This window comes from Bacillus sp. P4_E1 (assembly GCF_056401715.1).
In genome coordinates, this window is record NZ_JBFUIV010000014.1 from 57,026 (window position 1) to 114,696 (window position 57,671).

The 57,671-nt window shown below is 36.0% G+C and carries 59 protein-coding genes (2 of these 59 running past the window's edge); 48 read left to right on the plus strand and 11 right to left on the minus strand.

The window, feature by feature from the left end:
* A protein-coding gene (gene speA / locus AC1DS7_RS19495; protein WP_002128878.1) for an arginine decarboxylase crosses the window boundary here: on the minus strand, positions 1–861 show its 5' portion. Its footprint begins 612 nt before the window's first position; 861 of the gene's 1,473 nt are visible here — the first part of the coding sequence; it begins with the start codon at positions 859–861; the stop codon falls past the left edge of the window.
* A 383-nt stretch (positions 862–1,244) separates the two neighbouring features.
* Here speA and AC1DS7_RS19500 point away from each other — a divergent pair, with 383 nt between their 5' ends.
* The gene (locus AC1DS7_RS19500) at positions 1,245–1,514 is read left to right on the plus strand and encodes a UPF0223 family protein (RefSeq protein WP_002014862.1); all 270 of its coding nucleotides are present in this window, start codon (positions 1,245–1,247) and stop codon (positions 1,512–1,514) included.
* 80 nt (positions 1,515–1,594) lie between these two features.
* Here AC1DS7_RS19500 and AC1DS7_RS19505 read toward each other — a convergent pair whose 3' ends face one another.
* Positions 1,595–2,221, minus strand: coding sequence for a YktB family protein (locus AC1DS7_RS19505; RefSeq protein ID WP_002014864.1), 627 nt, complete (start codon positions 2,219–2,221; stop codon positions 1,595–1,597).
* A gap of 206 nt (positions 2,222–2,427) precedes the next feature.
* Between AC1DS7_RS19505 and AC1DS7_RS19510 the strand changes: the two genes are divergently transcribed.
* The gene (locus AC1DS7_RS19510) at positions 2,428–2,616 is read left to right on the plus strand and encodes a hypothetical protein (protein ID WP_002121995.1); all 189 of its coding nucleotides are present in this window, start codon (positions 2,428–2,430) and stop codon (positions 2,614–2,616) included.
* Between the two features lie 88 nt (positions 2,617–2,704).
* Positions 2,705–3,496, plus strand: a complete 792-nt coding sequence (locus AC1DS7_RS19515; protein ID WP_002138115.1) for an inositol monophosphatase family protein — start codon at positions 2,705–2,707, stop codon at positions 3,494–3,496.
* A gap of 44 nt (positions 3,497–3,540) precedes the next feature.
* Here AC1DS7_RS19515 and AC1DS7_RS19520 read toward each other — a convergent pair whose 3' ends face one another.
* Positions 3,541–3,720: a DUF5325 family protein gene (locus AC1DS7_RS19520; protein WP_000400129.1), complete on the minus strand. Its 180-nt coding sequence runs from the start codon at positions 3,718–3,720 to the stop codon at positions 3,541–3,543.
* Between the two features lie 140 nt (positions 3,721–3,860).
* Between AC1DS7_RS19520 and typA the strand changes: the two genes are divergently transcribed.
* The 3 genes from typA (at position 3,861) to AC1DS7_RS19535 (ending at position 6,461) form a co-directional block, all read left to right on the plus strand.
* A complete protein-coding gene (gene typA, locus AC1DS7_RS19525) occupies positions 3,861–5,705 on the plus strand; it encodes a translational GTPase TypA (protein ID WP_002066916.1) in 1,845 nt (614 codons plus the stop codon).
* A gap of 160 nt (positions 5,706–5,865) precedes the next feature.
* Positions 5,866–6,168, plus strand: coding sequence for a YlaH-like family protein (locus AC1DS7_RS19530; RefSeq protein ID WP_002014795.1), 303 nt, complete (start codon positions 5,866–5,868; stop codon positions 6,166–6,168).
* Positions 6,169–6,185: 17 nt separating this feature from the next.
* Positions 6,186–6,461 (plus strand): hypothetical protein, encoded by a 276-nt coding sequence (locus tag AC1DS7_RS19535; protein ID WP_002014793.1) that lies wholly within the window; start codon positions 6,186–6,188, stop codon positions 6,459–6,461.
* A 35-nt stretch (positions 6,462–6,496) separates the two neighbouring features.
* Here the strand turns inward: AC1DS7_RS19535 and AC1DS7_RS19540 are convergent, their stop codons facing one another.
* Entirely contained in the window at positions 6,497–6,697 is a 201-nt protein-coding gene (locus AC1DS7_RS19540) for a YlaI family protein (protein WP_002088318.1), read from the minus strand.
* Between the two features lie 145 nt (positions 6,698–6,842).
* Here AC1DS7_RS19540 and AC1DS7_RS19545 point away from each other — a divergent pair, with 145 nt between their 5' ends.
* Both AC1DS7_RS19545 and AC1DS7_RS19550 read left to right on the plus strand, forming a co-directional pair.
* Positions 6,843–7,298 carry a PNPOx family protein gene (locus AC1DS7_RS19545; protein WP_002014791.1) on the plus strand — a complete coding sequence of 152 codons (456 nt, stop codon included), beginning with the start codon at positions 6,843–6,845 and terminating at the stop codon, positions 7,296–7,298.
* Positions 7,299–7,544: 246 nt separating this feature from the next.
* Entirely contained in the window at positions 7,545–8,873 is a 1,329-nt protein-coding gene (locus AC1DS7_RS19550; RefSeq protein ID WP_002088317.1) for a PhoH family protein, read from the plus strand.
* A gap of 49 nt (positions 8,874–8,922) precedes the next feature.
* Here AC1DS7_RS19550 and AC1DS7_RS19555 read toward each other — a convergent pair whose 3' ends face one another.
* The gene (locus AC1DS7_RS19555) at positions 8,923–9,420 is read right to left on the minus strand and encodes a molybdopterin-binding protein (RefSeq protein ID WP_016100695.1); all 498 of its coding nucleotides are present in this window, start codon (positions 9,418–9,420) and stop codon (positions 8,923–8,925) included.
* A 150-nt stretch (positions 9,421–9,570) separates the two neighbouring features.
* Here AC1DS7_RS19555 and AC1DS7_RS19560 point away from each other — a divergent pair, with 150 nt between their 5' ends.
* The 3 genes from AC1DS7_RS19560 (at position 9,571) to pyc (ending at position 14,942) form a co-directional block, all read left to right on the plus strand.
* The gene (locus AC1DS7_RS19560) at positions 9,571–9,858 is read left to right on the plus strand and encodes an Fpa/YlaN family protein (protein WP_002088314.1); all 288 of its coding nucleotides are present in this window, start codon (positions 9,571–9,573) and stop codon (positions 9,856–9,858) included.
* A 125-nt stretch (positions 9,859–9,983) separates the two neighbouring features.
* Positions 9,984–11,162 (plus strand): FtsW/RodA/SpoVE family cell cycle protein, encoded by a 1,179-nt coding sequence (locus tag AC1DS7_RS19565; protein ID WP_016100696.1) that lies wholly within the window; start codon positions 9,984–9,986, stop codon positions 11,160–11,162.
* Positions 11,163–11,495: 333 nt separating this feature from the next.
* Positions 11,496–14,942 (plus strand): pyruvate carboxylase, encoded by a 3,447-nt coding sequence (pyc, locus tag AC1DS7_RS19570; protein WP_012261618.1) that lies wholly within the window; start codon positions 11,496–11,498, stop codon positions 14,940–14,942.
* 86 nt (positions 14,943–15,028) lie between these two features.
* Here the strand turns inward: pyc and ctaA are convergent, their stop codons facing one another.
* Positions 15,029–15,964, minus strand: coding sequence for a heme A synthase (gene ctaA, locus AC1DS7_RS19575; protein WP_002088309.1), 936 nt, complete (start codon positions 15,962–15,964; stop codon positions 15,029–15,031).
* A gap of 497 nt (positions 15,965–16,461) precedes the next feature.
* On the opposite strand from ctaA, the gene cyoE reads away from it, so the two are divergent.
* The 6 genes from cyoE (at position 16,462) to ctaG (ending at position 22,370) form a co-directional block, all read left to right on the plus strand.
* A complete protein-coding gene (gene cyoE / locus AC1DS7_RS19580; RefSeq protein ID WP_002142959.1) occupies positions 16,462–17,385 on the plus strand; it encodes a heme o synthase in 924 nt (307 codons plus the stop codon).
* A 93-nt stretch (positions 17,386–17,478) separates the two neighbouring features.
* A complete protein-coding gene (gene coxB, locus AC1DS7_RS19585; protein WP_002088304.1) occupies positions 17,479–18,528 on the plus strand; it encodes a cytochrome c oxidase subunit II in 1,050 nt (349 codons plus the stop codon).
* 60 nt (positions 18,529–18,588) lie between these two features.
* Positions 18,589–20,424, plus strand: coding sequence for a cytochrome c oxidase subunit I (ctaD, locus tag AC1DS7_RS19590; protein WP_002014777.1), 1,836 nt, complete (start codon positions 18,589–18,591; stop codon positions 20,422–20,424).
* A complete protein-coding gene (ctaE, locus tag AC1DS7_RS19595) occupies positions 20,424–21,047 on the plus strand; it encodes a cytochrome c oxidase subunit III (protein ID WP_000557861.1) in 624 nt (207 codons plus the stop codon). Before ctaD ends, ctaE begins: the two co-directional genes overlap by 1 nt.
* Positions 21,048–21,050: 3 nt before the next feature.
* A complete protein-coding gene (gene ctaF, locus AC1DS7_RS19600) occupies positions 21,051–21,383 on the plus strand; it encodes a cytochrome c oxidase subunit IVB (RefSeq protein WP_002014776.1) in 333 nt (110 codons plus the stop codon).
* Positions 21,384–21,464: 81 nt separating this feature from the next.
* The gene (ctaG, locus tag AC1DS7_RS19605; RefSeq protein WP_012261616.1) at positions 21,465–22,370 is read left to right on the plus strand and encodes a cytochrome c oxidase assembly factor CtaG; all 906 of its coding nucleotides are present in this window, start codon (positions 21,465–21,467) and stop codon (positions 22,368–22,370) included.
* A gap of 36 nt (positions 22,371–22,406) precedes the next feature.
* Here ctaG and AC1DS7_RS19610 read toward each other — a convergent pair whose 3' ends face one another.
* Entirely contained in the window at positions 22,407–22,772 is a 366-nt protein-coding gene (locus AC1DS7_RS19610) for a YugN family protein (protein ID WP_002014773.1), read from the minus strand.
* A gap of 208 nt (positions 22,773–22,980) precedes the next feature.
* Here AC1DS7_RS19610 and AC1DS7_RS19615 point away from each other — a divergent pair, with 208 nt between their 5' ends.
* The 6 genes from AC1DS7_RS19615 (at position 22,981) to AC1DS7_RS19640 (ending at position 26,496) form a co-directional block, all read left to right on the plus strand.
* Positions 22,981–24,015, plus strand: coding sequence for a CAP domain-containing protein (locus tag AC1DS7_RS19615; RefSeq protein WP_002142956.1), 1,035 nt, complete (start codon positions 22,981–22,983; stop codon positions 24,013–24,015).
* A gap of 173 nt (positions 24,016–24,188) precedes the next feature.
* Positions 24,189–24,626 carry a YlbD family protein gene (gene ylbD, locus AC1DS7_RS19620; RefSeq protein ID WP_002014771.1) on the plus strand — a complete coding sequence of 146 codons (438 nt, stop codon included), beginning with the start codon at positions 24,189–24,191 and terminating at the stop codon, positions 24,624–24,626.
* An 11-nt stretch (positions 24,627–24,637) separates the two neighbouring features.
* On the plus strand, positions 24,638–24,883 hold the full coding sequence (locus tag AC1DS7_RS19625) for a YlbE-like family protein (protein WP_002014770.1): 246 nt from the start codon (positions 24,638–24,640) through the stop codon (positions 24,881–24,883).
* A 77-nt stretch (positions 24,884–24,960) separates the two neighbouring features.
* Complete coding sequence (locus tag AC1DS7_RS19630) at positions 24,961–25,533, plus strand: histidine phosphatase family protein (protein WP_002014767.1); 573 nt, start codon at positions 24,961–24,963, stop codon at positions 25,531–25,533.
* Between the two features lie 116 nt (positions 25,534–25,649).
* Entirely contained in the window at positions 25,650–26,102 is a 453-nt protein-coding gene (locus AC1DS7_RS19635) for a YlbF/YmcA family competence regulator (RefSeq protein ID WP_002014765.1), read from the plus strand.
* Between the two features lie 127 nt (positions 26,103–26,229).
* Positions 26,230–26,496: a YlbG family protein gene (locus tag AC1DS7_RS19640; protein ID WP_002088292.1), complete on the plus strand. Its 267-nt coding sequence runs from the start codon at positions 26,230–26,232 to the stop codon at positions 26,494–26,496.
* Between the two features lie 55 nt (positions 26,497–26,551).
* Here AC1DS7_RS19640 and AC1DS7_RS19645 read toward each other — a convergent pair whose 3' ends face one another.
* Positions 26,552–26,941: a DUF7147 family protein gene (locus AC1DS7_RS19645; RefSeq protein ID WP_002014762.1), complete on the minus strand. Its 390-nt coding sequence runs from the start codon at positions 26,939–26,941 to the stop codon at positions 26,552–26,554.
* A gap of 529 nt (positions 26,942–27,470) precedes the next feature.
* On the opposite strand from AC1DS7_RS19645, the gene rsmD reads away from it, so the two are divergent.
* On the plus strand, positions 27,471–28,037 hold the full coding sequence (rsmD, locus tag AC1DS7_RS19650) for a 16S rRNA (guanine(966)-N(2))-methyltransferase RsmD (RefSeq protein WP_001266992.1): 567 nt from the start codon (positions 27,471–27,473) through the stop codon (positions 28,035–28,037).
* Entirely contained in the window at positions 28,034–28,525 is a 492-nt protein-coding gene (gene coaD, locus AC1DS7_RS19655; RefSeq protein WP_002142952.1) for a pantetheine-phosphate adenylyltransferase, read from the plus strand. The genes rsmD and coaD overlap by 4 nt, the downstream gene beginning before the upstream one ends.
* Here the strand turns inward: coaD and ylbJ are convergent.
* On the minus strand, positions 28,517–29,746 hold the full coding sequence (ylbJ, locus tag AC1DS7_RS19660) for a sporulation integral membrane protein YlbJ (protein ID WP_002033736.1): 1,230 nt from the start codon (positions 29,744–29,746) through the stop codon (positions 28,517–28,519). The genes coaD and ylbJ overlap by 9 nt on opposite strands.
* A gap of 112 nt (positions 29,747–29,858) precedes the next feature.
* Here ylbJ and AC1DS7_RS19665 point away from each other — a divergent pair, with 112 nt between their 5' ends.
* Positions 29,859–30,650 carry a patatin-like phospholipase family protein gene (locus AC1DS7_RS19665; protein ID WP_002138096.1) on the plus strand — a complete coding sequence of 264 codons (792 nt, stop codon included), beginning with the start codon at positions 29,859–29,861 and terminating at the stop codon, positions 30,648–30,650.
* Positions 30,643–31,668 (plus strand): SepM family pheromone-processing serine protease, encoded by a 1,026-nt coding sequence (locus tag AC1DS7_RS19670; protein ID WP_002088283.1) that lies wholly within the window; start codon positions 30,643–30,645, stop codon positions 31,666–31,668. Before AC1DS7_RS19665 ends, AC1DS7_RS19670 begins: the two co-directional genes overlap by 8 nt.
* 26 nt (positions 31,669–31,694) lie before the next feature.
* Here AC1DS7_RS19670 and AC1DS7_RS19675 read toward each other — a convergent pair whose 3' ends face one another.
* Complete coding sequence (locus AC1DS7_RS19675) at positions 31,695–32,936, minus strand: nucleotidyltransferase (protein WP_164081469.1); 1,242 nt, start codon at positions 32,934–32,936, stop codon at positions 31,695–31,697.
* A gap of 153 nt (positions 32,937–33,089) precedes the next feature.
* Between AC1DS7_RS19675 and AC1DS7_RS19680 the strand changes: the two genes are divergently transcribed.
* The 3 genes from AC1DS7_RS19680 to AC1DS7_RS19690 all read left to right on the plus strand — a co-directional run bounded on the left by AC1DS7_RS19680 (position 33,090) and on the right by AC1DS7_RS19690 (position 34,461).
* Positions 33,090–33,590, plus strand: coding sequence for a YceD family protein (locus AC1DS7_RS19680; protein ID WP_002014753.1), 501 nt, complete (start codon positions 33,090–33,092; stop codon positions 33,588–33,590).
* A gap of 61 nt (positions 33,591–33,651) precedes the next feature.
* A complete protein-coding gene (rpmF, locus tag AC1DS7_RS19685) occupies positions 33,652–33,825 on the plus strand; it encodes a 50S ribosomal protein L32 (protein WP_001984764.1) in 174 nt (57 codons plus the stop codon).
* A gap of 129 nt (positions 33,826–33,954) precedes the next feature.
* Complete coding sequence (locus tag AC1DS7_RS19690; protein ID WP_002066865.1) at positions 33,955–34,461, plus strand: RsfA family transcriptional regulator; 507 nt, start codon at positions 33,955–33,957, stop codon at positions 34,459–34,461.
* A gap of 33 nt (positions 34,462–34,494) precedes the next feature.
* Here AC1DS7_RS19690 and AC1DS7_RS19695 read toward each other — a convergent pair whose 3' ends face one another.
* Entirely contained in the window at positions 34,495–34,968 is a 474-nt protein-coding gene (locus tag AC1DS7_RS19695) for an N-acetyltransferase (RefSeq protein WP_002014751.1), read from the minus strand.
* Between the two features lie 295 nt (positions 34,969–35,263).
* On the opposite strand from AC1DS7_RS19695, the gene panE reads away from it, so the two are divergent.
* The 18 genes from panE to sigG form a co-directional block, all read left to right on the plus strand.
* The gene (panE, locus tag AC1DS7_RS19700; RefSeq protein ID WP_016100703.1) at positions 35,264–36,151 is read left to right on the plus strand and encodes a 2-dehydropantoate 2-reductase; all 888 of its coding nucleotides are present in this window, start codon (positions 35,264–35,266) and stop codon (positions 36,149–36,151) included.
* Positions 36,152–36,230: 79 nt separating this feature from the next.
* A complete protein-coding gene (gene bshC, locus AC1DS7_RS19705) occupies positions 36,231–37,847 on the plus strand; it encodes a bacillithiol biosynthesis cysteine-adding enzyme BshC (protein ID WP_002128861.1) in 1,617 nt (538 codons plus the stop codon).
* A 366-nt stretch (positions 37,848–38,213) separates the two neighbouring features.
* Positions 38,214–39,146 (plus strand): 16S rRNA (cytosine(1402)-N(4))-methyltransferase RsmH, encoded by a 933-nt coding sequence (gene rsmH, locus AC1DS7_RS19710; RefSeq protein WP_002014746.1) that lies wholly within the window; start codon positions 38,214–38,216, stop codon positions 39,144–39,146.
* A gap of 15 nt (positions 39,147–39,161) precedes the next feature.
* The gene (gene ftsL / locus AC1DS7_RS19715; protein WP_002014745.1) at positions 39,162–39,524 is read left to right on the plus strand and encodes a cell division protein FtsL; all 363 of its coding nucleotides are present in this window, start codon (positions 39,162–39,164) and stop codon (positions 39,522–39,524) included.
* Positions 39,525–39,546: 22 nt separating this feature from the next.
* The gene (locus AC1DS7_RS19720) at positions 39,547–41,697 is read left to right on the plus strand and encodes a penicillin-binding protein (RefSeq protein ID WP_434088044.1); all 2,151 of its coding nucleotides are present in this window, start codon (positions 39,547–39,549) and stop codon (positions 41,695–41,697) included.
* Between the two features lie 81 nt (positions 41,698–41,778).
* Positions 41,779–43,695 carry a stage V sporulation protein D gene (locus AC1DS7_RS19725; RefSeq protein WP_002014741.1) on the plus strand — a complete coding sequence of 639 codons (1,917 nt, stop codon included), beginning with the start codon at positions 41,779–41,781 and terminating at the stop codon, positions 43,693–43,695.
* Between the two features lie 210 nt (positions 43,696–43,905).
* Positions 43,906–45,381, plus strand: a complete 1,476-nt coding sequence (gene murE / locus AC1DS7_RS19730) for a UDP-N-acetylmuramoyl-L-alanyl-D-glutamate--2,6-diaminopimelate ligase (RefSeq protein WP_002014740.1) — start codon at positions 43,906–43,908, stop codon at positions 45,379–45,381.
* A 22-nt stretch (positions 45,382–45,403) separates the two neighbouring features.
* Complete coding sequence (gene mraY / locus AC1DS7_RS19735; protein ID WP_002014738.1) at positions 45,404–46,378, plus strand: phospho-N-acetylmuramoyl-pentapeptide-transferase; 975 nt, start codon at positions 45,404–45,406, stop codon at positions 46,376–46,378.
* Positions 46,379–47,731: a UDP-N-acetylmuramoyl-L-alanine--D-glutamate ligase gene (gene murD, locus AC1DS7_RS19740; protein ID WP_002142942.1), complete on the plus strand. Its 1,353-nt coding sequence runs from the start codon at positions 46,379–46,381 to the stop codon at positions 47,729–47,731. It begins immediately after the preceding gene.
* A gap of 89 nt (positions 47,732–47,820) precedes the next feature.
* The gene (spoVE, locus tag AC1DS7_RS19745; protein ID WP_002014736.1) at positions 47,821–48,912 is read left to right on the plus strand and encodes a stage V sporulation protein E; all 1,092 of its coding nucleotides are present in this window, start codon (positions 47,821–47,823) and stop codon (positions 48,910–48,912) included.
* Positions 48,913–49,014: 102 nt separating this feature from the next.
* Positions 49,015–50,109: an undecaprenyldiphospho-muramoylpentapeptide beta-N-acetylglucosaminyltransferase gene (gene murG / locus AC1DS7_RS19750; protein WP_002088269.1), complete on the plus strand. Its 1,095-nt coding sequence runs from the start codon at positions 49,015–49,017 to the stop codon at positions 50,107–50,109.
* A 61-nt stretch (positions 50,110–50,170) separates the two neighbouring features.
* On the plus strand, positions 50,171–51,076 hold the full coding sequence (murB, locus tag AC1DS7_RS19755) for a UDP-N-acetylmuramate dehydrogenase (RefSeq protein WP_002142941.1): 906 nt from the start codon (positions 50,171–50,173) through the stop codon (positions 51,074–51,076).
* Between the two features lie 98 nt (positions 51,077–51,174).
* A complete protein-coding gene (gene divIB / locus AC1DS7_RS19760) occupies positions 51,175–51,945 on the plus strand; it encodes a cell division protein DivIB (protein WP_002014733.1) in 771 nt (256 codons plus the stop codon).
* Between the two features lie 401 nt (positions 51,946–52,346).
* Positions 52,347–53,648, plus strand: a complete 1,302-nt coding sequence (gene ftsA / locus AC1DS7_RS19765; RefSeq protein ID WP_002014731.1) for a cell division protein FtsA — start codon at positions 52,347–52,349, stop codon at positions 53,646–53,648.
* A gap of 39 nt (positions 53,649–53,687) precedes the next feature.
* On the plus strand, positions 53,688–54,842 hold the full coding sequence (gene ftsZ / locus AC1DS7_RS19770) for a cell division protein FtsZ (protein ID WP_476999163.1): 1,155 nt from the start codon (positions 53,688–53,690) through the stop codon (positions 54,840–54,842).
* A gap of 455 nt (positions 54,843–55,297) precedes the next feature.
* Positions 55,298–56,215: a sigma-E processing peptidase SpoIIGA gene (gene spoIIGA, locus AC1DS7_RS19775; protein ID WP_002142939.1), complete on the plus strand. Its 918-nt coding sequence runs from the start codon at positions 55,298–55,300 to the stop codon at positions 56,213–56,215.
* 19 nt (positions 56,216–56,234) lie between these two features.
* The gene (gene sigE, locus AC1DS7_RS19780; protein WP_002128857.1) at positions 56,235–56,954 is read left to right on the plus strand and encodes an RNA polymerase sporulation sigma factor SigE; all 720 of its coding nucleotides are present in this window, start codon (positions 56,235–56,237) and stop codon (positions 56,952–56,954) included.
* A gap of 157 nt (positions 56,955–57,111) precedes the next feature.
* Positions 57,112–57,671, plus strand: partial view of an RNA polymerase sporulation sigma factor SigG gene (gene sigG, locus AC1DS7_RS19785; RefSeq protein WP_002014725.1) — the 5' portion only. Its footprint extends 220 nt past the window's final position; the window shows 560 of its 780 coding nt (coding positions 1–560); its start codon is at positions 57,112–57,114; the stop codon falls past the right edge of the window.

Consider the following 57,671-nt stretch of genomic DNA (forward strand, 5'->3'; position numbering starts at 1 on the left):
TGTTTGTTCTATGAGAGCTGTTCCTTCTGTAGCAAGACGTTTTCTAGCAACATCAAGGGATGCTAACAAAATGTAAGAAGTTGATGTAGTCGTAAGCATGCTAATAATGGATTGGACATGCTTTACGTTCACAAGACCTTCTTTTACATTAAGAATAGAGCTTTGGGTTAAAGACCCACCTAATTTGTGAACACTTGTTGCTGCCATATCTGCACCTGCTTGCATAGCTGATATTGGTAGTTCATCATGAAAATGGATATGAACACCGTGAGCCTCATCAACAAGTACAGGAATATCGTAAGAATGAGCTAATTCTACAATCTGCTCTAAATCTGCAGCAAACCCAAAATATGTTGGATTTATAACAAGTAAGCCTTTCGCATCTGAGTGCTCTTCAAGAGCCTTTTTGACAGATTGAATTGTGATCCCATGTGAAATACCGAGCTTCGGATCAATCTCAGGATGCATGAAAATTGGTTTTGCACCTGAGAAAATAATAGCTGACATTACTGATTTATGCACATTCCGTGGCACGAGGATTTTATCCCCAGGACCGCACACGCTCATCACCATTGTCATAATTGCACCACTTGTACCTTGAATAGAAAAGAACGTATGATCTGCACCGAAAGCAGCGGCTGCTAAATCCTGTGCTTCTTTAATCATACCTTTTGGATGATGTAAATCATCGAGCGGCGCAATATTAATTAAATCAATTGCTAATGCATTATGCCCAATAAATTCGCGAAATGTAGGATCCATGCCCTGTCCTTTTTTATGACCAGGAATATGGAATTGAACTGGATTTCGCTTACTGTGCTCAACTAAAGCGGTAAACAATGGTGTTTCGTATTGGGACAATCTATACACCCCTTCTTCTTCGTAATATTTATTAGAGTTTGTTTTATATGATTTCATCTCATTCTAAAAGGAAATTAAGATGACAAACTTTTAGAACTTGACTTGTTTTTCTGCCATTCGCAAAAGCCTTTTTTGGGATGGTAGTCTCACTTTATTCTCTATAAAACAAAAGCATTATATCACCAATAATTATAGATGTATAGAAAAATCGCATTTTCAAGGTGAGTATGTTTAATAGTTATATTTTAAATACTGCAAAGAGGAAGACAATTCCATTGAAATGGATAAATGGTGTATAATGCAGAGTGGCTATAGTGAAGAATAAAAGGTTGTCTTAAAGGTAGCATAATGGAAAAAGAAAGAATACTGAATGAGGTGCAAAAATGGAATATCAATATCCACTTGATTACAATTGGTCAAATGAAGAAATGGTAGCAGTTGTAAAGTTTTATGAAGCGATTGAAAAGGTATATGAAAAAGGAGTTTTGAGAGAAGATTTGATGGAATTATATCGTCGTTTTAAAGAGATTGTGCCATCGAAGGCAGCGGAGAAAAAAATTGATAAAGAATTTCAAGAAGTAAGTGGATATTCTATATATCGTACGATTCAAAGAGCAAAAGAAGTAGCGGAAAAAAAGATTGTAAAAATGTAAAAATATTTTGAAAATTAAAATGCAAAGTGCTATAATGTGATAACAACTAAAAACGGACAATATAAATTGTCCGTTTTCTACTATCGATTACAAAGTGCATATAAAGGAAGGAGTGGTTGCATCGTAGATTCAATCTTAGCAAGGAATTGTTCGTTGGTCATTGCTGAAAACTCCTCTGGTGATATATGAATACCGACTAATAACTCTGCTTTTTTCACAGTAGCTAAACGTTCAATCATCTTTTGTAAGTCTTCCGTTTCAAGCGTTTTATGTAGTTTTACACCTGGTTTAGTATGGTCAATGGACCAAACGAAGTCATTTGGAATATTTGTTTTTAAATCATTTAAATGTTCTAAGAAGGCGTGAGCCGTCTCCACTTTTTGTGGACACTCATAGATTAAACCAAAGTATATGAAGGCGTGAGTACCCCATAAACCAATTTGAAAGTGTGGTAACATTTTATATCCACGTTTATTTGTTGAAAAAGCAACCCAAGTATCGTTTGGTGGATTGACTTTGCGGCGTGCATGTTTTGCTACATGGTAGAAAAAGTTTTCATCAGTTTGTTGTGATAAATATTCTGCAAATTGTTCCCCTAAAGCTTCTAGCTTAGGATGAATATTCGTTTTAATTGCGCTCATTCGTTCTTCAAGACCATCAACAGTAAAGACTTCAAAATCAGTTGATGTGAATGTTTGTAGTGTCATGATTGTTCCTCCAACTCCTATTTTGTTTTAATTTTAGCATAGCTTGTACTATTCATAAAAAAAACATCACAAAAAAATTTAAATAAAAAAATATAATTTTGTTGCATAGATGATTCATCCAACATAGTATAGTATAAAACAAAAAATCAGAAAATTGAATCAATTCTAGTCCGAGGGCAGACGAATATTGGGAGGAGGCAAAAAAAATGAGACAGGTGATTAATGCGTTAAAGAGAACAGATGCTGAAAAGAGAATTCCGGTGCTACGTTTGGAGCTAGATTATGAATTAGCAACTTTATATGATGCGATGATGGATAACGACAAACAGAAAAAAGAAGAGTGCGTACAAAAATTAGAAGTGTTAAGACTTGAAATGATCCGTTTAGAAGCGTAATAATAGTATATGTATAAATAATTAGTTGGTGCGAACCTTATAAAGGGTTCGTTTTTTCTGTGAACAGTATAGATCGGAGTGTTTAAACATGCAAGAAGTATGGAAAGACATCGATACACACGCGAAACAGTGGATTCGAGAAGCTGGAGAACATTTAATGGCGTCACTGAAAAAAACACTTATTATAGAAACAAAGTCAAATGCAGCTGATCTAGTAACAAATATGGACCGAGAAACGGAGCAGTTTTTAATTGGGAAAATTAAAGAAACATTCCCACATCATAATATTTTAGGAGAAGAAGGCTACGGAGATGAGATTACCTCTTCTAATGGGGTTGTTTGGTTAATTGATCCAATTGACGGCACGATGAACTTTGTTCATCAAAAAAGAAATTTCGCAATCTCAATCGGGATTTATGAGAACGGTATCGGAAAGATTGGTCTTATTTATGATCCAGTTCATGACGAACTATATCATGCGGTAAAGGGAGAAGGGGCTTTTTGCAATGATTTAGCTATTCCCATGTTGGAAAAAGGAACGGTAGAGCATGGAGTTATAGCTTTGAATGCGATATGGCTTACTGATAATCCATTGCTTAATATGGAAAAAATGATGATGCTCGTTAAGAAGGCGAGAGGTACGAGGTCATATGGTTGTGCAGCGTTAGAAATGGTATATGTTGCAACCGGAAGATTAGATGCATATGTGACACCGCGCTTATCACCATGGGACTTTGGCGGGGGACAGATTATTGTAGAAGAAGTTGGCGGTAAAGTGACAACGTTCTTGGGAACGCCTCTTTCTATTGTAGAGAAAAGCAGTGTGTTAGTTGCAAAACCAGGAGTATACGAAGAATTATTACCATTTGTATCGCAATAATGAAAAAAAGTAAGAGGCATAAAGAAGCTTCTTACTTTTTAATGTTATTGCGATTTACGCATTTTTCTTTTTGTTACAAAACCGTATCCAACTGTAACAAATGTGCCGATAATGCAAATAATAATGCCGATGGGACTATTTTCAGCAACCATAATTCCGATACCAATTAAGAAGATAACACCGATAATTGCTGTTAATAAAAAGCGATATTGAATGTGTTCCATTTCTTCACCCTCCAATCTTATTTTACTTTCACAAAAGTAAGAATACAACTATATTTTCATTCTTGATTTTATTTTGATTGCCATTGTATCCCCTTCGCTCTTATAATAGAGAAGGATTAAAAAGACATTAGGAGTTGGACATGTTGAAAAAACGACAAGATTTACGAAATATAGCAATTATTGCCCACGTTGACCATGGTAAAACAACACTTGTTGACCAGTTATTACGTCAAGCGGGGACGTTCCGTGCGAATGAACATATTGAAGAACGCGCAATGGACTCAAATGATCTAGAAAGAGAACGTGGTATTACAATTTTAGCGAAGAATACTGCGATTCACTATGAAGATAAAAGAATTAACATTTTAGATACACCTGGTCACGCTGACTTTGGTGGAGAAGTAGAACGTATCATGAAAATGGTTGATGGTGTTCTACTTGTTGTTGATGCATATGAAGGTTGTATGCCACAAACACGATTTGTTTTAAAGAAAGCTCTTGAGCAAAACTTAACTCCAATCGTTGTTGTAAACAAAATTGACCGTGACTTCGCTCGCCCTGATGAAGTAGTTGATGAAGTAGTTGACTTATTCATCGAACTTGGTGCAAACGAAGATCAATTAGAATTCCCAGTTGTATTTGCATCAGCAATGAACGGAACAGCAAGCTTAGATTCAAATCCAGCAAATCAAGAAGAGAATATGAAATCATTGTTTGACACAATCATTGAACATATCCCAGCACCAATTGATAACAGCGAAGAGCCACTTCAATTCCAAGTAGCACTTCTTGATTACAATGACTATGTTGGCCGTATTGGGGTTGGACGCATATTCCGCGGTACAATGAAAGTAGGACAACAAGTTGCATTAATGAAAGTTGACGGAAGTGTAAAACAATTCCGTGTAACTAAATTATTTGGTTACATTGGATTAAAACGTCAAGAAATTGAAGAAGCAAAAGCTGGAGATTTAGTAGCTGTTTCAGGTATGGAAGACATTAACGTAGGTGAAACGGTATGTCCGGTTGAGCATGAAGAGGCTTTACCATTATTACGTATTGATGAGCCAACACTACAAATGACATTCCTTGTAAATAACAGCCCATTTGCAGGTCGTGAAGGTAAATTCATTACTTCTCGTAAAATTGAAGAGCGTCTTCGTTCACAATTAGAGACAGATGTAAGTTTACGTGTAGATAATACAGATTCTCCTGATGCATGGATCGTATCTGGACGCGGAGAGTTACATTTATCTATCTTAATTGAAAACATGCGTCGTGAAGGTTATGAACTACAAGTATCTAAGCCTGAAGTAATTATTAAAGATGTTGATGGCGTAAGAAGCGAGCCTGTAGAGCGCGTACAAATCGATGTTCCTGAAGAATACACTGGTTCTATTATGGAATCAATGGGCGCACGTAAAGGTGAAATGTTAGATATGGTGAATAACGGAAACGGTCAAGTTCGCCTTACTTTCATGGTTCCGGCACGTGGTTTAATTGGTTACACAACAGAATTCCTAACATTAACTCGTGGTTACGGTATTTTAAACCATACATTTGATTGCTACCAACCAGTACATGCTGGACAAGTGGGTGGACGTCGCCAAGGTGTTCTAGTTTCACTTGACACAGGAAAAGCATCACAATATGGTATTATGCAAGTTGAAGACCGTGGTGTAATCTTCGTTGAACCAGGTACAGAAGTATATGCTGGTATGATCGTTGGAGAACATACACGTGAGAATGATTTAACAGTTAACGTTGTAAAAATGAAACAACAAACTAACATTCGTTCTGCGACGAAAGATCAAACTTCATCAATGAAAAAACCACGCTTAATGACTTTAGAAGAGTCATTAGAGTACTTAAACGATGATGAGTTCTGTGAAGTAACTCCAGAATCAATTCGTCTACGTAAAAAGATTCTTGATAAGAGTGAGCGCGAAAGAGCTGCTAAGAAAAAGAAATCTGTTGAAGCATAAAATAATAGAACAGCTACCTTTTATAAAGGTAGCTGTTTTTTTGTTTTTTGTTTATTTTTTAGAATATTTACTCTTTTTTTGTGGACAGTATTTTTTTTGCGAGTTACTCTTGTATTAAGTACATAAAGAGAATTTGTTTCATGAGAAGGAGTGAAAGATAGTGTTAGAAAGAATGTCATTTTTCGCGAAACTTTGTAAAGTTGATGAAAATCCAGAGTTAGGGATGTGGTTGCTTTATGGAACAATAATTTTATTAAGTGCACTTGTATATAATTTAGGATTTGCAAGGAAGCTATCGGTACTAAAAAATATAGTGATATATATTTCTTTAGCAATTGGATGCACGGTATTAACTTTTTTTGCAGTTTTTTTACCCGTTGGAGAGGGGCTCGTTGTAGCGGCAATTGTACTTGGAATTTATAGACTGCGTTTACGTCAAGCTAAACAACAAAAAACAGGGTGAAAAAAGGAGGGGCTTTCATGCGCTCGGTACAAGATGCACTATATAATTGGTTAACAATTAAAACGGTTGCGGAAGCACGTCCAGATGATAGAGCTGCACAAGAAACGTATGTATTATTTCAAAATATGATATATGAAGAGCATAAATTACGAAATGTAGAAGTTGAAAAGAACGAGGAAATGTATTTGATTACATATGAAATTGATGGAGAAATAAGGTGTGCAAGATTTCCGGTAGAAGCCATTGATTGTTTTTTGGATCAGATGAATCGTGAACCAGAAAAATACAAATAAGTCCTTATCTATATGATTAAGGACTTATTTCCGGTTTACCAATCGTCTTCTACTTTTTTATCACGATATAATCGGAAATTACCACTCGCATGGCGTTCCGTAGTACGCTCTGCAATTCGTTCCGTACATTCCATGCACATATATGTATGAATAGGGCGATTACGCAGTTTTTTTGCCATAGGATTTTCGTCATCTAACATATCTTTTTTATCACAAATCATACATTTGACTCTCATTTCGTCACCTCAATACGAATTCTATCAGTATAAGTATATCATGGAAGTATAATGTTTTTGAATAATAGCGGGAAAAAATAATATTTTCGCAATTCGAAAAATAGGTTATGATAAGGATATATAAATAATATTTGGAGGTGGAAATATGGCGAATGTAGTTGAGCCTACATTGACAGGTGATTTAGTACAATCTTTGCGTAAAGAGTGTATCGTTATGATAGCAACAACAGATTTCGAAAAACAAATTCCTAACGTAAGTGCTATTTCTTGGGTATATGCAGTGAGTGAAACTAGTATTCGATTTGCGGTAGATCAACGCTCACGTATTGTGGGGAATATACGGCATAGTGCAGGGGTTGTATTGACTATAATGGCGAATGAATCCGTATTTTCCATAAGTGGTGAAAGTGAAATTTTAACAGATAGAATGGAAGGGATTCCTCTAAAATTAACGGTAGTAGAAGTGAATGTACAAGAAGTTCGTGATGTTATGTTTTATGGTGCGAAACTTGCTACTGAACCAACATATGAAAAAACATATGATCTTCGAGCAGCTAAAAAGCTTGATAACCAAGTATTAGTAGGAATGAAAGAATTATAAAGAAGATGAATAGGAACATCGTTCATAAACTTTTACAAGTGAGTATTGTGATTTAATGTGAAAAATTATAATAAAAAGTAATATATTGAATAGAAATGAATAAAAAATAAAGAAAAGGTTTAATTTCTATGAGTTTCGATTCTACCTCGTTTTTACGGTACATATAATTATAACAATGGTTCGTCCATATTTTATGGATGAAACCCTTGTTCTACAAATTTAAAAGTGGAGTCAGGGGGTAACAGGTTGGATAAAATTTATGTGTTAGATACGAATGTACTTTTGCAGGATCCTTTATCTATTTTTTCATTTGCAACAAATGAAGTAGTGATTCCAGCAGTTGTATTAGAAGAGGTTGATTCGAAAAAACGTTATATGGATGAAGTAGGACGAAATGCTCGCTATGTATCTAAGTTAATCGACAAATTTCGCGAAATAGGAAAGCTGCATGAAAGTATTCCGTTAGAAAACGGCGGTACATTTCGTATTGAATTAAATCATCGCTCGTTTGTTCAACTGCAAGATATTTTTGTAGAAAAAACAAATGATAATCGAATTTTAGCGGTAGCGAAAAACCTCTCTTTAGAAGAACAAGAAAAAGAGGACGGGAAATCAGTTATTTTAGTAAGTAAAGATGTACTCGTAAGGGTAAAAGCTGATGCAATCGGATTGCAGGCCGAAGATTATTTAAGTGACCGAGTAATCGAAGTGGAAAATATATATTCAGGATTTTTAGAAGGGTATATATCAAAAGAACAGTTAGATTATTTTTATGAAAAAGGTGAACTGCCTTTATCTGAAATCGCAAATCATCCTTTTTATCCAAATCAGTTTGTTGTAATGAAAGATGCACTAGGGGGTTCTAGTTCTGCACTTGGGATTGTGGATCATTTAGGTAAGAAGGTAAAAAAACTTATTTTTCACAATGAACAAGTGTGGGGGATACGCCCACGAAACGTGCAGCAAATTATGGGATTAGAATTGCTACTTCGGGAAGATATTCCACTTGTAACGTTAACAGGGAAAGCCGGTACAGGAAAAACGTTACTCGCATTAGCTTCGGGACTAATGCAAACGGAAGATTTAGGGTTATATAAAAAACTACTTGTCGCGAGACCAATTGTACCGGTAGGGAAAGATATAGGCTATTTACCAGGAGAGAAAGAGGAAAAATTAAGACCGTGGATGCAGCCGATTTTTGATAATCTAGAGTATTTATTCAATACGAAAAAGCCTGGGGAGCTAGATGCTATTTTAGCTGGAATGGGTTCGATTGAAGTAGAAGCGCTTACCTATATACGCGGGAGAAGTATTCCAGACCAATTCATTATAATTGACGAGGCACAAAATTTAACGAAGCATGAAGTAAAGACGATATTAACAAGGGTAGGCGAAAAAAGTAAGATTGTATTAATGGGGGATCCTCAGCAAATTGATCACCCGTATTTAGATGAATATAATAACGGTTTAACATATGTTGTAGAGAAGTTTAAAGAACAACGTATTAGTGGTCATGTAAAGTTTGTTAAAGGAGAGCGTTCTAATTTAGCACAACTAGCAGCGGATTTATTATAAAAAGGAGTGAGCTTAAGCTCACTCCTTTTTTGCCTTTTAATTATACAATTTAAATGATTGTAAATTTACGGATGTTACGAATCGGATTTTGTCTATTAGATCCATCATGGAAATATAGATGAACAGGCCCGTCTTCTCGTAATGGTTTACCTTCTTTTGAAAAACCGAGAATAGCTTTATGGGCTGTTTCTAACGGAAGTGTAATTGTATTGTCTGTGGTTGCAATTTCGACATGAGTAGCATCTTCTAAAATTTCAGCATTTTTTAGAAATGGATGAAGTGGTATGCCAAATGTCCCGTTAATAAGCTGTTCTTTTTTATATTTCTTTACACTTTGTTGTATTGGCGGGAAGGCAGCACCATCACGGATTTCGCGATCCCAATGCTCTGAAGTATGTTTTAAGTATGTTTCTAATTCGGATGAGTCTTCTCTAGTTTCATCAAAGTAAGTTGTCAAATCTATTTTTCGATCATCGAAAATCCATACAGTTGGATCGATAGTGATTGGAAAACGAACTTTTCCATTAATAAATAAAATTTCGCTCATTGTTGTTCCCCCATTTGTGTTATACTCCCACTTTTCAGTATAATAGTATTAGGCACTGTTGTCACAAAAAATGTTTCTATTGCAATTTATTAAAACTATCGCTAATATTAATAGATATGAGAGAGTAGGACGGAAACGGAGGGAATCAATTTGGCGTCTGAGACAGTATCAAATCATCAGGAAAAGGCACTAGCCCTTCTACAAGCGGATGCAGAGAAGATTTTAAGACTTATTAAGGTACAAATGGACAATCTTACAATGCCGCAATGTCCATTATATGAAGAAGTTTTAGACACACAAATGTTTGGACTATCCCGCGAGGTCGATTTTGCGGTTCGCCTTGGTCTTATTGGAGAAGAACAAGGGAAAGCAATGTTAGGAGAGCTCGAACGTGAGTTGTCTGCACTTCATGAAGCATTTACAAACAAACAACAATAACGGGTTCAAATAAGGGGGCTCAAACTGAAATAGTTTGGGCCTTTTATTTGTATAATAAAGAAGGAAGAACCTATATACATATGGAATACAACAATAATTAAATTGAAACAGAAAGAGGAAATGAAATGAAAAAAGTATGGAAATCGATGGATTATTCCTTATTACTTCCTCTTATTATCTTATGTGTGCTGGGAGTTATAATGGTATATAGTTCTAGTTCCATTGTTGCGATTTCGAAGCATGGGAAACCAGCGGATTTCTTTTTTAATAGGCAAGTATTAATTCTAGCTGTTGGAGCGATAATGTTAGCGATTATCATTGCTATTCCTTATAAACTTTGGAGGAAGCGAATAGTTTTAATAGCAATGGGAATAGGTAGTATTGGTTTATTAGCAGCAGCCTTGTTTTTCGGTAAGGAAATAAACGGTGCAAAAGGGTGGATATTAGGTATACAGCCCGCTGAATTTGTTAAAATATCGATTATTATTATATTAGCTCGTTTTTTTGCGAGAAGACAAGAGACAGATACTCCTGTTTTTAAAGGATCGGGACTTACGCTTGGTTTTGTTGGATTGGCAATGTTTTTAATTTTAAAGCAAAATGACTTAGGTACCGATTTATTAATTGCGGGAACGGTTGGAATTATGTTTCTTTGCTCGGGGGTACGGATTAATTTATGGATAAAACGAATCGTTTTAACTTCTATAGTGTGGATTCCGGCACTATATTTTCTCGGGAATTATGGATTAAGCAAGTATCAAAAGGCACGTTTTTCCGTTTTTCTTGATCCATTTAACGATCCTCAAAATGATGGGTTCCAATTAATAAATTCTTTTATTGGAATTGCTTCAGGAGGGCTAAATGGTCGAGGGTTAGGGAACAGTGTGCAAAAATATGGATACTTACCAGAACCGCAAACAGATTTTATTATGGCAATTATATCTGAAGAACTTGGATTTATAGGCGTAGCTGTCATTTTAATCTGTTTACTACTTATTATTATTCGGGCATTTAGGGTTGCACAAAAGTGCAGAGATCCGTTTGGAAGTTTAATAGCAATTGGAATTGCAAGTTTGTTTGGAGTTCAAACTTTTATAAATGTTGGTGGTATGTCTGGGTTAATACCGCTTACAGGGGTACCATTACCGTTTATAAGTTATGGTGGTAGTTCTTTATTGGCTAATTTACTTGCAATGGGTATACTGTTAAATATTGCCAGTTATGTAAAACGACAAGAGAAACAACAAAACAAATTGACTAACGAAATAGAACAAGGTGGACCGCATCTTGTTGTTGTAAAATAAAAAACACATTGAGCTCTAGAGTTCAATGTGTTTTTTATTTTGTTAGATTTTAAATGTGATACAATATTGATTGTTATAAAACGAAAAGTATATTACATTTAAGTGAATGTGATATACAATATTGTTGTTAGAAAAGGAAGAGGTATGCTATACTATTTTTGTGAAACAAATCGATCAGAAAACTTATCATTTGTTGAAAAATAAGGTATGATGGATAAAAATAAAGTGAAGCTTTCTAAGTATAATATAATGTAGAAAGTGAAGAACTTCACGCTCTTTAGAGTGTGTATGTATTTTATCTCTAGAGTGGTAGGAAAATAGAGGGGGAAAATCATGACAAAGCTGCAACGTATTCAAAAAGTATTGGTAGCTAACCGTGGAGAGATAGCAATTCGTGTGTTCCGAGCATGTTCAGAACTTGGATTAAACACAGTTGCGATCTATTCTAAAGAGGATAGCGGTTCTTATCATCGCTATAAAGCCGATGAGTCCTATTTAGTTGGGGAAGGGAAAAAGCCAATTGATGCTTATCTAGATATTGAAGGCATTATTGAGATTGCGAAAAGTAATCATGTAGATGCAATCCACCCTGGATATGGTTTCTTGTCAGAAAATATTCAATTTGCAAAACGTTGTGAAGAAGAAGGGATTATCTTTATCGGTCCAAAAAGTAAGCATTTAGACATGTTTGGAGATAAAGTTAAAGCAAGAACACAAGCGCAGCTAGCACAAATTCCAATTATTCCTGGTAGTGATGGTCCAGTAAATTCAATAGAAGAAGTTGAAGAATTTGCTGAAAAGTATGATTACCCGATTATTATTAAAGCATCCCTTGGTGGCGGCGGTCGCGGTATGCGTATTGTACGTGCTAGTGAAGAGTTAAGAGAATCGTATAATCGCGCGAAATCAGAAGCAAAAGCAGCCTTTGGTAATGATGAAGTGTACGTTGAAAAATTCGTTGAAAAACCTAAACATATAGAAGTACAAATTTTAGCAGATGAAGAAGGTAATGTTGTTCATTTGTATGAGCGTGATTGCTCTGTACAACGACGCCATCAAAAAGTAGTTGAAATTGCACCGAGCGTGTCGCTTTCAGATGATTTGCGTCAGCGTATTTGTGATGCTGCAGTAAAGTTAACGAAAAATGTAAATTATTTAAATGCTGGAACGGTAGAATTCCTTGTAAAAGGTGATGAGTTTTACTTCATTGAAGTAAACCCACGTGTTCAAGTTGAACATACGATTACAGAGATGATTACAGGAGTGGATATAGTTCAATCGCAAATTTTAATAGCTGATGGACATGCATTACATAGCAAAATGGTAGGTGTTCCTAAGCAAGAGGAAGTGGTTGTGCATGGATTTGCAATCCAATCTCGTGTAACAACAGAAGACCCACTTAATAACTTTATGCCTGATACAGGAAAGATTATGGCGTACCGATCAGGCGGTGGTTTTGGTGTTCGTCTTGATACAGGTAATAGTTTCCAAGGTGCAGTTATTACACCGTACTACGATTCTTTACTTGTAAAAGTTACTACTTGGGCACTTACTTTTGAACAAGCCGCTGCAAAAATGGAACGTAACTTAAAAGAATTCCGTATTCGTGGTATTAAAACAAATATTCCATTCCTAGAGAATGTAGTAAAACATAAAAACTTCTTATCAGGAGAATATGACACTTCATTTATTGACGCGTCACCTGAACTATTCTTGTTCCCGAAACGTAAAGACCGCGGAACAAAAATGTTAAATTATATTGGTACAGTAACAGTAAATGGCTTCCCAGGAGTAGGGAAAAAAGAGAAACCAATTTTCCCAGATGCTCGTATACCAAATGTGATACACTCAGAGCCAATGCAAAATGGAACGAAACAAATTTTGGATGAGCGTGGAGCGGATGGATTAGTAAAGTGGGTACAAGATCAAAAGCGTGTACTTTTAACTGATACAACATTCCGTGATGCACATCAGTCATTACTTGCAACTCGTGTTCGTACAAAAGATTTACATCACATTGCAGAGCCGACAGCGAGAATGTTACCAAACTTATTCTCAGCAGAAATGTGGGGCGGTGCAACGTTTGATGTTGCGTATCGTTTCTTGAAAGAAGATCCATGGGAACGATTACTAGATCTTCGTGAAAAAATGCCAAACGTTTTATTCCAAATGTTACTTCGTTCTTCAAACGCAGTTGGATACAAAAACTATCCAGATAATTTAATTCAAAAATTTGTAGAATGTTCCGCGCAAGCCGGAATTGATGTGTTCCGTATTTTTGATAGCTTAAACTGGGTAGAAGGCATGAGAGTTGCAATTGATGCTGTACGAGATACTGGTAAGATTGCAGAAGCAACAATGTGTTACACAGGAGACATTCATGATCCGTTACGCAGTAAATATGATTTAAATTATTATAAAAATTTAGCAAAAGAGTTGGAAGCATCAGGAGCTCACATTTTAGGAATTAAAGATATGGCGGGCTTACTAAAGCCAAACGCAGCATATGATTTAGTTTCAGCATTAAAAGAGACGGTGTCGATTCCAATTCACCTGCACACACACGATACGAGCGGAAATGGTATTTTAACGTATACAAAGGCAATTGAAGCGGGTGTTGATATTGTCGATGTAGCGGTGAGTTCAATGGCTGGTCAAACGTCACAACCAAGTGCGAATACACTATACTATGCGTTAGGTGGAAACGAAAGACAGCCAGATGTTAATATAGACTCATTAGAAAAACTATCTCATTATTGGGAAGATGTACGAAAATATTATGCTCCATTTGAAAGTGGTATGAATGCTCCTCACACAGAGGTATATATGCATGAAATGCCGGGTGGACAGTATAGTAATCTTCAACAACAAGCAAAAGCGGTTGGCTTAGGAGATCGCTTTGATGAAGTTAAAGTGATGTATCGCCGTGTTAATGATATGTTTGGCGACATTGTAAAAGTAACACCATCATCTAAAGTTGTCGGTGATATGGCATTATTTATGGTTCAAAATCACCTAACAGAACAAGATATTTTAGAACGTGGACATGCTATGGACTTCCCAGGATCTGTTGTTGAAATGTTCTCTGGAGATTTAGGACAACCATATGGTGGTTTCCCGAAAGAATTACAAAAAATTATTTTAAAAGGGAAAGAGCCATTAACAGTAAGACCGGGTGAATTATTAGAACCAGTAGATTTCGATGCTTTAAAAGAAGAGTTATTCCACAAACTTGGACGCGAAGTAACAATTTTTGATGTAGTCGCATATGCATTGTATCCAAAAGTATTTATGGACTACGAAAAAGTTGCTGGGATTTATGGAAATGTATCTGTGCTTGATACACCGACATTCTTCTATGGTATGAGACTTGGTGAAGAAATTGATGTGGAAATCGAGCAAGGTAAAACATTGATGGTTAAACTAGTTTCCATTGGGGAGCCACAGCCAGATGGAAATCGTGTGCTTTACCTGGAGTTTAATGGACAACCGCGTGAAATCGTAGTGAAAGATGAAAACGTGAAATCAACTGTTGCACAGCGTGTGAAGGGGAATCGTGAAAATCCAAATCATATTAGCGCAACGATGCCGGGAACTGTTATTAAAGTAGTTGTAAAAGAAGGCGATGAAGTGAAAAAAGGTGATTCCATGGCAATTACAGAAGCTATGAAAATGGAAACGACGGTTCAAGCGCCATTTAGTGGTAAAGTGAAAAAAGTATATGTAAATGATGGGGATGCAATTCAAACGGGAGATTTACTCATTGAATTAGATCATTAAAATAAAGAAAAAGAGCTGTGCGAAAGCAGCTCTTTTTTGTGTGTAAATAATACCTTGCCGAATTGGCAAGGTATTATAGTTTTACTTTATTTTGTTTGCTTAGAAGTTGATTCAGTTTCTTTTGCATTGACTGTACTTCTTGTACCTATCATAACTAAATAGCATAGTACAGCAAACAGGCAAGAAATGAAGAGCGAATGTAATAATGCCATTGCTAAACTAGCATTTGTAAATACGACCAAAATCCCTACTATAGCTTGAAGTGTAACAAGGATAAATGAAATAATCCATCCCCAGTATACTACACGCTGCTGCTTGTAATGGCGAATAGCGATAATCATCGCATATAGTATCCAAGCGAAAATTAACATCGCTGCAACTCTATGTCCCATTTGAACCCACTCATGTAGTTGAGTTGGCATAGGTCTACTTTTGCTACATAAAGGGAAGTCTGGACAGGCTAAGGTAGCTCGTTCGTGACGTACTAAAGCTCCTGTGTAGACAACGATATAACTGTAAATTGTTACACCATAAATATGAAATTTCATTTTTTTGTCCATAATAAGTGAACGTGCATCAAATTTCTGATCAATTTCAAAAATAAGACACGTTAACAAGATGACAGAAGCAAATGAAATTAAGGAAATACCGAAATGAATAGCTAATACAGCAGGCATTTGACCCCAAACAACCGCCGCCGCCCCCATTAATGCTTGTGCAACTAAAAATACGAAGGATAAAATTGCTAACGTCTTTGTTTCGCGCACATGTTTATAATATTTCCAGGACAAGATACAAAGAAGAGTAACAAGGATTCCGGCTGATCCAGATGTTAAGCGGTGACTTAGCTCAATAATAGTCTCCATTGATAAATTAGATGGAACAAATTCACCGTTACAAAGAGGCCATGATTTGCCGCATCCTTGGCCTGAACCCGTTTTTGTAACTAAAGCGCCTCCTAGTAAAACTACTAATAAATCGAGACTTGTAATGACTGCTAACCATTTAATAAAGCGTTGCAATCTCTTTCACCATCTTTCTGCTATGAAGTTATTGCGAAATATTTTCATTCCATTATGTATAGAATAAAACGTGCTACAGTCCTATGATATATAAAAAATAATAAAATAGCAAAGAAATGGAGGGCGAGGACAACGTACGTATTATAAAGAAAAAAATGGGATTTAAAATACATATTTTAGGAGGAATTCAGGCTATTTTGAAAAGAAATGGGGAGAATACATGCTAAATATGACAAAATAGTTTATTATAGAAGATAACATCATGTTATGATAAGGATAAATTAGAATAAAGTTTTTTAATGTTCGACACAAAAAGTTCATGTTTTCTTCACAAAATGTTCGGGAAATGTGATTTAATATATTGGAGTATGGGCGTAGATTAGTAGTAGAATGGGTTAACAATATTTCTACTGTAATAATATTGCTATATAGAAGCGAAATATTTCACATGAAATATATGCTTAGAAAGATGATAGGTTTAAGAGGGGGTTAAAGTGATGAACCATGCAACAAGTGAGCTGCATGATGAGTCAGCTGTTTCAATTGTACCGGAAACAACTCGGTTACAAGATTTATCAGCGCTCGTTAAAATGGGGATTGTAAACTCAAATACACTTACTGTATTTACAGGATTTTGGTTGGCTTTACATTTTAATGGATTGAGTGTTATGGACAATCTAGATAAGTTATTTTTCACAATCGTTGGTTCGGCATTAATTATGGCAGGGGTATGTTGTTTAAATAACTACATTGACCGAGATATCGATCCATTAATGGAAAGAACAAAAAACCGTCCAACGGTAACAGGTAAATATAAACCTGGCTTTGCACTTGCATTTGGACTTGTAATTTTACTTCTTGGCTTTGTATTTTTATTACTTACTACACCGATGGCAGTGTTAATCTCATTTATTGGTGCCTTCACATATGTTGTTTTATATACGTTATGGACGAAGAGAAAATATACGTTAAATACTGTTGTAGGTAGTATATCAGGAGCAGTTCCACCTTTAATTGGATGGGCGGCAATTGATCCGTCTTTAAATCATCCAATTGCTTGGATGTTATTTTTAATTATGTTTATTTGGCAAATCCCACATTTCCTCGCATTAGCGATGAAGCGTGTTGATGAATATCGAAATGCAGGAATCCCAATGCTTCCTGTTGTACAGGGATTTGATATTACGAAACGTCAGATTATGATTTGGACAGTATGTTTATTACCACTACCATTTTATATGAGTGGACTTGGAATAACATTCATGGTAATTGCAACATTGCTTAACATCGGATGGATCGCATTAGGGCTTTATGGCTTCCGTCAGCAAGATGACATCAAGTGGTCCGTAAAAATGTTTGTTTATTCCCTGAATTACTTAACAATCTTATTTGTGTCAATGATTGTAGTTACATTCTTCTAAGACAACGACATGATTGGATTTCTTTACGTTGAGATTTACTTTACTTAACTATAAAGTACAATCTAATTCACAAAGAAAGTGGGGGTTGTTTGTATGAAGAAACAGTGGCGACTGCTTTCGTTCGTTTCACTGCTGGCTTTACTGTTAGGGGGATGCGGTAAAGCTTTTCAGTCTACTTTAATTCCGCAAGGGGAAGTAGCAAAAATGCAATATGATTTGCTCTTGCTAGCGAGTGCAATCATGGTAGGAGTAGTACTTGTAGTTACTATTATTTTCTTATATGTAATTGTGCGTTTCCGACAAAAAAAGGGTGAGGAAGATTATATTCCAGAGCAAGTTGAAGGAAATCACAAACTAGAAATTATATGGACAGTCATTCCGATTATTCTTTTGTTAATCTTGGCTGTTCCGACTGTTACATATACATTCAAGCTTGCTGATGTAAGTGCGATGGAGAAAAAGAATATTGATAAAGATACTATCGTTGTTGATGTAACAGCGAATCTTTATTGGTGGGAATTTTCTTATAAATCAGAAAAAATAGTAACTTCTCAAGATTTAGTTATCCCCACAGGTAAGAAAGTGTATTTGAATTTGAAGGGTGCCGATATTAAACATTCGTTTTGGGTTCCATCTTTAGCTGGGAAAATGGATACAAATACAGATAATGTAAACAAAATGTGGTTAAAGGCAGATAAATCGGGCACTTATAATGGTTTTTGTACAGAATTTTGTGGCCCATCACATTCTTTAATGCAGTTCAAAGTGAAAGCTCTGGATGAAAGCGAGTACAAAAAGTGGCTTGCTGACATGAAGAAGATTGATGGAAAAAAAGAAGTAGCTTCTACAAAGGCGCAAGAGGGTCAAGAAATATTTAATAAAAGCTGTATTGGTTGTCATGCAGTTGGATCAAATGATAGTAGACCACCTTCTGCTCGTATCGCACCGAACTTAGCAAACTTCGCAGATCGCGATATGGTTGCTGGTATTGCCGAAAATAATGAAGAGAACTTAAAAAAATGGCTCAAAGATCCTGAAAATATGAAACCAGGTAATAAAATGACTGGTAAATATGGCAACTTAACGGATGATCAAATTAATGCATTAAATGCATATTTACAAACGTTAAAGATTGAAAAATAAAGAGGGATCATTTGCGAAGGGGAGGTTGAAAACGTGAGTTCTGTAGCAAAAAAACAGGGGATGGGTGCTGTCATATGGGATTATTTAACGACAGTAGACCATAAAAAGATTGCCATTCTCTATTTAATTGCAGGTGGATTGTTTTTTGTAATAGGTGGAATAGAAGCACTATTTATTCGCCTGCAGTTAGCGATTCCTAACAATGCTTTTCTTGTTGGGGATGCTTATAATCAAGTATTAACGATGCACGGTACAACAATGATTTTCCTCGCAGCTATGCCACTCGTGTTTGCATTTATGAACGCCGCTGTACCACTTCAAATTGGAGCACGTGATGTGGCGTTCCCGTTTTTGAATTCGCTCGGATTTTGGTTATTTTTCTTTGGTGGATTATTTTTGAATTTAAGTTGGTTTTTAGGAGGAGCGCCTGATGCAGGGTGGACATCGTATGCATCTTTAGCTTTAGCCTCTAAAGGACATGGTGTTGATTTTTATGTACTCGGCTTGCAAATATCAGGTATTGGTACATTAATTGGAGGTATTAACTTCCTTGTTACAATTATTAATATGCGCGCGCCAGGGATGACGTACATGCGCATGCCGATGTTTACATGGACAACATTTGTAACATCTTCACTTATTTTATTTGCATTTCCACCATTAACTGTAGGATTAGGACTTTTAATGTTAGATCGTTTATTTGGCACAAGTTTCTTTAATCCGGCACTAGGTGGGAACACGATTATATGGGAGCATTTATTCTGGATCTTCGGTCATCCGGAAGTATACATTCTTATACTCCCAGCTTTCGGAATATTCTCAGAAATCTTCGCCACATTTTCGAAAAAACGATTATTCGGTTATTCCTCTATGGTGTTCGCGACAGTATTAATAGGGTTTTTAGGATTTATGGTATGGGCGCATCATATGTTTACTGTTGGTCTTGGGCCTGTTGCAAATGCTATCTTCTCGGTTGCAACAATGGCAATTGCAGTTCCAACGGGTATTAAAATATTTAACTGGCTCTTTACAATGTGGGGTGGAAGTATTAGGTTTACAACACCAATGATGTGGGCGGTAGCTTTTATTCCATCCTTCGTTATGGGTGGAGTTACAGGTGTTATGCTTGCTTCTGCACCAGCTGATTATCAGTTTCATGATAACTATTTCGTAGTAGCACACTTTCATTATGTAATTGTTGGTGGTGTTGTATTTGGTTTACTTGCAGGTGCGCATTATTATTGGCCACTTATGTTTAATAAAGTATTAAATGAAACATTAGGTAAGATAACATTTTGGTTATTCTTTATCGGTTTCCATTTAACGTTCTTTATTCAGCATTTCCTAGGTCTAATCGGTATGCCGCGTCGTTACTACACATATCTTGAGGGCCAAGGGTTGGAAATGGGGAATATGATTAGTTCTATCGGAGCTGTGTTTATGGCTCTTGGAACGATTGTTCTTTTATTCAATGTAATAAAAACAACGGTATCAAAAGAGAAGGCTGGCCGTGATCCATGGGATGGACGTACATTAGAATGGACAATGCCAGCACCTACACCGGAATACAATTTTAAACAATTGCCATTTGTTCGCGGGTTAGATCCGTTTTGGATTGAAAAACGTGAAGGTAATAAAGAGATGACAGCAGCGGAACCAGTTGGTGATATTCATATGCCAAATGCTTCATTTTCACCATTTATCATTTCTCTAGGCTTATTCATAGCAGCATTCGGTGCGATGTATATGCAGGGTGGCAAAGATAAATTTTGGTTATTAGTAGCGATTATCGGTTTAATCATTACGTTTGGTACAATGTTCCTTCGTTCAGTAATTGATGATCATGGATATCATATTCATAAGGAAGATTTAGATGATAAGGGGGGCAAGGCGTAATGCATGTAGATGAGAAATTAACGAATGAAACATTTCCAGCAGAGCCTGAAAAAGCAACCCTTGAGGGGAAAAATAAGTTTGTTGGTTTTTGGTTATTTCTTGGAGGCGAAACAGTGTTGTTCGCTTCCTTATTTGGCACATATTTAGCGTTAAAGAACTCTACAAATGGTGGACCAACATCTCAAGAGATGTTTCAAATGCCACTCGTTTTCATTATGACGATGCTTTTGTTAACAAGTAGTTTAACGAGTGTATACGCAATGTATCATATGAAAAATTTTAACTTTAAGAAAATGCAACTTTGGTTACTTGTAACAGTGTTGCTTGGCTTAGGATTTTTGGGGTTTGAAATATATGAGTTTTATCATTATACGCATGAATTTAAGCATACTATGAGAAGTAGTGCATTTGGTTCTGCATTTTATGCTCTTGTTGGTACACACGGGCTCCACGTGTTGTTTGGATTATGTTGGATTTTAACATTAATCTTTAGAAACGCGAAGAGAGGCTTAAATTTATACAACGCACCAAAGTTTTATGTTGCATCAATTTATTGGCACTTTATTGACGTAGTTTGGGTGTTTATTTTCACTGTAGTATATTTGATGGGAATGGTGGGATAAACAATGGCGGTTAAGCAAACGAATAATCCTAAGGTGGATCTTGTTTATCGGAAGAGAAAAAGTGCAGAGGAAATGAAGCACCAAGTTGTTACATTTTCACTAATGATTTTTTTAACATTAGTTGCATTTGCAGCGGTGGCATATCCGAAAACATTTAGCCCGATTTTTTCGGTTCCATTTATATTATTGTTAGCAGTCATTCAAGTTATATTTCAGTTATATTATTTCATGCATATGAGTCATAAAGGGCATGAAGCGGCGAGTTTCTTCTTGTACTCTGGATTGTTAATTGGTTTATTAACAATATTAGCCTTTATGACAATTGTGTGGATTTAAACAGTGATAGTAGGGGGCTCTGATATATCAAAGCCCTCTTTTTATATGAAATATAAGAATTTTGAAAAGGTAGGTGTGGAAATGGAAAACTTATGGGTATTTGGTTTTCAAGCTTTATGGAGTCCAATTTTTTTATTATTTATGATCTCGATTCTTATTAGTTATTTTTTAATTATTGGACCGTATAGAACGCGATTTGAAAATGCGACGAAGGTAAGTAAGAAGCAAATTTTTTATTTTACGACCGGGATTGTTCTTTTGTATGTTGTAAAGGGAGGACCTATTGATTTAATTGGTCATATCATATTTAGTGCACATATGTTTGAGATGGCAGTAATGTATATTGCGGTGCCTCCGTTATTACTGCTTGGTATACCTGTTTGGTTATATCGTTATATTACTTCTTTTAAGTTCGTTCAAATTGTGATAAAGTTTTTTGCTAAGCCGCTTATTGCGTTGTTTGTATTTAATGGCCTGTTTTCCTTTTATCATTTGCCAATTGTTTTTGATGCAGTAAAACAAAGTCAAATAGCGCATCCTATTTGCCTTGCTATATTGTTTTTTGCAGCAATGATGATGTGGTGGCCGATGTTAAATCCACTGCCAGAATATCAAACTTTAAGTGATATTAAGAAGCTTGGTTACATGTTTGCTAATGGTATTTTATTAACGCCAGCTTGTGCGTTAATAATTTTTGCGACTGCACCATTATTTGCAACATATACAGATTCGGCCGCTTGGATGAAGGCAATGGAACTCTGTGTACCGGCGGGTACTTTATCAGATTTAAATATAACTGGACCAGAATTTTTACATTGGATGCCGGTAGTACAAGACCAGCAAACAGGTGGTATTATTATGAAAATTGTTCAGGAAATAGTGTACGGTACGATTATCGGTTATGTGTTCTTTAAATGGGCACGTAGAGAGCGTGAAAAGGATAAAGAGCAGCTGCAAGAGTTACCTCCTTATTTACAGACGAAATAAAAACTAGCGCATCGTGTTAATGCGCTAGTTTTTTTGTTATTCAATAATTTGAAATTCTTTTAACTCTTTTTCAATATTTTGTAGGAGTTGTTCGCTTTTTTGAAGTACATTCGTTGGAAAAATCTCATCATCTCCATATTCAACGCCATGAGGATAATAATGTTTTCCTAATAAGGGTGGCAATAGTTTTACTTGAGCGTGTCTGCCGCCGATGTCACCTTCAACAGCAAATCCTTGTACACGTAAATAATAAATATCCTTTAATATTTCAAATTTATAATCATATGTAACGCGTTCGTAATCCCATTGTCCGGCAAGTACAAAATGATTGTTTTCCATAATCTCAGTTAAAAGAGTTAGATCAACGACTGCATCAGTAAAGTTTGTATTTGTAAATTGCATAGAATACCTCCTTATTTTAATGTTAGTTCATTATTTTTATAATAGTACGAATAATAAGAAAGTGCAATTCGTATTGCGAGAAAAGGGATAATCCAGACTTTTTTCGTGAAAATATGATATAGTGAAAAGAGTACGGTACACACAAAAAAAGGAAATAAAAGGATTTGTGTATATCTCGATTTTATGCTTTGTTCAGGAGGTATATCGTTTGAAGAAATTATTGCGTATCGTAATGATTACATTTTTAATTTTAGCTGTTGATTTATACGGGAAGTTACTCGTGTCACAATATATATTAACCCCATCTCACTCTAAGCAAGAAAATAAAATTGTGAAAAAGAAGAAGCAAGTAAATGAAGAATCCACAGACACTGTTTTAAATATGCTTGGCGGGGACTCTGAGAATTTATTAGCGAAGTGGGGCGAACCATCTCGAATAGAGCCGTCTGCTTATGGATATGAATGGTGGGTGTATAATCAAGATTTAGCTCAGTATGTTCAATTTGGAGTTGCTGAACGTAAAGTTGTAACGGCGTATGTTGCTGGTGAGCAAGTTAAGGTGGCTCCCTATTATATAAATGAAAAGTATGAAGAGGTATATAAAAAGAATCCACTTTCACATGAGATTTCATTAAAAAGAGGAAAGAATAGTTATCAATTTGAGTTATCTGATACGGAAGTAATGGAACAACCGCTAGTACCTGTAGAAGATGGATGGGCACAATTATACTTTGATCACTTTACACATGAGCTTGTTGGTCTTCGTTATATGGATGATGAAACGTTATTACGACAAAGACCATATCAACTTGTTTATTCAGGTGAATTAATAGCGGAACAGCCGCTGACGCCAGAAAAAATGAAGCAAGTAGAAAATGGAAATATGCAACAAATTCTCGATTTAACAAATATTATTCGGAGTCGTCATCAATTACCGTTGTTAACATTGGATCAACAAACTGCAGATGTTGCATTTGGCCATAGTAAAGATATGAAGGATAATAATTATTTTTCGCACGATTCACCTACTTTTGGTACGTTAGGAGATCGCTTGCAACGTGGGCAAGTGGCTTTTCAACTTGCTGGTGAGAATATAGCGGCGCAACATAGTGATGGAATTGCGGCGGTACAGGGTTGGTTAAATAGTGAGGGGCATAGAAAGAATTTATTAAACGAACAATTTACTGGATTAGGTGTTGGGGTATATGATAAATTTTATACTCAAAACTTTATCCGAAAATAAAATGAAACTTTAATCAGTCGGGGCATCCTTCATTGATTATTAGTCTTCACCAATCGGGCTTTAATTGTCCACAAATAGGAAGATAAAAAGGTGCATGAATCGTCTAAAAATAGGCGAACCATGTGCCTTTTTTTTCTTACAATATAGTAGATATACATGAAGAGGTGAGGATTATGCCAACAACAAAAGGGCCGTTACATCCATCGGTTCAACAGTTTAAAGAGTTTGTAAACCATCACCCTAAAATGGTTCATGAGGTTAGAGGTGGTCAAAAAACTTGGCAGCAATTTTATGAAGAATGGTACTTACTTGGTGAAGAAGATCAAATATGGACAGCATATAGACCTGATGGAGCACCTGCTTTTTCTTCGGTAAAAGAAAATAAAGAAGAAAAAGAAAATCGAACAGAAGAGGAAAAAACTGCTGATGTGATGGGGCAAATGCTTTCTTTCTTTAAAAAGCTAGACGTAGAACAAATGCAACATCATTTAGCAAATGTAACGAGTGCGATTGGTAGCGTGCAACAAGTTATTCAACAATTTCAAGGAAACCGTGCGCAGCAAGAACAAAGTACTTCTGAAAATAATCCTTTTTTCTTTCAAAAGGATTAGGGGGAAAGAGAATGAGAGCAGAGCTTATGGAGTTTATAAAAGCTGATGAGGATTTAGCTCGCTATATTCGGGAACAGCCATACTGGTACCGGAAATTGACGCGTAACCCAGAAGAAAAAGAAGCTTTTGAGTTAGCTGCCATGCAGCATTTCAAAAAAACGATACCAGATAAAGTGGAAAAATTTCAAAATCAATTGGCCGTTGCTTCAATTATGATTGATATGTTCCAGTATATGAAGCAGCAAAATACGACGTAATTGGAAGGGAAAACTATGTCCGTTATGCAAAACTTTTGTTACAATAGAATCGGATTATTTAAAAAAGGAGTTGCAGCATGACGGAAATTTGTTTAGTACGACATGGACAAACTGATTGGAACTTTCAAGAGATTATTCAAGGGCGCGAAGATATTCCACTCAATGAAGTTGGGAAGAAGCAAGCGAGTCAAAGTGCAGCTGCCTTGCAAGCGGAATCGTGGGATATAATTATAAGTAGCCCGTTAATTAGAGCGCAAGAAACAGCTAAGGAAATTGCTGGGGCTATTGGATTACCATCTATTTTATTAGATGAGCGATTTATGGAACGTAATTTTGGGGAAGCTTCTGGGAAACCAGTTGCGGCCGTTAGAGAGTTAATTACAGAAGGTAATGTAGAAGGAATGGAACAGGATGAAGAAATCGTAGAGCGCTGTTTTACGGCTTTACAACAGGTTGCAGCAGCACATGGAGATAAACGTATTATCATTGTTGCGCATTCACATGCAATAAAAGCTATTTTACACGCAATTGCACCAAATGAAATTACATTTAAAACGCCGTTAAAAAACGCATGTATTAGCTACGTGAAAGAGAATAGCGGGAAATGGGATGTTCTTAAATATAATATTGCGGAGCATATTAGTGTATAAGAGTGCAAGGAGATTGTATGAAAAGTAATTAGAATCATATCTTTCTTTTAGGTGAGACACTTCAATTAGTAGTTCTGTTCCAAATGTGTTATGATGAATACTCGGAGGTGTCTCTCATGATTGTAGCGACGCTGGAAAGCGTATTGATTTTAGATAAGGCAGAGCAGCTTGCAAAAGCGATCATCTGTTCAGATATAGCAGAAGATTACCGTAAGTATTATAAGGATTTACAAGAAGATATAGAAGTCCAGACGCTAATTCAGCAATTTACAGCGATGAAAGAGCGATACGAAGAAGTGCAACGTTTTGGTAAATATCATCCTGATTATACTTTCGTTTCGACGAAAATGAGGGAATTAAAGCGTTCTGTAGATATGCATGATAAGGTTGCAACTTTTAAAAGAGCAGAAACAGCTTTACAGAAGTTATTAGATGAAGTTAGTGTAGCAATTGGTTCTGAGGTATCTTCTTCCGTTAAAGTTCCAACAGGAAATCCGTTTTTTGATGCGGGTGGCTGTGGCGGTGGTTGTGGTACCGGAGGCGGTTGTGGTTGTAAAAAAACGGGGTAATTTACCCCGTTTTTTAGAATATAGAAGAAAACGTATACAGAGTTTGTTCTTTAATGTCATAAATTTATGATTGGTTTTCATAAAATATAAGAATATAAGTTTTTAAAAGGAGAAGATGGAGAAGATTATGTTCGGGCAACGACAAAGTATGATTGTTTATTTACATTCATTGAAACATGCCAAGATTTTAAGGAAATATGGTAACATTCATTACATATCAAAACGTTTGAAATATGCCGTTGTATATTGTGATATGGAACAAATTGAGCATATGATGCAAAAATTGAATAAACTTCCTTTTGTAAAAAAAGTAGAACAGTCGTATCGCCCATTTTTAAAAACGGAATTCGAAAATTCGCGTCCTGATCGGGCAAAAGAATACGATTATAGCTAAGTAAAAAAATCCCCTGCTAAATTTAGCAGGGGATTTTTTTACTTGAAATAACGTGTTATTTCATTGGAGGAATGAAATTGTTCATTCGTAAAATACCGATTAGATGATTAAAAAATAGTTCTTTTTCAGGGAAAGTTGTTGATGGTTTTACAGTAAAGGGAGTAACTTTTTTCCCTATTTGTTCCGCCATTTCTTCAAATAAAACGACACGTTTACTTTTTTTATTTTCAAGTACAGGAATGCCTTCACGACATATGTATAATGGTTGGAAATCACCAGTAGTTGTCGGTTTTAGTATTACAACAAGTGAACACACTTTTTTTTCGTTTTTTACAGTTTCGAATTGTAACATATGTGTTACACGTTCTTGGTTTGTTTTGGCAATTTCAAGTAATTCATATAAGTCAGAGTAGCCTTCTCCGAGTTCTATAAAGCGTTGAATCATATTTTTTCCTCCTCTTTCTTTTACTGTACCACCTCACTTTTTAAATGAAAAGTAGACAAATAAAAAAACCCTGCAAAGCAGGGCCCTTCTAATACTAGTATGTACTACTAGTAAGAAGGCAAAGGGAGAGGAGAAACCGGAGGAAGAACTTATGGGGAAACGTAAGTCTTCTCCGCGGTTGGCAACAACATCGAAAATGATGTTGTTATATTTATTTATGTCCAATCTAAAATGAAGATATACATAATGAAATTAAAATTTATGTTAGGCTTTTTATTTTTCTTTTTTTTATTTTATGATAGGATAAAAAAGGTAAAGTGGAACTGATGTACATAGAGGGTTGTTGCTTGCAAATAGTGAAATGGATATGAAAGAAATAGCGAGCGATTATTTTAACTGAGGTTTTCAATTAGTTAAATAACAGATTAATGAAAAAATGTATGAAATAGTATGAATCGGTAGCGGTTACCGAATTGAAATGAATTTGCTGTAATCGCTCTATAGATTGAAATAAAGGTAGTGACAACAGATGAGAGTAGTTTCAGGAAAATGTAAAGGGCACCCACTTAAAGCGGTACCTGGTAATACAACGCGTCCAACGACAGATAAAGTGAAAGAATCTATTTTTAATATGATAGGTCCTTATTATGATGGTGGTATCGCTCTTGATTTATTTGGTGGTAGCGGTGGTCTTGGAATTGAGGCCATAAGTAGAGGGATTGATAAAGCGATTTTTGTTGACCGAGATAGTAAAGCGATAAAAGTCATTCATCAAAATTTAGAAAGCTGTAGACTACAAGAACAAGCTGAAGTGTACCGAAATGATGCAGAGCGTGCGGTAAAGGCGCTTATAAAGCGTGAAATCTCATTCGATCTTATACTAATAGACCCTCCATATAAAGCTCAAAAAATTGTGTCTTTAGTTAGTGTAATGGATCAACATGGATTGTTAAATAAAGATGGCATCATTATGGCAGAGCATGGGGATGACGTGGTTTTACCTGATTCTATAGGAGAACTTGTAAAAGTACGGGCAGAAAACTACGGGATTACAGCAATTTCGATTTATAAGTATGAAGGTGAGGGGACAGAATGACAAGTATAGCTATTTCTTCAGGGAGTTTTGATCCAATTACCCTTGGACATTTGGATATTATTAAAAGGGGAGCAAAAGTATTTGATGAAGTATATGTAGTTGTTTTAAACAATTCATCAAAAAAACCATTCTTTTCGGTAGAAGAACGCCTAGAGTTAATTCGAGAGGCGACAAAGGATATTCCGAATGTAAAAGTTGATTCACATAGTGGATTATTGGTGGAATATGCAAAAATGCGTAATGCAAATGCAATATTACGTGGTTTACGAGCAGTTTCTGATTTTGAATATGAGATGCAAATTACTTCAATGAATCGAAAACTAGACGAAAGTATCGAAACCTTCTTCATTATGACAAATAATCAATATTCATTTTTAAGTTCAAGTATTGTGAAAGAAGTTGCGAGATATGGTGGGAGTGTAGTAGACCTTGTTCCTCCGATTGTAGAGCGTGCTTTAAAAGAAAAGTTTAAAACCCCGTTAAAGTGAACGGGGTTTTTCTTTATGAATGCGTAAAAACAATAAGATGACATACAAATATAAACAAAATAAGGTGAAGATTGGTCCGTAGTGTATAAATGATGTCCAAATATCAGTTAGTGTATAAGAATGATTCAATAAAAATACGGGAAGATCTTCTTGCGTAGGCGAGAAAGAATGAACTTTTTCATAAAATGGTCCCCAAAATATAAAAGTGAAAATAGGAGCGAGAATACTTTGGATAATTCGAGCTAAAAAATATGGTTTAAAGCGGATATCTGTCTCCGCTAATATGCTTGCTACTTGTGCCTGAATAGAAAGACCGCTAAATGCTAAAATGAAGCTTGTTACCATCGCTTGTTGAAGAAGTGTTGATTCATTAATTTGACTAATCATTTGGCTTCCAAGCGTCATTTCAAAAATACCGGATAATATCGGAATACTAAATTGGGATGTAAGTTGGAAGAATGATAAAATATGTTGCATAATAAAAGAAAGCGCTTCTGTAATTTTGAAAACAGTAATCATTTTATTTAAAACAGAGAATAAAATAATAAACCCACCAATCATGAGCAATGTTTGAATAGAAGAAACGATAGCGTCACCGAGTAGTTTTCCGATTGGTCTTTTTTCTTGCATACGTGTTTGGTGGAGGATGGAAAAAGGGTTTTGAAAGGCACGCTTTTGATTCGTATGTTTGTCTTTTATGTAAGTATCGTTATTACCATAAAAGCGCATAAGTAATCCGACGATAAAGTTACTTATATAATGTGCTGCTGCTAATACGAGTCCTAATTTCGGATTATTGAAAAAACCAATAGAAACCGCTCCGAAAATAAAAAGTGGATTAGAAGAATTTGTGAAAGATACGAGTCGTTCCGCTTCAATTTGTGTTAGTTGATTGCTCTTGCGTAGTCTAGCGCTTAATTTGGCGCCAGCGGGGAATCCTGAAGCCATTCCCATTGCCCAAACAAATCCGCCTACCCCTGGAACACGAAACAGTGGACGCATTAGTGGTTCTAATATAACACCGATAAATTTTACAATACCAATACTGATTAGAAGTTCCGCAATGATGAAAAACGGTAGTAGTGAAGGGAATACAACTTCCCACCATATATTTAACCCGCGAATTGAAGCTTGCAAAGCATCTTGGGGGTGAAGTACAAGAGAAAAGGTTAAAAACAACATTGATATGGTAAGAAAAGCAGTTTTCCATTTTTCGTACATGTAAGAAAATCCCCCTTTGTCCCAAAAACGTTCATTTCAGTATACGTGGATATGTGGTGAATTTAGACCATAAGTATGAAAAAGGAATGAAAAAAATTAAAGGGTGAGAAAAATGAAGGAACCAAAAATCGGTTTAGCGCTTGGATCCGGAGGTGCAAAAGGTTTTGCTCACATAGGGGTAATAAAAGTGTTAAGGGAAGCTGGCATCCCTATTCACATGATAGCAGGTAGTAGTATAGGAGCGTTAATTGGTACATTTTATGCAGCGAGTTGTGACGTTGAAAGACTGTATAGATTGGCAGCTGTTTTCAAAAGGAAATATTATTTGGATTTTACAGTTCCTAAAATGGGATTTATTGCTGGAAAACGTATTAAAGATATGATTAAAATGTTTACATATAATAAAAATTTAGAAGAGTTAGATATCCCGACAGCTGTTGTGGCTACTGACATTTTGAAGGGGGAGAAAGTTGTTTTTACAAGTGGTCCGATTGCGGAGGCGGTTCGAGCTAGTATATCTGTACCAGGGGTGTTTGTTCCAGAAAAAATAGATGGCCGCTTATTAGTGGATGGAGGGGTAATTGACCGTATTCCCGTATCGGTTGTAAAAGATTTAGGTGCTGATATTGTTATTGCTGTTGATGTATCTCCAATTAAGGTGAATGGAGAGGTTACATCGATTTATGATGTAATTATGCAAAGTATTGAAATTATGCAACATGAACTTGTGATGAATCGGCAAATAGCATCAGATTTAATGATGCGGCCAGCAGTGGAACAATTTAGTTCGCGTGCTTTTACACATATTGAAGACATTATTAGGGTCGGAGAAGTGGAAGCGGAACAACATATTTCAAACATTTATTTACTAATTGAGCAGTGGAAGGAGAAACATAATGTTTAAGCGTTTTCGGTTTATATATGCAATTTTAATAGGGGTTATATTGGCGATGCTACTTGTTTATGTGCGCTTGCCGTATTATGTGACAAAACCAGGTATGGCCGCGAAATTAGCGCCGTACGTGCAAGTTGACGGTGGAACTAAAGAGTCTGGTGATTTCATGCTTGTCACTGTCTCAATGGGACCTGCTAATGTGGTGAACTTAATAGCCGCGCAATTTAATAAATATACACACGTTTCGAAGGCGGAAGAAATATTGCAAAAAGGCGAGAGTGATGAAGAATATCAATTTCGCCAAAATTATGCAATGAAAGATTCGCAAAATGCAGCAATCTATAATGCTTATAAACGTGCAAATCGCTCTGTTTCTTTTGAAAATAAAGGTGTACTAGTTGCTGGTGTAGCAAAGGGTATGCCGTCAGAGGGAAAGCTTAAGCTTGGAGATGTTATTATAGCTGTCGATGGAAAAATATTCGACAAGACGGAACAATTTATTGAGTATATGACAGGGAAAAAAGAAGGGGACACAGTAAATATTGAATACAAGCGGGGCGGAAAACAGTTTAAAGAAAATTTAAATGTAAAGACGATCCCTAATGGGAATGGACGCGTCGGTATAGGGGTCTCTATCGTTACGGAAAGAGAGTTAGTAGTAGACCCGAAAGTGAAAATCGATTCCCATGAAATCGGCGGTCCATCAGCGGGGTTAATGTTTACACTAGAAATTTATAATCAGCTCGTTGAAGAAGATTTAACAAACGGACATGAAATAGCTGGAACAGGTACAATCAATGATAAAGGAGAAATTGGTCCAATTGGTGGTATTCAGCAAAAAGTAGTAGCTGCTAGTGATGCGGGAGCTGAAGTGTTTTTTGCGCCAAATGAAAAAGGTGTAGAGAAATCGAATTATAAAGATGCTCTTGAAGCTGCGAAAGATATTAAAACGAAGATGAAAATTGTACCAGTGGACACACTGGATGATGCATTAACTTATTTGGAAAAAATGGGTAAAACAAAGTAAACCTCTCTGAAGAAGAGAGGTTTTTCTTATAGGAATTTTTTCGTTATTTCATCATAACGAATTGGATGATGCGTTGCGTCTTGTTTTAGCAGTTGTGTCCGCAAAGGTTCTTGCATTATGGAGAAATATACAGCATTTGATTTTCGTTCTATGTCTAAAGTTGGATGTTCGAATGTTTTTGTATGAGTAAGGATTGGGAGTTCTATTTTTTTCTTATTTCTAGAAAGATAAGTTTGTCCTTTTTGTGACATTCCGAGAAGACGGATATACGGCGCATGTTGCTCTATATTTGCTTTGTGTATTTCTTCCTTCGTTGTATTTGTTAAAATATGTGTACAAGCTCTTTGCAATCTAGTCCATGTATAACGTTTTGTTTTTAATGCTTCCATGAATGAATAGAAAGATGAACTGTTTTGTATTTTTGATAAAATACGATGCTCTAAACCTTCTTCCATTTCATATATATGTTGTAAGTCCTCTGAAGACATCGTCATAAGTTTGTATTTAAAAAATGAAAAGTATTTTTCCCAGTTATGTAACGTCCCGTAGTTTTGCTTGTAGTTTTCTAAAAGAGAAGCAGTCATTTTCGGGATAAAAGGCTCAATAGTTGTAGAGGAACTGTTTTCATTAAATAGCTGTTTGCGAATACTTGTTGCACTTGCAATATGTTGATCGTGAAATGTTTCATCATGATAATGAGAGGCGAATCTTTTTATAGTTTGTGCTTGCATCGAACTGTTTTGTAAGAGAATTGCTTTAATGTACTGTAAGCCTAAAATGTTATTTGGTTGTGACATATCTACGTTTTTTTCGGGTGGTAAGATGTGTAGAAAGGCTTCAGATGTAGCTTTTGCATAACTATTACCTGCATTCATAAATTGCTTCACAAGACGATTAAAAGTCTCTTCTTCATTTTTTTGTATAGCGATGGTATTGTAGAAATTTTCAGCTTGTCCATCTTCACTACCGAAACAAATTTCAGAAACACCAAGGGCGTTTAAAATCGAAATTGCGCCATTTGCGAAAGTTTCGGCCTTTTGTGTTGCGAATGCATATGGAAGCTCTACAACGAGGTCTACGCCGTTTGTTAAGGCCATTTTGGTACGATACCATTTGGAGATGAGTGCGGGCTCACCACGCTGCAAAAAAGGACCACTCATAACGGCGATAATAATATCAGACTGTGTTAACTTTTTTGTTTGTTGCACATGATAAGCATGACCGTTATGAAAAGGGTTATATTCAACAACAATACCACTGGATTTTATGGTAATCTCTCCTTTCGATGTAGCATCTTTTTGGAAAACGTGATAGTCTATATATTATTTCCTATGATGACTTCATTATAGTGTAAAGAAAAAACATTGACAAATATAAAATGGCTAGCTATAATTTTGTTTGTTGCCTTGAGGTGATATGATATGAAATGGTCCATCCATCAATTGAATAAATTGAGAAATAAAGGATTGACATTAAATGAAATGGTAGATGTAAGTGAGCTAAAAGAGGTCGAGAAAGATATTCGTGAAATTAATCCTGCTCATGTAACAGGAAGAGTTGATTTTGGCTCCGGTAAGTTTACGTTTCATCTACATATAACTGGAAGCATGGTTTTACCATGTTCTCGCTCTTTAGTAGATGTGACATTACCATTTGACATTAAAACAACTGAGGTGTTCCAAACTTCGGAAGAAGAATTTGAAACAGAAGCTGAAATTCATTGTTTAGAAGGAGAAGTACTTGACTTACTGCCCGTAATCAAGGAAAATATACTTTTGGAGATTCCAATGCAAATTTTCAGTGATGATGTTTCTGGTGGAGCACCGATGCAAGGTCAAGACTGGCAAGTGATTTCGGAAGAAAACAAAGAAAAGACTGTTGATCCACGATTAGCAGGACTTGCAAAGTTTTTTGACAAATAATCGGAAGACTGGTTTAGGCCTTCATATGAAAATAACTATTTCTTTTAAGGAGGTGGGAAGAATGGCTGTACCTTTTAGAAGAACTTCTAAAACAGTAAAAAGAAAGCGTCGTACGCATTTCAAATTATCAGTACCTGGTATGGTAGAGTGCCCAAGCTGTGGTGAAGCGAAATTAGCTCACCGTGTATGTAAAGCATGCGGTACTTACAAAGGTAAAGAAGTAATCAGCAAGTAATTGCGGGAAAATAAACGTAGAAGATATCTTCTACGTTTATTTTTTTTGTCTTATTCTTTATTTGTTGTATTCTATCTTTTCTAGTAACTGCATATGCTTAATAAAAAATGCATAGGGAGGACTAGAGAGATGGCGACAACAAGACAAGATGCTTGGACTGATGATGAAGATTTGCTTCTGGCAGAAGTAGTACTCCGGCATATTCAAGAAGGTGGAACGCAACTTTCTGCCTTTAAAGAAGTGGGGAGACATTTGTCTCGCACACCAGCAGCATGTGGATTTAGGTGGAATTCTTATGTTAGAAAGCAATACAAAGAACGTATTGAAGAAGCAAAGCAACTTCGTAAAGTAGAAAATTATGAAGTGAAAGAGACAAAGGTATTAGAGCCTACATCAATTACATTGAATGATGTTATTGAATTCTTGCGAAATTATAAAGATGAAAGCTCTTTAATGGTGTTGCAACAACAAATTGAATCGTTACAAACAGAGAAAGAACGTCTTCTGGAGCGATTATCAGTATATGAGGAAGAATATAGAACATTACTTGATTATATCGATCAAAAAAGAAGTGTAATGGTAGCGGAAAGAAATGGCGCTCGCTCGAATGGAGAATTAGAAAAATTAAAGAAATAAAAACAGCTGCGTAACAGCTGTTTTTTTTGTTTCTTATGCAGATTCTTCGTTTGTAATCGCATTCGAATTTGTTTCTGGATGCCAAATATAAAAATCACCATCAGTTACTGATACTGGCTGGAAACTTAATTTATCCCAAAAACCAGATGACTGGATACGTGCTATCGTTTTAATTGGGAATTGTAGTTGTTTCGCATAATTAACAAGCATTTGTCCGAATCCTTGTTTTTGAAAAGTCGGCAATACTTCAAGTTTATAAAGTTCTAGGTAAGTACCTGTAATTTCAAATGGTTCTCCACCGTTCCTTTTCATATATAGACTCATACGTGCGATTAACGATCCACCATAATAAATACCGTAAAATGGAGACTCACTATCATTTTCAATAATGTTTGCTTGTAATTCTTCCAACATGGATAGTTCTTGAGCTCCGCACCCTTTAAATTTTTTAAATTCATCTAATGTTTTATAATTGATGAGCAAGCGTTCAACTTTTGGGAATCCCATTACATCACGTCCTTTTCTTATCTTGTTGAATGCAGAAAAGTTAAAATATTTATAATAATATTATAACTCATTTTTAAATTTTTATGAAGAAGATAGAATATTTCTTTCATTATTTTTTTGAGGATTTGCTAAACTAAGAATAGAACTATGTATATAGGTAGTATATACATAGTGAAAGAAGAGGTTGCATTTGTTAAAAGATAATTGAATCCTCAACTATGTAATTGTAATTTAATAAGATATAAAGGGGGAAAGGCAAGGGAACTTATATCACTTGTTAATATGAGTTCTTTGTGTGAAGATGAAAATTGGAATTGTTGGACCGGGAGCTATTGGTCTCCTATATACATTTTATTTACAAAAAAGTAATCAAGATGTTACGTTGTTTACAAGAAACGATAAGCAAGCAGAAGAATTAAACTTAACGGGTGTAACTTGTATTAGGAATGGAGAACGTGAAACGGTATTTCCATCTATTTTACCGATAGAAAGTATGCTGGATAAACAGTTAGATTATACATTTATTGCTGTAAAGCAATATCATGTAACTGATATATTACCTTTTGTGCAGGGAGAATCGTCATTAATCTTTTTGCAAAATGGAATGTCACATCTTCACGTTATGCAAAAAATAGGAAATGAACGTATAGCAGTCGGGATTGTGGAGCATGGTGCAAAAAAAGAGGATGGACATACAGTTCGTCATACTGGAATAGGTGTTACAAAGTTTGGTGTAGTGCGTGGTCAATCTAGTTGTTTTAAAAAGGTATTTAATTGTTTTCCTTTTGATTATTTTCCGATTCAGATAGAAGATGATTGGAAGGGGATTATGCGTAATAAATTAGTAGTCAATGTATGTATTAATCCGTTGACGGCATTATTGCGGGTTGAGAACGGGGAGTTAATTTCAAACCCGCTTTTTTATCAAATGATGGAGCAAGTATTTCAGGAAGTTGCATTTCTTGTTAAAGAAGAAGATAAGGAAATGCTATGGAAAATGGTATGCCAAGTATGTGAAAAAACATCCCATAATACGTCATCTATGTTAGCGGACGTAAGAGCGAATAGACAAACGGAAGTTAATGCGATTGTTGGATATGTATTAGAAGAAGCTAAGGAACAACAACAATCTGTTCCGACACTTCAATTTTTGTTCAATGCAATAAAAGGAATGGAATTATAAGTGTTTTTCTTTGCTTTTACGTGAAACATTGAATACAATGTGGGTTGGTGAGAGAACAGGATACGAAAGGAAGAATTATATGGAGATAAAAGAAATCTCTGTTCCACTACAAGGTGTTGTAGCGGACTATATGAACGGTAAAAAAGAGATACAGTCATGTTTTGATTATCTGTTAACAGAGGATGCTTTTAAACAGCGTTTACATGATTTACGTGAGAGAGAGTTTTTCCGTCAAGATTTAGTAACGCATTTATTAGAATATAATACACAATTGCAAGCGGGAGAATTTACAATTCAAAATATAAAAGCGCTTGAAGATGAAAATACATATGTAGTTATAGCTGGACAACAAGCTGGGTTATTAACTGGTCCGCTTTATACAGTTCATAAGATCATTTCAATTTTACAGCTTGCAAAAGAAAAAGAAGAGAGCTTAGGGGTTCGGGTTGTTCCTGTCTTTTGGATTGCTGGTGAAGACCATGATATGGATGAAATTAATCATACATTTGTAACGAAAAATAAAAAAATAAAAAAGACCATTTTTCATGATCGTTATCCGAAAAAGGCGAGTGCTTCTGAGTCTGAGTTTTCTATTGAAGACTGTAGAAAATGGGTCGAAGAGATTTTTAAAACATATCCGGAAACGAATTTTACAAAGGATGTATTACAATTTGTTGATGATGCTTTAGGTAAATCGCATACATATGTAGATTTCTTTGCGCACCTTATTACGAAAATGTTCGCAAATTCTGGTTTAATTCTTGTAGATTCACATCATCCTGCATTAAGAAAATTAGAAGTGCCGTTTTTACAACAAATTATAAGTAAATATAAAGAAATTCAAGTAGGGCTTCGTAATCAACAGGAAGTACTTAAGGAATTAGGATTTAAACCGATTATTGAAACGAAGACAAATGCAGTGCATATATTTATGGAAATTGATAATGAGCGAGTATTGCTTGAAGAGAATCAAGGGAAGTTTATTGGAAAAGATGGAGTGCATTCATTTTCGTATGAAGAATTGATGGAAGAGATGGAAAGAAGTCCAGAACGTTTTAGTAATAATGTTGTAACGCGCCCTCTTATGCAAGAATATGTGTTTCCTACGTTAGCGTTTATTGGCGGTCCAGGGGAGTTAGCTTATTGGAGTGAATTGCAACAAGTGTTTCATACGGCAGGTTTCCAAATGCCGCCTGTTGTTCCGCGGCTTACAATTACTTATATGGAGCGAGATATAGCGACAGATTTATATGATTTAGATTTGCAAGAAATTGATCCATTTCTAAATAATATAGATAATCTGCGTGACAATTGGCTTTCTAATCAAATAGAGGAACCGATAGACGAGCGATTTATAGAAGCGAAAAAAGAAATAATGGATATTCATACATCATTACAACAATTCGTGAAAAAAATAGATCCAGGGTTAAATGAGTTTGCGGGGAAAAATGAACTGAAAATTAATGAGCAAATTGAACTGTTAGAAAAAATGTTGAAAAGAAATGTTGAGAAGAAACATGAGGTTCAACTGAATAAATTCCGCCGTTTACAATTCGCGCTGCGTCCATTAGGAGCACCGCAAGAACGTGTGTGGAATGTGTGTTATTATTTAAATCAGTTCGGCCTTGATTTTGTTGACCGGGTAATGGAGCAATCTTTTTCGTGGGATGGAAAACATCATGTAATAAAACTATAGAATCTTGCTCTTTTGAGCAGGATTTTATTTTTATTCTGTTGAATTAACTGTGAAGTGAAATATTTCTGAATTATCCATCTTATGTTAATGTAATGAATCGCTATGTATCAGGTATATATATATGACAAAATAGCACAAAATGTAAACGGATTAATATCTTTTTCGACAGGTTTTTGTTTAAATTCCCGCAAAAAATGATAAAATTTAGTATATAATAAAATAAAATAGCGATTTGTATAGCGTACTACCTTGTTGGAAGTTAAATGAGTCGTTCTTTAGTAGCATTTCATCCTCTAGTAGTAAATTGTGTTTGTAGAGTGAGAAATGTATTTAACATAATTAATTGGAAAAAGAGTAGGTGCAGCAATGTTCAAACACGTAACAGTACTTTTGAAAGAAACAGTAGATGGCTTAGATATAAAACCGAGTGGTACATATGTAGATTGTACACTGGGTGGAGGAGGACATAGTTCTTATTTATTATCTCAGCTAACAGATGGTGGAAAGTTAATAGCATTTGATCAAGATGAAATAGCGATTCAAAATGCGAAGGAAAAATTTTCTTCTTATGGTGAACAATTTGTAACAGTGAAGAGCAACTTCCGTTATTTATCTGAAAAACTACATGAATTAGGTATCACAGAAGTAGACGGAATTTTATTCGATTTAGGTGTTTCATCCCCACAATTAGATACACCAGAGCGTGGCTTTAGTTATCATCATGATGCACCGTTAGATATGCGGATGGATCAAGATGCCCCATTAACAGCATATGATGTTGTGAACAGCTGGTCATATGAACAACTCGTAAGAATTTTCTTCCAATACGGAGAAGAAAAATTTTCAAAGCAAATAACAAGGAAAATTGAAGCTTATCGCGAGAATAAGGCTATTGAAACGACAGGAGAATTAGTGGAATTAATTAAAGAAGGTATTCCAGCTCCGGCACGTAGAACAGGTGGACATCCTGCGAAGCGAGTATTTCAAGCGATTCGTATTGCTGTAAATGATGAATTAAAAGTATTTGAAGAAGCGTTGGAATCTGCAATTGATATGGTCAAGCCTGGTGGAAGAGTTAGTGTTATAACATTCCATTCTTTAGAAGATCGTATTTGTAAAACGACGTTTAAGCGAAATAGCACAACGCCGCAATTACCACAGGGACTACCGATTATTCCGGATGAATTTAAGCCGAAATTAAAGCTTATTACAAGGAAACCGATTTTACCTTCTGACATTGAATTAGAAGAAAATAATCGAGCGCGTTCTGCGAAGTTGAGAATCGCTGAAAAACGATAAAAAGGAGAGAGAGGTATGACTAATTTAGCTGTAAAGTATAAACAACAGGCGCAAGAAGAGGTACAAATTCAAGCGCCGCCACAGCAGATGGTTAAGCCAAAAGTTAAAACGAAAATTACAAGAATTGAAAAGCTATTGTACGTAACGTTTATTGGGTTTTTATTATATGCTTGTGTAGCTTTTATTGGGAATAAAGCGGGTCTATATCAAGTTAATGTAGAAGCAGCGACGATAGAAGAACAAATTGTGAAAAAACAAAAGGAAAATCAAGAATTGCAGGCTGAAGTAGAGAAGTTAAGTCGTTATGAACGTATCGCTGAAGTTGCAAAAAAACACGGGCTAGAAATTAATGCGAATAATGTGAAAGGCCTAAAGTAAGGCAAATAGGTGTGAAGAAAAGATGAAGAGAAATATGACCAAATTTCATACCAATAAGGGAGCAGGTTATTTTATGATATTTTTCCTCCTGCTCTTTTTGCTGTTATTAGCCCGATTTTTTTACATACAAGCAACAGGAACAGTGGACAATCATGATTTGAAGAAACTTGCTGAGCAGAAACATAGTAAAAAGGGAGTTCTCGAAGCGAATCGAGGAACAATTTATGATCAAAATGGTCATGTGCTAGCACAAGACGCAAATTCCTATAGAATGGTAGCGGAATTAAAAGGTGCTAAGCCTGTTGAGGATAAAGAGGATACTGCAAAGAAAATCGCAGGAGTACTCGGAAAAGATGAAGATAAAATTTTAGCTACTTTAAATAAAGAAGGCAAAAGTCAAGTGGAATTTGGAACATTGGGTAAAGACTTGACGAAAGAAAAGAAAGAACAAATAGAAGCATTGAAATTGCCGGGAATATCTTTTATTACCGAAAATGCGAGAGTTTATCCAAACGGTGATTTTGCATCTTACGTCATAGGTCATGCGAAACCTGATGAAAATGGAATCTCAGTCGGTCAATTTGGCTTAGAAAAGAGTTTGGATAAATATTTAGGTGCTTCTAATGGTGAAGTAGCTTATACAGGTGACCGTAAAGGAGTATCTCTTGACGGCGGGAAAGTGAATGTAAAGGCACCTAAAAATGGAGATAATGTGTATTTAACGCTTGACCAACGTATTCAAAGTTATTTAGAAGACGCAATGAAAGAAGCGAGTAAACATTATGAACCAGAAAATTTAATAGGGATTGTTGCGGATCCGAAGACAGGGAAAATATTAGCGATGTCTAGTAAACCTAGTTATGACCCTAATGATCGTCAAATTAAATATTTCTTCAACGACGCCATTGCAAATGCGTTTGAACCGGGATCAACAATGAAGATTTTCACATTAGCGGCGGCCATTAATGAAGGTGTATACAATGGGCAAGACTTTTATCAGTCTGGTACATATCAAGTAGGTAATCGCAAAATAAAAGATCATAACGGCGGCGCTGGATGGGGTTCTATTACTTTTGACGAAGGGGTAGAGCGCTCTTCAAACGTAGCGTTTGCAATTTTAGGTGATCAAAAACTTGGTCCAGATCGTTTCCGGAAATATATTCATAATTTTGGATTAGATGAAAAAACAAACATTGATTTACTTGGTGAAGGGTCAAATACAATTTTATTTGATCAACAAATACAACAAGTAACAACAGCGTTTGGACAAGGTTCTACAGTTACACCAATTCAACTTGTACAAGCTGCAACAGCGATTGCAAATGATGGGAAAATGATGAAACCTTATACAATTGATAAAATTGTGGATCCAATAACAGGTAAAGTACAGCTAGAGCATAAGCCAGAAGAAGTAGGAAAACCTGTTTCCAAAGATACAGCAGCGCAAGTAAGGCAATTACTAGAACGTGTTGTTACATCACCGAAAGGAACAGGAACTGCATATAAAGTTGATGGGTACTCAGTCGGGGGGAAAACAGGTACAGCACAAATTCCTGACGGGAAAGGTGGCTATATGACGGGAAGAGAGAATTATATATTCTCATTCTTAGGTATGGCACCGATGGACGATCCGCAACTTGTTGTGTATGTGTCCGTTAAACAACCAAAATTAAAAGATGATGAAAACGGGGCTAAACCTTTAGCAGATATCTTTAAATATGTAACGAAAAATAGCTTAGAGTACTTAAAGATTAAGCCGAATGAAGTAAAAGACCCGAAAAAATATGTGAAAGAACAACAAACTGTCGTTCCAGATGTAACCGGAAAAACGATGGAAGAAGCGAAAAAAGCAATTGATAAAGCAAAACTTCGTCCAATCGTATTAGGTGAAGGTAAAGTGCAGCAGCAAGTGCCAAAAGCAACTGAACAAACATTAAAGGGTGATCGAGTCTTCTTAGTAGGAGATAAACCTACAATGCCAAATATACAGGGATGGGCACTGCGTGATGTTATGAATTTAGCAAAAACATTAAAGCTTAACTTAAAACCTTCTGGTACAGGATATGTAACTGAGCAAAGTGTAGCGGAAGGGACATTGTTGCAACCTGGTACAGAATTAGGTGTAACACTCGTACCACCACTTGAACCGCAGCAAGAAGCAGAAAAGCCATAATGGTAATAGGGAAGAAGTTCTAATTAAATAAGTACAAGCATATATTGGAACAAGCTAGGCGTAAGGGAGGCTTGTTCCAATATGCGTGTATCAAATGTAACAGTTAGAAAACGACTTATTTTTATACTTATATCGGGTATACTCATTTTCACCATTATCGATATTCGTCTTGGATATGTGCAATTTTTTCTTGGAAATATGTTAACGGATCGTGCGAAGGATTCATGGAGTCGTAATATTACTTTTGAACCAGAGCGAGGGAAAATTTTAGATCGAAATGGTGTGGAGCTTGCTACGAATAAAAGTGCACCGACCGTCTTTGTTGTGCCGAGGCAAATTGAAAAACCAGCAGAGACTGCAGAGAAGTTAGCTGCAGTATTAGGTGTGGAAAAAGATGATGTTTATAAGCGGATTACAAAAAAAGAATCGATTGTAAGGCTTGATAAAGGCGGAAGGAAAATATCGCATGACAAAGCGAAAGAAGTACGCGGATTAAGTTTAAAGGGTGTGTACATCGCAGAGGATTCTATCCGGTACTATCCATTCGGTAATTTTTTATCACACGTATTAGGATTTGCGGGCAGTGATAATCAAGGGCTTATGGGACTAGAGAAATATTATGATAAAGAGCTAAATGGTGATAAAGGTCATGTGCGATTTTTTGCAGACGCGAAAGGACAGAGAATGCCTAACGTTGGAGATGATTTCAAAAAACCAGAAGCCGGCTTGAATTTAGGATTAACAATTGATTCACGCATTACGAGGATTATGGAAAGAGAAATGAATATTGCGGAATCAACGTATAATCCTGATGGTATGATAGCAATTGCAATGAATCCGAAAAATGGTGAAATTTTAGGTATGTCAAGTCGACCAAGTTTTGATCCAGCAGATTTCCAAAGTGTTTCTCCGGAAGTATATAACAGAAACTTACCTGTATGGAGTACGTATGAGCCGGGGTCAACATTTAAGATTATTACATTAGCTGCAGCCTTGAATGAAAATTTAGTAGACTTAGAGAAAGATACATTTTATGATGATGGGGCAGCTGAAGTTGGTGGAGCTAGATTGCGGTGTTGGAAAGCTGGAGGCCATGGTAGCCAAACGTTTTTAGAGGTAGTTCAAAACTCTTGTAACCCAGGATTTATTGAACTCGGTGATCGTCTTGGTAAAGATCGATTGTTTAAATACATTCGCAATTTTGGGTTTGGACAGAAGACCGGAATTGATTTACAAGGTGAAGGTAGCGGGATTTTATTTAATTTAGATAAAGTTGGTCCAGTCGAGCAAGCGACGACTTCATTTGGGCAAGGTGTTTCTGTTACACCGATTCAACAAGTAGCAGCTGTAGCGGCCGCTGTAAATGGTGGAACTTTGTATCAGCCATATATAGCGAAGGAATTTATTGATCCGAAGAATAATCAAGTTGTCAGCAAAAAGACACCTGTTGCGAAAAGGGAAGTTATTTCCAAGGAAACTTCAGAGAAAGTTCGTTACGCATTAGAGAATGTTGTAGCGAAAGGTTCGGGTAAAGGGGCTTATATTGATGGATATCGTGTAGGTGGAAAAACTGGAACTGCTCAAAAGGTGAAAGATGGAAAATATTTAGATAATAACTATATTGTATCATTTATCGGTTTTGCTCCAGCTGACGATCCGCAAATTGTTGTTTATGTAGCAGTGGATAATCCAAAAGGAGTCACTCAATTTGGTGGAGTTGTAGCAGCACCTATTGTTGGGAATATTCTTCGTGACGCACTTCCTGTAATGGGAGTGGAACCGAGAAAAGAGCAAGTTGAGAAAGAATATAAATGGGGCGATACACCAACTGTGGAAGTTCCTAATTTAATTGGTATGAAAAAGAAAGATTTACAAACGCAACTTGTAGACTTGAAGCTTGATATAAGTGGTGATGGTGGGAAAGTAATTAAACAATCGCCAGAAGCAGGAGCTAAAGTAAAAGAGGGTTCAAAAGTTAGAATTTACTTCGGGAATTAAAGGTAACTGATTGTGTTTTATGGTACAATTGGTGGAAGTGAGTTCTTTATAGAAAAATTGCTTTACTTGAGACGATAAGTGTCTCATTAATAAATAAATCTATTGATTAGACTATAGTAGCACTTACCTCCTATTTTTATATAACTAGGAGGTAACGTGTTACTTGCTAAAATAAGAGATAAATAAACAATGTAGAGAGGGTTTAGTGAAATGAAGTTGCATACACTTGTATCATGTTTGCATGATTTTCCAGTTGTTCCAACAGAAAATCCAGAAATAACATCTATTGAAGCGGATTCACGTAAAGTGAAAGAGGGAAGCTTATTTATATGTATGAAAGGATATACGGTTGATAGCCATGACTTTGCTAAGCAAGCAGCCGCACAAGGAGCGGCTGCTATTGTTGCGGAAAGACCAATTGATGTTGACGTTCCAGTTGTACTTGTGAAAAATACTTTTCGTTCGCTAGCGGTTTTAGCTGATTATTTTTATGGCCAACCAACACACAAGTTACATTTAATCGGTATTACAGGTACAAATGGAAAGACAACAACATCGCATATTATGGATGAAATTATGCGCGCACATGGTCATAAAACAGGGCTAATTGGAACGATTAATATGAAAATCGGTGATGAAACATTTGAGGTGAAAAATACAACACCAGATGCACTAACACTTCAACAGACATTTTCAAAAATGGTTGAACAAGGTGTGGATAGCACAGTAATGGAAGTTTCGTCTCATGCTTTAGATCTTGGCCGTGTACACGGGTGCGATTATGATGTTGCAGTATTTACGAATTTAACACAAGATCATTTAGACTATCATAAAACGATGGAAGAATATAAACATGCGAAAGGGTTGCTTTTCGCACAGCTTGGCAATAGTTATCATCATAATCGTGAAAAATACGCTATATTAAACAGTGATGATCCAGTAGCAGAAGAGTATATGAGAAGTACAGCAGCTACTGTTGTAACATACGGTATAGATGTTGCAAGCGACATTATGGCACGAGATATCGTAATGACGAGTGGCGGTACAACATTTACACTTGTAACACCGTATGAAACTGTAAATGTTACGATGAAATTAATTGGTAAGTTTAATGTATACAACGTGTTAGCTGCTACAGCAGCAGGTCTTGTTTCAGGAGTGAGCTTACAAACAATTATTGATGTAATTAAAGAGCTTGCTGGCGTTCCTGGACGTTTTGAAGTTGTAGATGGTGGACAAAATTACACAGTTATTGTTGACTATGCGCATACACCTGATAGCTTAGAGAACGTACTAAAAACAGCAAAACAGTTTGCAAAAGGCGATGTATATTGTATCGTTGGTTGCGGTGGTGATAGAGATAGAACGAAAAGACCAATAATGGCAAGTGTCGCAACAGAATATGCAACTCATGCAATTTATACATCAGATAATCCAAGAAGTGAAGATCCGAAGGCTATTTTAGATGATATGGTAAATGATGTGAATGGGAATAATTATGAAGTAATTGTCGATCGAAAAGAAGCGATACGTTCCGCTATCTCGAAAGTAAAAGCAGAAGATATTATTATTATTGCTGGTAAAGGGCATGAAACGTATCAAATTATTGGTAAAGAAGTTCATCATTTTGACGATCGTGAAGTTGCTAAAGAAGCAATCACGGAGCGTTTAAACAACGAAGTGTAACAGCATGAGAGGAGGACTACATGTGCTTGAACAAGGTTTATTAGTAACGGCTGGGGTAGCATTTTTAATTTCTGTTGCCCTTTCGCCATTATTTATTCCATTTTTAAGAAAGTTAAAGTTCGGACAGAGTATTCGTGACGAAGGACCGAAGTCACATCAAAAGAAATCAGGGACACCAACGATGGGTGGTATTGTCATATATGTATCTATGATGGTGACTACGCTTATTATGGCGATTAAATTTAACAATTTAGGTGCAGAAGTATCATTGTTATTATTAGTTACATTTGGGTACGGATTAATCGGATTTTTAGATGACTACATAAAAGTAGTAAAGAAAAGAAATCTTGGTTTAACATCAAAACAAAAATTGATTGGTCAGCTTGTAATTGCTATTGCGTTCTTTTTAATTGGAAAAGGGCAAGCATTTCACACGTATATCATGATTCCAGGAACTGATGTTAAATTTGAATTAGGCTGGGCGTATTTTGTTCTCGTATTATTTATGCTTATTGGTGGATCAAATGCGGTTAATTTAACAGATGGTTTAGATGGTTTATTATCAGGAACAGCTGCTATTGCATTCGGAGCATTTAGTATTATTGCTGTAGCTCAAGAACAATTTGGGGTAGCGATTTTCTGTATGGCAGTCGTAGGAGCTGTACTTGGCTTTTTAGTATTCAATGCGAATCCAGCGAAAGTATTTATGGGGGATACTGGTTCTCTAGCTTTAGGTGGTGCTATCGCAGCTGTAGCGATTTTGTTAAAACAAGAATTGTTACTCGTTATTATTGGCGGTGTATTCGTAGCGGAAACTTTATCTGTTATTATCCAAGTTATTTCGTTCAAAACAACAGGAAAGCGTGTCTTTAAAATGAGTCCATTACATCATCATTATGAATTATGTGGTTGGTCAGAGTGGCGCGTTGTTGTAACGTTTTGGTCTGTAGGATTTTTATTAGCTGTGCTAGGAATTTATATCGGGGTGTGGATGTAATTGAAAACTGTAACTGAATATCAAAATAAAAATGTTCTTGTATTAGGTATTGCTAAAAGTGGTTATGCAGCAGCTACTTTATTAAAAAAGTTAGGGGCAAACGTCATTGTAAATGATGGGAAACCATTAGCGGGTAATGTGCTTGCAGCTGAGTTACAAGCGGAAGGAATGGATGTTGTGTGTGGTGGGCATCCATTAGAATTGCTGGAGAGAAACATTTCACTTGTCGTAAAAAATCCAGGAATTCCATATTCTAATCCACTCTTAGTGGCGGCGAAAGAAAAACAAATTCCAATTGTAACTGAGGTTGAATTAGCATATTCCATTTCAGCAGCACCGTTTGTTGGGATTACGGGATCTAACGGTAAAACAACAACGACAATGTTAACGTTTGAAATGTTAAAAGAAGGACAAAAGCACCCAGTTATTGCGGGGAATATAGGTACTGTAGCTTGTGAAGTTGCACAATTGGCGAAGGAAAATGAAGTTGTCGTTACGGAACTTTCATCGTTTCAATTGATGGGAGTGGAATCGTTCCAACCAAAAATTGCAGCCTTTTTAAATTTATTTGAAGCGCATTTAGATTATCACGGGACGAAGAAAGAGTATGGTTTGGCGAAAGCGAATATTTTCAAAAACCAAACTGAAGCAGATTATAGTATAATTAACGCAGATGATGCAGATGTCATGGCGTTATCGGCATATAGTAAAGGACAGAAAGTATTATTTTCGACGACGAAAGAAATTGAAGATGGTGCGTATATAAAAGATAACGCTCTTTATTTTAAAGGCGAAAAAGTAGTTAAAGTAAGTGATATTGTTTTACCTGGTAAGCACAATTTAGAAAATATTTTAGCAGCAATGAGTATTGCTAAATTACTAGGTGTTTCTAATGAAGCAATTACTGCTGTGTTAAAAAGTTTTACAGGTGTAAAACATCGCTTGGAATATGTAACAACGATTAATAATCGTAAATTTTATAATGATTCAAAAGCGACGAATATGCTAGCGACAGAAAAAGCATTATCTGCATTTACACAACCGATTGTATTATTGGCTGGTGGACTTGATCGTGGTAATGAATTTGATGATTTAATTCCATATTTTAAACATGTCAAAGCGATTGTGACATTTGGACAAACTGCACCAAAATTAGTAAGAGCGGCAGAAAAAGCAGGATTAGATGTAATTGAAAGTGTCGATACTTTAGATGATGCAGTAGTGAAAGCTTATGCTCATTCTACCGATGGTGATGTAATTCTTCTTTCACCAGCATGTGCAAGCTGGGATCAATTTAAAACATTTGAAGAAAGAGGAGACATTTTTATACAAGCTGTGCATAAACTTATATAAAGTAAATCAAAACATCAGTAGGCTAACACCTACTGATGTTTTGTTACATAGGGCAAAGGTTCTGCCCAAAGAGGTGGTGTTCATGGGTAATGAAGAAAACGCCTGATTTTATTCTCATCATCGTTACACTTGCGTTGTTAACAATCGGAATGATTATGGTTTATAGTGCGAGTGCGGTTTGGGCCTCTTATAAAATGGGGGATTCATTCTTTTTTGCAAAAAGACAATTGTTATTTGCAAGTCTTGGGGTAGTAGCTATGTTTTTTCTGATGAAAATTGATTATTGGGTATGGCGTACGTATTCAAAAGTAATTTTACTAGTTTGTTTCGTTCTTCTTATTCTCGTTCTTATTCCTGGAGTAGGTCTCGTTCGTGGAGGGGCGCGAAGTTGGATTGGAATCGGGGCATTTTCTATCCAACCGTCAGAGTTTATGAAATTCGCGATGATTATTTTCTTAGCAAAATTTTTAGCGGAACGACAAAAATTAATTACATCTTTTAAACGAGGTTTACTACCGGCTCTTAGTTTTGTATTTCTTGCTTTTGGGATAATTATGTTACAGCCAGATCTTGGTACGGGAACGGTAATGATTGGGACATGTATTATTATGATATTTATTTCGGGAGCAAGGGTCTTTCACTTTGCAATGTTTGGTTTGCTTGGTGCAGCGGGATTTGTAGGGTTAATTGCATCAGCGCCATATCGAATGAAACGCATCACATCATATTTAGATCCGTGGTCGGATCCGCTCGGAAGTGGATTTCAAATTATCCAATCGTTACTCGCAATTGGACCTGGTGGTTTATTTGGGCTTGGACTTGGACAAAGTAGACAAAAATTTCTTTATTTACCTGAACCACAAACAGACTTTATATTTGCAATCTTATCCGAGGAATTAGGTTTTATTGGTGGTTCATTTGTGTTATTATTATTTAGTCTATTATTATGGCGTGGGATTCGTATAGCATTAGGAGCGCCAGATTTATATGGTACGTTTTTAGCAGTAGGTATTGTGGCGATGATTGCGATTCAAGTAATGATTAATGTTGGTGTTGTAACAGGACTGATGCCTGTTACCGGTATTACTTTGCCATTTTTAAGTTATGGTGGATCAAGTTTGACCTTAATGTTAATGGCAGTAGGTGTATTATTGAATATAAGTCGCCATTCTCGCTATTAAACCCTGTTTAAAAGACAGGGTTTTTCGTGTGTGTGTGAAAATACAATATGTATATAGAAATAAATACGATTGAATAAGAACAGGGAAGTGGAGGAATCAGTAGTGCGAGTATTAGTAAGTGGTGGGGGTACTGGAGGACATATTTATCCAGCTCTTGCTTTAATTAGAGAAATAAAAAAACTAAATCCGGAAGCAAGATTTTTATACATTGGTACAGAGAATGGATTAGAGAGTACCATCGTACCGAAAGCGGGTATTCCGTTCCAATCTATTGTTATAAGTGGATTTAAACGAAAAATATCTCTTGATAATGTAAAAACCGTGATGCGTTTCCTAAAAGGTGTTCAAGATAGTAAACGATATATTCGTCGTTTTAACCCTGATATTGTGATTGGTACGGGTGGATACGTATGTGGGCCAGTTGTATATGCTGCGGCTAAATTAGGTATTCCGACTATTGTCCATGAACAAAATAGTGTACCTGGTGTAACGAATAAATTTTTAAGTCGTTATGTCGATAAAGTTGCAGTTTGTTTTGAAGCAGCTGCAGAACATTTTCCACAGTCAAAAGTGGTTATGACAGGTAATCCACGTGCATCAGAAGTAATGGACCAAAATGGAATGAAAGGAAAACGTTCGGTAGGACTATCCCTTTCTAAAAAATCCGTGCTTATTTTTGGTGGGAGCCGCGGGGCTAGACCGATTAACGATGCTTTTGTAGAAGCGATTGAACAATTTGGGAATAAAAGTTACGAAGTATTATATGTAACAGGCGAAGTACATTATGATAAAGTTATGGAAGCCGTGAAACAAAAAGGGAATCCGAATAATGTTATTATTAAACCTTTTATTCATAATATGCCAGAGGTACTGACGGGTGTAGATCTTGTTGTTTCAAGGGCAGGGGCTACAACGCTTGCAGAATTAACAGCGTTAGGAAAGCCGAGTGTATTAATTCCAAGTCCGTACGTAACAAATAACCATCAAGAAAAAAATGCACGATCAGTTGTTGATAAAGGAGCAGCTAAAATGCTACTTGAAAAAGATTTAACATCTGAAACGCTTATTCGTGACATTGATGAGATTTTATTGGATACACAAACATTACAAAATATGAAACTGGCTACTAAGCAACTTGGTATTCCAGATGCAGCAAATAAGCTATATGAAGTAATGAACAAGCTTATTAAAAAATAACATTAGGTGAACGCCCCGCATATTACTGTAATAAGGAGACTTGATATGGGGGAGATTGTCTATGGAACAATTAGTAAAAGAGCTTTTAGAAGCAAATGTTGGTAGCGTGTTAGTTAATGAACCGTTAGCGCGTTACACGACTATGAAAATAGGCGGACCAGCTGATATTTTAATTGTACCAAAGCATGTTGCTGGTATTGAGAAGACTCTAGAGTTAGTAAAGAAGTACAAGACAAGGTGGACTGCAATTGGTCGTGGTTCAAATCTTCTCGTATCTGATCAAGGTATAGAAGGTGTGGTTATTCGTTTAGGAGAAGGATTAGACCATTTAGAAGTCGAAAAACATAGAGTAAGAGTCGGTGCTGGATATCCCCTTATTAAATTGTCAACTTTACTTAGTCGACAGGGATTAGCGGGCCTGGAATTTGCAAGTGGTATTCCAGGAAGTGTTGGCGGTGCAGTGTATATGAATGCAGGCGCTCATAAGTCCGACATATCGAGTGTATTAACGAAAGCTCGTATTTTGTTTGACAATGGAACAATTAATTGGTTGACGAATACCGAAATGGGCTTTTCTTATCGCACATCTGTATTGCAAATGAAACGCCCTGGTATTGTTTTGGAAGCTGAATTCCAATTAGAGGTAGGCGAACGAGAGGGAATTGTAAGAAGCATGCAAAAGAATAAAGAGTATCGCCGTGAAACGCAGCCTTGGAATCACCCTTGTGCAGGAAGTATATTTCGAAATCCAGTCCCCTATTTTGCAGGAGATTTAATAGAAAAATCAGGGCTTCGTGGTTATACAATAGGTGGAGCTCAAATTTCTGAAATGCATGGGAATTTTATTGTTAATACTGGTGTGGCCTCAGCGCAAGATGTATTAGACTTAATCGCATTGGTAAAGCGTACAATTAAAGATAAATTTGGTGTTGATATGCATACAGAAGTAGAAATAATTGGAAGATAACGGTTGTTCGTTCCGCTCATTATCATTTATGTTATAATAAGAAGATAAGAACGGCATGAGGAACATGCCGTTCTTTATGTTACATAGGGGGATCGTACATGAAAAATAGTAAAGTGATTAAACTACAAGATCGTGTACCAAAATTAAAGAATCAAAATAAAAAAAATAAGAAACCTGTTAATCATCGGTTAATTTTATACATATCGATTTTATTTTTATTAGTACTCTTTTTAATTTATTTTCGGTCTCCGCTTAGTAATATAAAAAAGATAAGTGTCTTTGGAAATCATTATATGACAGATGAACAAGTTATGAAGGAATCAGGTGTGACATATGATACGAGTTATTTCCGAGTAACAGCACATAAAGCAGAAGAAAACTTAACGAAACGAAAAGAAATTAAAGAGGTAAATGTAAAAAAACGTTTCCCAAACAAAATTGATGTTCATATCGAAGAATATTTAACAATTGGCTATATAAACAAAGATGGGAAATTACAACCGTTATTAGAAAATGGGAAAACACTCGATGTACTTCCGAACGGAAAGCTTCCAGTTGCAGCACCAATTTTTGAACCATTTAAAGAGGAAAAAATGAAGGAATTAATTGCAGAACTAGAAAAATTAACGCCAACTATTTTAAGGTCTATTTCTGAAATCCGTTATACACCAACGAACGCAAATGAAGATCATCTTACTTTATATATGAATGAAGGATATGAAGTGAGCACCACTATTCAAAATTTCGCAAAGCGAATGGAAGCTTATCCACTTATTTTAAAAACAATTGAACCTGGTAAGAAGGTTTTAATTGACTTAGAAGTGGGTGCATATACGAAGGAACTAGGTGCTGAAGAAAAGAAAGAATAGAATGATAGTTTTTACTGCGTTATTACGTATGAAATGAAACAAACGTTCTTTTATATGGATGCTAATTTGCAAGAATGCTTAATTTGATGAAAAAAATGTAAATTTTCTTAGATTCATACTAGGATTGGTACAAGTTTCACTTTTCTACAAGTACATCTTAGTGTAGACTTATACTTGGCGGTAATCTTTACACTTGGAATATAATTATTTCAAGATAGAGCAGTTATTCACAGGTTACTGCGATATTCTTAAATGAATGTTAAATAAAAATAAGAAAAATATAGGGTTAAAAAAGGGAAACGTACAAAGACGTTGAATATTTTTCTTATAAATAGTAAAGTTGCGATTGTTGTTCCATATATTGAGTTGTATGGTATAAATAAAGAAGGAGGTGCCAAAGAATGAACAGCAATGAAATATATGTTAGTCTTGACATCGGTACATCCAATGTTAAAGTCATCATTGGTGAAATGGTTAATGATAGCTTAAACATTATTGGTGTTGGAAACGTAAAATCAAATGGTTTGAAAAAGGGATCGATAGTTGATATAGATGAAACTGTTCGATCAATTAAAAAAGCAATTGAACAAGCTGAGCGCATGGTGGGTATCCACATTGAGCAAGTTGTAGTAGGTGTCAATGCAAACCAGGTACAGTTGCTCCCGTGTCACGGAGTAGTCGCTGTTTCAAATGAAGATCGTGAAATCGGGAATGAAGATGTCTTACGCGTTCTAGATGCAGCGCAAGTTGTGTCAATTGCTCCTGAACGTGAATTTATTGATGTGGTACCTCGACAGTTCATTGTAGACGGTCTTGACGAGATTAACGATCCACGCGGGATGATCGGTGTAAGATTAGAAATGGAAGGTACACTTATTACAGGCTCGAGAACTTTACTACATAACCTACTTCGTTGTGTAGAAAAAGCAGGTCTTGAAATTGTTGATATTTGTCTGCAACCTTTAGCGGCAGCGACAGTTGCGTTATCTTCGGATGAAAGAAATAGAGGGGTAGCCCTTGTTGATATGGGCGGAGGATCTACAACCTTATCTATTTTTAAAGATGGAGAGTTGCAAGCAACGAGCGTATTGCCATTAGGTGGAGATCATATAACGAAGGATATAGCGATTGGGCTGAAAACTTCAACAGAAAATGCAGATCAAATTAAGCTGAAATATGGACATGCTTTTTATGATACAGCATCTGAAGAAGAGATGTTTACGGTTCCTATTATGGGAAGCGATCAAACAGAACAATATTCTCAGTTGGAATTATCGGATATAATAGAGGCTCGTGTAGAGGAAATTTTAATGTTTGTTCAAGATGAAGTGCATAAGTTAGGAGTAAAGCAAGCTGCTTCTGGATATGTACTAACTGGTGGGATAGCTTCTATGCCAGGGGTTCTTGATCTTGCATACGATATTTTACATGAAAATGTTCGTATAGCAACTCCTGATTATATTGGTGTTCGTGAGCCTCAATATACAAGTGGAGTTGGATTAATTAAACATTCTTATCAAAAAGCTAAATTACGTGGGAAAAATGTGCAGGAAAAGCAAGAACATTTTGAACCAGTACCAGCACCAATGCCGGTACAACAGCAACCTGCGAAACAAAAAACTCGTAATCAAAACAATACTAATCAAAATGATGACCGCATGATGTCAAAAGTAAAACGTGCATTCCGTTATTTATGGGATTAAAATTGGACACGAAAAATGAGGTTCTAGGGGGATTTCGACATGTTAGAGTTTGATACTACTCAAGATCAATTAGCGAATATAAAAGTTATCGGTGTCGGCGGTGGCGGAAACAACGCTGTAAACCGTATGATTGAACACGGTGTACAAGGTGTAGACTTTATCGCTGTGAATACTGATGCACAAGCATTAAATCTATCAAAAGCTGAAACGAAAATGCAAATTGGTGGAAAATTAACGCGTGGACTTGGTGCAGGCGCAAACCCTGAAGTAGGGAAAAAAGCTGCAGAAGAAAGTAAAGAACAGATTCAAGAAGCGCTTCGTGGCGCGGATATGGTCTTCGTAACTGCTGGTATGGGCGGCGGAACTGGAACTGGTGCAGCTCCAGTTGTTGCTCAAGTTGCAAAAGAACTAGGCGCGTTAACAGTTGGTGTTGTAACACGTCCATTTACATTTGAAGGGCGTAAACGTGCAACTCAAGCTGCATCTGGTATTGCGTCATTTAAAGAAAATGTAGATACACTTATCGTAATTCCAAATGATCGCTTATTAGAGATTGTTGATAAAAATACGCCAATGTTAGAAGCGTTCCGTGAAGCAGATAACGTATTACGTCAAGGTGTTCAAGGTATTTCTGATTTAATTGCTACACCAGGTCTAATTAACTTAGACTTTGCAGACGTAAAAACAATTATGTCTAATAGAGGTTCTGCTTTAATGGGTATCGGTTCTGGTAATGGTGAAAATCGTGCTGCTGAAGCTGCGAAAAAAGCGATTTCTAGTCCATTACTAGAAACATCTATTGATGGAGCTCAAGGTGTTATTATGAACATTACGGGCGGCGCAAACTTAAGTTTATATGAAGTACAAGAAGCAGCAGACATTGTAGCTTCAGCTTCGGATCCAGAAGTAAATATGATCTTCGGTTCTGTTATTAATGAAGGATTAAAAGATGATATAGTTGTCACTGTAATTGCAACTGGTTTTGATGATAGTGCTTCGACACAACCACCAAAACCAATTATCCGTCCGACTGCGAATCACACACAACCGCAACAACAACCAGTAGCTCAACCTTCAAAACAACGTGAAGTTAAGCGTGAAATGAAACGTGAAGAGCCGGTTGTGCATGATCGTCATACAGATTCAGATGACATCGATATTCCAGCATTCTTACGTAACCGTCGTAGACGATAAAAGAAAAGGAGCTTTCATGCTCCTTTTTTTTGTTGTCTAAATGGAAAAGATCTGCTAAGCAGATCTTTTTTTATTATTTTGCATATGGAGAGCCCAGTCCTATTTTTAAGCCATAAGCTGTGATAAATTGAAACTTTAATTAGTCGGGGGTGTTCATCCAAAAATGATTGTTAGCCCGACTCCCACTTAACTTCTGTCCTTTTTTATAGCTGAATTTTGAGGCAAGGTCTTACTGCCCGCAAATAGCAAGATAAACTTTGTATATATATATAATTCAATTATTATGTATACAAGTAAAAAATTTATATTATTCTATGAAAAATACACTTTTATTTTTTACCGACAGATTATGTCTAGAAATCACAAAATAACAAAAAAATCCCTCCACCAATTGACACACTTTCCTATTGGATATGCATTATACTAGTCTCAACTTAAAAAAAGAGGTGAATTGTTTGGTTGTTTACGCCGACATTGTCTGGTTGTTAAACGCCTGCATTGATTTTCTTTTACTTTTATTAACAGCCACCGTGTTAAAAAAGAGAATCAAAAGATGGAGGCTTGTGTTAGGGGCATTTATAGGTTCAACTATTGTTATTTTCGCCTTTACGCCTTTTGCTTCTATGATGACACATCCAATTATGAAACTATTGTACTCGTTACTTATTGTGTATACAGCATTTGGGTTTTCGACATTTAGAAATTATACACAAACTGTTTTTACTTTCTATTTTGTAACCTTTATGGTTGGTGGAGGATTAATTGGAACGCATTACTTTTTGCAAACGAACGAAATGGTAAATGGATTAGTTCAATCTAAATCAGTTTCTTACGGTGATCCAATTAGTTGGGTATTTGTTATTTTTGGTTTTCCAGTAATTTATTATTTTTCTAAAAAGCGTATAGAAAGCGTAGAGGTCACAAAGATACACTATGATCAAATCGTGAAAGTGGAAATTCAATTAGCTGGAGAGGAACTAGAATTAGCAGGTCTAATTGATAGTGGGAACCAACTTTATGACCCGTTAACGAAAACACCCGTTATGATTATGCATATTTCATCATTAGAACATTGTTTGCCAGCTTGGTTAACAGAACAAATTTATTCCAAAACAGAAATTCCTCAAATACCAGAAAATGATTCTGGATGGGCGACGAAACTACGTTTAATTCCTTTCCGAGCAGTAGGAGTAGAGAATCAATTTTTATGGGCAATTAAGCCAGATTGTGTGCGAGTTTATCATGAAGGTAGTTCGGTTGTGGTAAACAAAGTACTGATTGGATTAAGTACACAACAATTATCTACTAATGGAGAGTATCAATGCATTGTACATCCGAAAATGTTGATTTCGCAAAAGATGGTAATTGCTTAATTATGAGAGGCGGGATAATATGGTGAAATTTAAATTTTATTTGGTATACCTTTGGTATAAAGTATTGCTGAAATTAGGAATTAAGACCGATGAAATTTATTATATTGGTGGAAGTGAAGCGTTGCCACCGCCGTTAACGAAAGAAGAAGAGGCAGTTCTTTTGAATAAATTACCAAATGGAGATCAAGCTGCGAGGTCGATGCTTATTGAACGTAACCTAAGGCTTGTTGTATATATAGCAAGAAAATTTGAAAATACAGGGATCAATATTGAGGATTTGATTAGTATAGGAACAATTGGTCTTATTAAGGCAGTGAATACATTTAATCCAGAAAAGAAAATTAAATTAGCAACATATGCATCTCGTTGTATAGAAAATGAAATTTTAATGCATTTGCGTCGAAATAATAAAAATCGTTCGGAAGTTTCTTTTGATGAACCGCTTAACATTGATTGGGACGGAAATGAACTGTTACTATCAGATGTTTTAGGTACAGATGATGACATTATTACAAAAGATTTAGAAGCTACTGTAGATCGTCATCTTTTAATGAAAGCATTGCATCAATTAAATGACCGTGAAAAACAAATTATGGAGCTTCGGTTTGGACTCGCTGGTGGCGAAGAGAAGACACAAAAAGATGTGGCTGATATGCTTGGAATTTCACAGTCTTATATTTCTCGTTTGGAAAAAAGAATTATAAAAAGATTACGAAAAGAATTTAATAAAATGGTGTGAAGAATAAGACCAGTCGGTATCTAGACTGGTCTTATTCTTTTTTTGTGCATTAGGAAATATGATATTTGTGAAAAATGATGGAAAAACCGTATGCATAAAATCCCCTTCAAAGGAAATACTTTACACTGTACAGCAACTCCCGATAGGAGGGAACACTTTGACGAGAAACAAAGTAGAAATTTGCGGTGTTGATACAGCTAAACTTCCAGTACTAAAAAATGAAGAGATGCGTAAATTATTTCGTGAAATGCAAAGTGGAGAGATAAGCGCCAGAGAGAAATTAGTGAATGGAAACTTACGTCTTGTACTGAGCGTCATCCAAAGATTTAATAACAGAGGAGAATATGTTGATGATTTATTTCAAGTTGGTTGCATTGGACTTATGAAATCCATTGATAACTTTGATTTAGGCCAAAATGTAAAGTTTTCAACGTATGCTGTGCCGATGATTATTGGAGAAATACGCAGATATTTGCGTGATAACAATCCAATTCGTGTATCTCGCTCATTACGAGATATTGCGTATAAAGCGTTGCAAGTAAGAGAAAAATTGATTGCTGAAAATTCAAAAGAACCAACAGCAATGGATATTGCGAAAGTTCTTGAAGTGACACATGAAGAGATTGTTTTTGCACTAGATGCGATTCAAGATCCGGTTTCATTATTTGAACCGATTTATAACGATGGAGGAGATCCTATCTTTGTTATGGATCAATT

Bases quoted from the DNA above. Each gene is read 5' to 3' on its own strand.
- AC1DS7_RS19500 (WP_002014862.1), top strand. From the start codon at position 1,245: ATGGAATATCAATATCCACTTGATTACAATTGGTCAAATGAAGAAATG.
- AC1DS7_RS19505 (WP_002014864.1), bottom strand. From the start codon at position 2,221: ATGACACTACAAACATTCACATCAACTGATTTTGAAGTCTTTACTGTT.
- AC1DS7_RS19510 (WP_002121995.1), top strand. From the start codon at position 2,428: ATGAGACAGGTGATTAATGCGTTAAAGAGAACAGATGCTGAAAAGAGA.
- AC1DS7_RS19515 (WP_002138115.1), top strand. From the start codon at position 2,705: ATGCAAGAAGTATGGAAAGACATCGATACACACGCGAAACAGTGGATT.
- AC1DS7_RS19520 (WP_000400129.1), bottom strand. From the start codon at position 3,720: ATGGAACACATTCAATATCGCTTTTTATTAACAGCAATTATCGGTGTT.
- typA (WP_002066916.1), top strand. From the start codon at position 3,861: ATGTTGAAAAAACGACAAGATTTACGAAATATAGCAATTATTGCCCAC.
- AC1DS7_RS19535 (WP_002014793.1), top strand. From the start codon at position 6,186: ATGCGCTCGGTACAAGATGCACTATATAATTGGTTAACAATTAAAACG.
- AC1DS7_RS19540 (WP_002088318.1), bottom strand. From the start codon at position 6,697: ATGAGAGTCAAATGTATGATTTGTGATAAAAAAGATATGTTAGATGAC.
- AC1DS7_RS19545 (WP_002014791.1), top strand. From the start codon at position 6,843: ATGGCGAATGTAGTTGAGCCTACATTGACAGGTGATTTAGTACAATCT.
- AC1DS7_RS19555 (WP_016100695.1), bottom strand. From the start codon at position 9,420: ATGAGCGAAATTTTATTTATTAATGGAAAAGTTCGTTTTCCAATCACT.
- AC1DS7_RS19565 (WP_016100696.1), top strand. From the start codon at position 9,984: ATGAAAAAAGTATGGAAATCGATGGATTATTCCTTATTACTTCCTCTT.
- pyc (WP_012261618.1), top strand. From the start codon at position 11,496: ATGACAAAGCTGCAACGTATTCAAAAAGTATTGGTAGCTAACCGTGGA.
- cyoE (WP_002142959.1), top strand. From the start codon at position 16,462: ATGAACCATGCAACAAGTGAGCTGCATGATGAGTCAGCTGTTTCAATT.
- coxB (WP_002088304.1), top strand. From the start codon at position 17,479: ATGAAGAAACAGTGGCGACTGCTTTCGTTCGTTTCACTGCTGGCTTTA.
- ctaD (WP_002014777.1), top strand. From the start codon at position 18,589: ATGGGTGCTGTCATATGGGATTATTTAACGACAGTAGACCATAAAAAG.
- ctaE (WP_000557861.1), top strand. From the start codon at position 20,424: ATGCATGTAGATGAGAAATTAACGAATGAAACATTTCCAGCAGAGCCT.
- ctaF (WP_002014776.1), top strand. From the start codon at position 21,051: ATGGCGGTTAAGCAAACGAATAATCCTAAGGTGGATCTTGTTTATCGG.
- ctaG (WP_012261616.1), top strand. From the start codon at position 21,465: ATGGAAAACTTATGGGTATTTGGTTTTCAAGCTTTATGGAGTCCAATT.
- AC1DS7_RS19610 (WP_002014773.1), bottom strand. From the start codon at position 22,772: ATGCAATTTACAAATACAAACTTTACTGATGCAGTCGTTGATCTAACT.
- ylbD (WP_002014771.1), top strand. From the start codon at position 24,189: ATGCCAACAACAAAAGGGCCGTTACATCCATCGGTTCAACAGTTTAAA.
- AC1DS7_RS19625 (WP_002014770.1), top strand. From the start codon at position 24,638: ATGAGAGCAGAGCTTATGGAGTTTATAAAAGCTGATGAGGATTTAGCT.
- AC1DS7_RS19630 (WP_002014767.1), top strand. From the start codon at position 24,961: ATGACGGAAATTTGTTTAGTACGACATGGACAAACTGATTGGAACTTT.
- AC1DS7_RS19635 (WP_002014765.1), top strand. From the start codon at position 25,650: ATGATTGTAGCGACGCTGGAAAGCGTATTGATTTTAGATAAGGCAGAG.
- AC1DS7_RS19640 (WP_002088292.1), top strand. From the start codon at position 26,230: ATGTTCGGGCAACGACAAAGTATGATTGTTTATTTACATTCATTGAAA.
- AC1DS7_RS19645 (WP_002014762.1), bottom strand. From the start codon at position 26,941: ATGATTCAACGCTTTATAGAACTCGGAGAAGGCTACTCTGACTTATAT.
- rsmD (WP_001266992.1), top strand. From the start codon at position 27,471: ATGAGAGTAGTTTCAGGAAAATGTAAAGGGCACCCACTTAAAGCGGTA.
- coaD (WP_002142952.1), top strand. From the start codon at position 28,034: ATGACAAGTATAGCTATTTCTTCAGGGAGTTTTGATCCAATTACCCTT.
- ylbJ (WP_002033736.1), bottom strand. From the start codon at position 29,746: ATGTACGAAAAATGGAAAACTGCTTTTCTTACCATATCAATGTTGTTT.
- AC1DS7_RS19665 (WP_002138096.1), top strand. From the start codon at position 29,859: ATGAAGGAACCAAAAATCGGTTTAGCGCTTGGATCCGGAGGTGCAAAA.
- AC1DS7_RS19670 (WP_002088283.1), top strand. From the start codon at position 30,643: ATGTTTAAGCGTTTTCGGTTTATATATGCAATTTTAATAGGGGTTATA.
- AC1DS7_RS19680 (WP_002014753.1), top strand. From the start codon at position 33,090: ATGAAATGGTCCATCCATCAATTGAATAAATTGAGAAATAAAGGATTG.
- rpmF (WP_001984764.1), top strand. From the start codon at position 33,652: ATGGCTGTACCTTTTAGAAGAACTTCTAAAACAGTAAAAAGAAAGCGT.
- AC1DS7_RS19690 (WP_002066865.1), top strand. From the start codon at position 33,955: ATGGCGACAACAAGACAAGATGCTTGGACTGATGATGAAGATTTGCTT.
- AC1DS7_RS19695 (WP_002014751.1), bottom strand. From the start codon at position 34,968: ATGGGATTCCCAAAAGTTGAACGCTTGCTCATCAATTATAAAACATTA.
- bshC (WP_002128861.1), top strand. From the start codon at position 36,231: ATGGAGATAAAAGAAATCTCTGTTCCACTACAAGGTGTTGTAGCGGAC.
- rsmH (WP_002014746.1), top strand. From the start codon at position 38,214: ATGTTCAAACACGTAACAGTACTTTTGAAAGAAACAGTAGATGGCTTA.
- ftsL (WP_002014745.1), top strand. From the start codon at position 39,162: ATGACTAATTTAGCTGTAAAGTATAAACAACAGGCGCAAGAAGAGGTA.
- AC1DS7_RS19720 (WP_434088044.1), top strand. From the start codon at position 39,547: ATGAAGAGAAATATGACCAAATTTCATACCAATAAGGGAGCAGGTTAT.
- AC1DS7_RS19725 (WP_002014741.1), top strand. From the start codon at position 41,779: ATGCGTGTATCAAATGTAACAGTTAGAAAACGACTTATTTTTATACTT.
- murE (WP_002014740.1), top strand. From the start codon at position 43,906: ATGAAGTTGCATACACTTGTATCATGTTTGCATGATTTTCCAGTTGTT.
- spoVE (WP_002014736.1), top strand. From the start codon at position 47,821: ATGAAGAAAACGCCTGATTTTATTCTCATCATCGTTACACTTGCGTTG.
- murB (WP_002142941.1), top strand. From the start codon at position 50,171: ATGGAACAATTAGTAAAAGAGCTTTTAGAAGCAAATGTTGGTAGCGTG.
- divIB (WP_002014733.1), top strand. From the start codon at position 51,175: ATGAAAAATAGTAAAGTGATTAAACTACAAGATCGTGTACCAAAATTA.
- ftsA (WP_002014731.1), top strand. From the start codon at position 52,347: ATGAACAGCAATGAAATATATGTTAGTCTTGACATCGGTACATCCAAT.
- ftsZ (WP_476999163.1), top strand. From the start codon at position 53,688: ATGTTAGAGTTTGATACTACTCAAGATCAATTAGCGAATATAAAAGTT.
- sigE (WP_002128857.1), top strand. From the start codon at position 56,235: ATGGTGAAATTTAAATTTTATTTGGTATACCTTTGGTATAAAGTATTG.